General features: G+C 65.0%; 56 protein-coding genes and 1 tRNA gene (1 of these 57 cut by a window edge). 28 read left to right on the top strand and 29 right to left on the bottom strand.

Translation table 11 applies throughout. The features are described 5' to 3' along the window. On the top strand, positions 1–281 hold a 281-nt coding region (locus J6525_RS25975; protein WP_225646797.1), incomplete at its 5' end, for a transposase. A 13-nt stretch (positions 282–294) separates the two neighbouring features. Here J6525_RS25975 and J6525_RS25970 read toward each other — a convergent pair. From J6525_RS25970 to J6525_RS25960, 3 genes are all read right to left on the bottom strand, one after another. Next, positions 295–1,254, bottom strand: coding sequence for a phosphotransferase family protein (locus J6525_RS25970; RefSeq protein WP_225646796.1), 960 nt, complete (start codon positions 1,252–1,254; stop codon positions 295–297). A 110-nt stretch (positions 1,255–1,364) separates the two neighbouring features. Further along, positions 1,365–3,263, bottom strand: a complete 1,899-nt coding sequence (locus tag J6525_RS25965) for a potassium transporter Kup (protein WP_176936932.1) — start codon at positions 3,261–3,263, stop codon at positions 1,365–1,367. A 166-nt stretch (positions 3,264–3,429) separates the two neighbouring features. Further along, complete coding sequence (locus J6525_RS25960) at positions 3,430–3,687, bottom strand: hypothetical protein (protein WP_092083379.1); 258 nt, start codon at positions 3,685–3,687, stop codon at positions 3,430–3,432. Between the two features lie 267 nt (positions 3,688–3,954). Here J6525_RS25960 and coaD point away from each other — a divergent pair, with 267 nt between their 5' ends. From coaD to queA, 5 genes are all read left to right on the top strand, one after another. Beyond that, on the top strand, positions 3,955–4,452 hold the full coding sequence (gene coaD, locus J6525_RS25955; RefSeq protein WP_057018504.1) for a pantetheine-phosphate adenylyltransferase: 498 nt from the start codon (positions 3,955–3,957) through the stop codon (positions 4,450–4,452). 45 nt (positions 4,453–4,497) lie between these two features. Continuing rightward, positions 4,498–5,061 carry a peptidylprolyl isomerase gene (locus tag J6525_RS25950; RefSeq protein WP_028340744.1) on the top strand — a complete coding sequence of 188 codons (564 nt, stop codon included), beginning with the start codon at positions 4,498–4,500 and terminating at the stop codon, positions 5,059–5,061. 5 nt (positions 5,062–5,066) lie between these two features. Then, positions 5,067–5,504 (top strand): UCP034077 family protein, encoded by a 438-nt coding sequence (locus tag J6525_RS25945; RefSeq protein ID WP_092083378.1) that lies wholly within the window; start codon positions 5,067–5,069, stop codon positions 5,502–5,504. Beyond that, entirely contained in the window at positions 5,480–5,944 is a 465-nt protein-coding gene (locus tag J6525_RS25940) for a peptidylprolyl isomerase (protein WP_028340742.1), read from the top strand. The genes J6525_RS25945 and J6525_RS25940 overlap by 25 nt, the downstream gene beginning before the upstream one ends. Positions 5,945–6,058: 114 nt before the next feature. After that, entirely contained in the window at positions 6,059–7,135 is a 1,077-nt protein-coding gene (gene queA / locus J6525_RS25935; RefSeq protein WP_225646795.1) for a tRNA preQ1(34) S-adenosylmethionine ribosyltransferase-isomerase QueA, read from the top strand. 194 nt (positions 7,136–7,329) lie between these two features. Here queA and J6525_RS25930 read toward each other — a convergent pair whose 3' ends face one another. From J6525_RS25930 to J6525_RS25915, 4 genes are all read right to left on the bottom strand, one after another. Then, positions 7,330–8,367: an aspartate-semialdehyde dehydrogenase gene (locus tag J6525_RS25930; protein WP_225646794.1), complete on the bottom strand. Its 1,038-nt coding sequence runs from the start codon at positions 8,365–8,367 to the stop codon at positions 7,330–7,332. 244 nt (positions 8,368–8,611) lie between these two features. Then, entirely contained in the window at positions 8,612–9,229 is a 618-nt protein-coding gene (locus J6525_RS25925; protein WP_225646793.1) for a PepSY domain-containing protein, read from the bottom strand. 262 nt (positions 9,230–9,491) lie between these two features. Then, on the bottom strand, positions 9,492–10,253 hold the full coding sequence (locus J6525_RS25920; RefSeq protein ID WP_225646792.1) for a TetR/AcrR family transcriptional regulator: 762 nt from the start codon (positions 10,251–10,253) through the stop codon (positions 9,492–9,494). 96 nt (positions 10,254–10,349) lie between these two features. After that, positions 10,350–11,483, bottom strand: a complete 1,134-nt coding sequence (locus tag J6525_RS25915) for a patatin-like phospholipase family protein (RefSeq protein ID WP_225646791.1) — start codon at positions 11,481–11,483, stop codon at positions 10,350–10,352. Between the two features lie 249 nt (positions 11,484–11,732). Between J6525_RS25915 and tgt the strand changes: the two genes are divergently transcribed. Continuing rightward, positions 11,733–12,866: a tRNA guanosine(34) transglycosylase Tgt gene (tgt, locus tag J6525_RS25910; protein ID WP_225646790.1), complete on the top strand. Its 1,134-nt coding sequence runs from the start codon at positions 11,733–11,735 to the stop codon at positions 12,864–12,866. Positions 12,867–12,875: 9 nt separating this feature from the next. Here the strand turns inward: tgt and J6525_RS25905 are convergent, their stop codons facing one another. Further along, positions 12,876–13,091, bottom strand: coding sequence for a hypothetical protein (locus J6525_RS25905; protein WP_028332087.1), 216 nt, complete (start codon positions 13,089–13,091; stop codon positions 12,876–12,878). Positions 13,092–13,315: 224 nt separating this feature from the next. Between J6525_RS25905 and cysK the strand changes: the two genes are divergently transcribed. Next, on the top strand, positions 13,316–14,290 hold the full coding sequence (gene cysK, locus J6525_RS25900) for a cysteine synthase A (protein ID WP_092083371.1): 975 nt from the start codon (positions 13,316–13,318) through the stop codon (positions 14,288–14,290). Between the two features lie 18 nt (positions 14,291–14,308). Beyond that, positions 14,309–14,548 carry a BrnA antitoxin family protein gene (locus J6525_RS25895; protein WP_092083370.1) on the top strand — a complete coding sequence of 80 codons (240 nt, stop codon included), beginning with the start codon at positions 14,309–14,311 and terminating at the stop codon, positions 14,546–14,548. Positions 14,549–14,634: 86 nt separating this feature from the next. On the opposite strand, the gene J6525_RS25890 is transcribed toward J6525_RS25895, so the two are convergent. Further along, complete coding sequence (locus tag J6525_RS25890) at positions 14,635–15,510, bottom strand: DMT family transporter (protein ID WP_225646789.1); 876 nt, start codon at positions 15,508–15,510, stop codon at positions 14,635–14,637. A gap of 231 nt (positions 15,511–15,741) precedes the next feature. On the opposite strand from J6525_RS25890, the gene J6525_RS25885 reads away from it, so the two are divergent. Further along, complete coding sequence (locus tag J6525_RS25885) at positions 15,742–16,140, top strand: RidA family protein (RefSeq protein WP_092083474.1); 399 nt, start codon at positions 15,742–15,744, stop codon at positions 16,138–16,140. Positions 16,141–16,233: 93 nt separating this feature from the next. Here J6525_RS25885 and J6525_RS25880 read toward each other — a convergent pair whose 3' ends face one another. From J6525_RS25880 to J6525_RS25850, 7 genes are all read right to left on the bottom strand, one after another. Further along, on the bottom strand, positions 16,234–16,788 hold the full coding sequence (locus J6525_RS25880) for a hypothetical protein (protein WP_376708564.1): 555 nt from the start codon (positions 16,786–16,788) through the stop codon (positions 16,234–16,236). Then, a complete protein-coding gene (locus tag J6525_RS25875) occupies positions 16,733–17,092 on the bottom strand; it encodes a hypothetical protein (protein WP_225646787.1) in 360 nt (119 codons plus the stop codon). The genes J6525_RS25880 and J6525_RS25875 overlap by 56 nt, the downstream gene beginning before the upstream one ends. 192 nt (positions 17,093–17,284) lie before the next feature. Beyond that, a complete protein-coding gene (locus J6525_RS25870) occupies positions 17,285–17,884 on the bottom strand; it encodes a formyltransferase family protein (protein WP_018271570.1) in 600 nt (199 codons plus the stop codon). Positions 17,885–18,005: 121 nt separating this feature from the next. Continuing rightward, positions 18,006–19,295, bottom strand: coding sequence for a hemolysin family protein (locus J6525_RS25865; RefSeq protein WP_225646786.1), 1,290 nt, complete (start codon positions 19,293–19,295; stop codon positions 18,006–18,008). Between the two features lie 167 nt (positions 19,296–19,462). Next, positions 19,463–19,720, bottom strand: coding sequence for a hypothetical protein (locus tag J6525_RS25860; protein WP_057018491.1), 258 nt, complete (start codon positions 19,718–19,720; stop codon positions 19,463–19,465). Positions 19,721–19,848: 128 nt separating this feature from the next. Further along, on the bottom strand, positions 19,849–20,064 hold the full coding sequence (locus tag J6525_RS25855; protein ID WP_225646785.1) for a hypothetical protein: 216 nt from the start codon (positions 20,062–20,064) through the stop codon (positions 19,849–19,851). A gap of 214 nt (positions 20,065–20,278) precedes the next feature. Beyond that, positions 20,279–20,425 (bottom strand): hypothetical protein, encoded by a 147-nt coding sequence (locus J6525_RS25850; RefSeq protein WP_176936926.1) that lies wholly within the window; start codon positions 20,423–20,425, stop codon positions 20,279–20,281. Between the two features lie 249 nt (positions 20,426–20,674). On the opposite strand from J6525_RS25850, the gene J6525_RS25845 reads away from it, so the two are divergent. After that, positions 20,675–20,866 carry a hypothetical protein gene (locus J6525_RS25845; RefSeq protein WP_225646784.1) on the top strand — a complete coding sequence of 64 codons (192 nt, stop codon included), beginning with the start codon at positions 20,675–20,677 and terminating at the stop codon, positions 20,864–20,866. A 137-nt stretch (positions 20,867–21,003) separates the two neighbouring features. Further along, a complete protein-coding gene (locus J6525_RS25840) occupies positions 21,004–21,855 on the top strand; it encodes a 3-hydroxybutyryl-CoA dehydrogenase (RefSeq protein ID WP_076828940.1) in 852 nt (283 codons plus the stop codon). Between the two features lie 156 nt (positions 21,856–22,011). Here the strand turns inward: J6525_RS25840 and J6525_RS25835 are convergent, their stop codons facing one another. Then, positions 22,012–22,803, bottom strand: a complete 792-nt coding sequence (locus J6525_RS25835; RefSeq protein ID WP_225646783.1) for a hypothetical protein — start codon at positions 22,801–22,803, stop codon at positions 22,012–22,014. A 339-nt stretch (positions 22,804–23,142) separates the two neighbouring features. Between J6525_RS25835 and J6525_RS25830 the strand changes: the two genes are divergently transcribed. The 3 genes from J6525_RS25830 to J6525_RS25820 all read left to right on the top strand — a co-directional run bounded on the left by J6525_RS25830 (position 23,143) and on the right by J6525_RS25820 (position 24,152). Then, complete coding sequence (locus J6525_RS25830) at positions 23,143–23,403, top strand: DUF3551 domain-containing protein (protein ID WP_028340725.1); 261 nt, start codon at positions 23,143–23,145, stop codon at positions 23,401–23,403. A gap of 88 nt (positions 23,404–23,491) precedes the next feature. Next, complete coding sequence (locus J6525_RS25825) at positions 23,492–23,656, top strand: hypothetical protein (RefSeq protein WP_225646782.1); 165 nt, start codon at positions 23,492–23,494, stop codon at positions 23,654–23,656. Between the two features lie 37 nt (positions 23,657–23,693). Beyond that, positions 23,694–24,152: a hypothetical protein gene (locus tag J6525_RS25820; RefSeq protein WP_225646781.1), complete on the top strand. Its 459-nt coding sequence runs from the start codon at positions 23,694–23,696 to the stop codon at positions 24,150–24,152. A 39-nt stretch (positions 24,153–24,191) separates the two neighbouring features. Here J6525_RS25820 and J6525_RS25815 read toward each other — a convergent pair whose 3' ends face one another. Continuing rightward, positions 24,192–24,410 carry a hypothetical protein gene (locus J6525_RS25815; protein ID WP_057018485.1) on the bottom strand — a complete coding sequence of 73 codons (219 nt, stop codon included), beginning with the start codon at positions 24,408–24,410 and terminating at the stop codon, positions 24,192–24,194. A gap of 267 nt (positions 24,411–24,677) precedes the next feature. Here J6525_RS25815 and J6525_RS25810 point away from each other — a divergent pair, with 267 nt between their 5' ends. The 3 genes from J6525_RS25810 to J6525_RS25800 all read left to right on the top strand — a co-directional run bounded on the left by J6525_RS25810 (position 24,678) and on the right by J6525_RS25800 (position 26,424). Beyond that, complete coding sequence (locus tag J6525_RS25810) at positions 24,678–24,872, top strand: hypothetical protein (RefSeq protein ID WP_016846119.1); 195 nt, start codon at positions 24,678–24,680, stop codon at positions 24,870–24,872. Between the two features lie 206 nt (positions 24,873–25,078). Continuing rightward, a complete protein-coding gene (locus J6525_RS25805; RefSeq protein ID WP_225646780.1) occupies positions 25,079–25,984 on the top strand; it encodes a ribonuclease Z in 906 nt (301 codons plus the stop codon). A 203-nt stretch (positions 25,985–26,187) separates the two neighbouring features. Next, positions 26,188–26,424 carry a hypothetical protein gene (locus tag J6525_RS25800; RefSeq protein WP_050384381.1) on the top strand — a complete coding sequence of 79 codons (237 nt, stop codon included), beginning with the start codon at positions 26,188–26,190 and terminating at the stop codon, positions 26,422–26,424. Between the two features lie 363 nt (positions 26,425–26,787). Here the strand turns inward: J6525_RS25800 and J6525_RS47000 are convergent, their stop codons facing one another. The 4 genes from J6525_RS47000 to J6525_RS25785 form a co-directional block, all read right to left on the bottom strand. Further along, on the bottom strand, positions 26,788–26,919 hold the full coding sequence (locus J6525_RS47000) for a hypothetical protein (protein WP_256438746.1): 132 nt from the start codon (positions 26,917–26,919) through the stop codon (positions 26,788–26,790). Between the two features lie 580 nt (positions 26,920–27,499). Beyond that, a tRNA-Lys gene (locus J6525_RS25795) sits at positions 27,500–27,575 on the bottom strand. 189 nt (positions 27,576–27,764) lie between these two features. Further along, entirely contained in the window at positions 27,765–30,614 is a 2,850-nt protein-coding gene (locus J6525_RS25790; protein ID WP_225646779.1) for a glycosyltransferase, read from the bottom strand. Between the two features lie 194 nt (positions 30,615–30,808). Continuing rightward, a complete protein-coding gene (locus J6525_RS25785) occupies positions 30,809–31,420 on the bottom strand; it encodes a hypothetical protein (RefSeq protein WP_057018479.1) in 612 nt (203 codons plus the stop codon). 245 nt (positions 31,421–31,665) lie between these two features. Here J6525_RS25785 and J6525_RS25780 point away from each other — a divergent pair, with 245 nt between their 5' ends. Next, positions 31,666–33,294, top strand: coding sequence for a glycoside hydrolase family 17 protein (locus J6525_RS25780; RefSeq protein ID WP_225646778.1), 1,629 nt, complete (start codon positions 31,666–31,668; stop codon positions 33,292–33,294). Here the strand turns inward: J6525_RS25780 and J6525_RS25775 are convergent. Both J6525_RS25775 and J6525_RS25770 read right to left on the bottom strand, forming a co-directional pair. Further along, positions 33,254–33,634 (bottom strand): hypothetical protein, encoded by a 381-nt coding sequence (locus J6525_RS25775; RefSeq protein ID WP_016844836.1) that lies wholly within the window; start codon positions 33,632–33,634, stop codon positions 33,254–33,256. The genes J6525_RS25780 and J6525_RS25775 overlap by 41 nt on opposite strands. A gap of 93 nt (positions 33,635–33,727) precedes the next feature. Continuing rightward, positions 33,728–35,101 (bottom strand): hypothetical protein, encoded by a 1,374-nt coding sequence (locus tag J6525_RS25770; RefSeq protein ID WP_092083360.1) that lies wholly within the window; start codon positions 35,099–35,101, stop codon positions 33,728–33,730. A gap of 183 nt (positions 35,102–35,284) precedes the next feature. On the opposite strand from J6525_RS25770, the gene glmU reads away from it, so the two are divergent. After that, positions 35,285–36,643 carry a bifunctional UDP-N-acetylglucosamine diphosphorylase/glucosamine-1-phosphate N-acetyltransferase GlmU gene (gene glmU, locus J6525_RS25765; RefSeq protein WP_092083359.1) on the top strand — a complete coding sequence of 453 codons (1,359 nt, stop codon included), beginning with the start codon at positions 35,285–35,287 and terminating at the stop codon, positions 36,641–36,643. A 257-nt stretch (positions 36,644–36,900) separates the two neighbouring features. On the opposite strand, the gene J6525_RS25760 is transcribed toward glmU, so the two are convergent. From J6525_RS25760 to J6525_RS25750, 3 genes are all read right to left on the bottom strand, one after another. Further along, positions 36,901–38,484 carry a solute symporter family protein gene (locus J6525_RS25760; protein WP_225646777.1) on the bottom strand — a complete coding sequence of 528 codons (1,584 nt, stop codon included), beginning with the start codon at positions 38,482–38,484 and terminating at the stop codon, positions 36,901–36,903. A gap of 12 nt (positions 38,485–38,496) precedes the next feature. Continuing rightward, the gene (locus J6525_RS25755) at positions 38,497–38,811 is read right to left on the bottom strand and encodes a DUF485 domain-containing protein (protein ID WP_092090558.1); all 315 of its coding nucleotides are present in this window, start codon (positions 38,809–38,811) and stop codon (positions 38,497–38,499) included. A 78-nt stretch (positions 38,812–38,889) separates the two neighbouring features. Then, a complete protein-coding gene (locus J6525_RS25750) occupies positions 38,890–39,840 on the bottom strand; it encodes a LysR family transcriptional regulator (RefSeq protein ID WP_225646776.1) in 951 nt (316 codons plus the stop codon). Between the two features lie 175 nt (positions 39,841–40,015). Here J6525_RS25750 and J6525_RS25745 point away from each other — a divergent pair, with 175 nt between their 5' ends. The 6 genes from J6525_RS25745 to J6525_RS25720 all read left to right on the top strand — a co-directional run bounded on the left by J6525_RS25745 (position 40,016) and on the right by J6525_RS25720 (position 45,998). Beyond that, a complete protein-coding gene (locus J6525_RS25745; protein ID WP_225646775.1) occupies positions 40,016–41,080 on the top strand; it encodes a carbon-nitrogen hydrolase family protein in 1,065 nt (354 codons plus the stop codon). A gap of 187 nt (positions 41,081–41,267) precedes the next feature. Next, the gene (locus tag J6525_RS25740) at positions 41,268–42,062 is read left to right on the top strand and encodes an adenylate/guanylate cyclase domain-containing protein (RefSeq protein ID WP_225646774.1); all 795 of its coding nucleotides are present in this window, start codon (positions 41,268–41,270) and stop codon (positions 42,060–42,062) included. Between the two features lie 136 nt (positions 42,063–42,198). Beyond that, entirely contained in the window at positions 42,199–42,474 is a 276-nt protein-coding gene (locus J6525_RS25735; RefSeq protein ID WP_225646773.1) for a hypothetical protein, read from the top strand. Then, positions 42,471–43,118, top strand: coding sequence for a hypothetical protein (locus tag J6525_RS25730; RefSeq protein WP_225646772.1), 648 nt, complete (start codon positions 42,471–42,473; stop codon positions 43,116–43,118). The genes J6525_RS25735 and J6525_RS25730 overlap by 4 nt, the downstream gene beginning before the upstream one ends. 175 nt (positions 43,119–43,293) lie before the next feature. After that, on the top strand, positions 43,294–45,120 hold the full coding sequence (gene glmS, locus J6525_RS25725; protein WP_225161710.1) for a glutamine--fructose-6-phosphate transaminase (isomerizing): 1,827 nt from the start codon (positions 43,294–43,296) through the stop codon (positions 45,118–45,120). A gap of 95 nt (positions 45,121–45,215) precedes the next feature. Then, positions 45,216–45,998, top strand: coding sequence for a DUF502 domain-containing protein (locus J6525_RS25720; RefSeq protein WP_225646771.1), 783 nt, complete (start codon positions 45,216–45,218; stop codon positions 45,996–45,998). Between the two features lie 123 nt (positions 45,999–46,121). Here the strand turns inward: J6525_RS25720 and J6525_RS25715 are convergent, their stop codons facing one another. Together J6525_RS25715 and recG are read right to left on the bottom strand one after the other, a co-directional pair. After that, positions 46,122–46,409: a GIY-YIG nuclease family protein gene (locus J6525_RS25715; protein ID WP_092084800.1), complete on the bottom strand. Its 288-nt coding sequence runs from the start codon at positions 46,407–46,409 to the stop codon at positions 46,122–46,124. A 146-nt stretch (positions 46,410–46,555) separates the two neighbouring features. Further along, positions 46,556–48,664 (bottom strand): ATP-dependent DNA helicase RecG, encoded by a 2,109-nt coding sequence (gene recG / locus J6525_RS25710; RefSeq protein WP_225646770.1) that lies wholly within the window; start codon positions 48,662–48,664, stop codon positions 46,556–46,558. Between the two features lie 245 nt (positions 48,665–48,909). Here recG and J6525_RS25705 point away from each other — a divergent pair, with 245 nt between their 5' ends. Together J6525_RS25705 and mfd are read left to right on the top strand one after the other, a co-directional pair. Continuing rightward, positions 48,910–49,200 (top strand): FAD assembly factor SdhE, encoded by a 291-nt coding sequence (locus tag J6525_RS25705; RefSeq protein ID WP_028332052.1) that lies wholly within the window; start codon positions 48,910–48,912, stop codon positions 49,198–49,200. Continuing rightward, positions 49,197–50,557 carry the start of a transcription-repair coupling factor gene (mfd, locus tag J6525_RS25700; protein ID WP_225646769.1) on the top strand. Its footprint extends 2,158 nt past the window's final position, so 1,361 of the gene's 3,519 nt are visible here — the first part of the coding sequence; its start codon is at positions 49,197–49,199; its stop codon lies off the right edge, out of view. Before J6525_RS25705 ends, mfd begins: the two co-directional genes overlap by 4 nt.

The following is a 50,557-nucleotide window of genomic DNA, read 5'->3' as shown; positions in this document are numbered from 1 at the left end:
ACGGCCAGAGCGGCGATGCCGTGCTCGCCGACAAGGCCTATGACAGCAACGCCCTGCGCGCGATCATCGCGGAAATCGGCGCAACGGCGGTGATCCCGTCAAACCGCACCCGCAGGATCATCATTCCGCACGACGCCGACGCATACAAACAGCGCAACCGCATCGAGCGCTGCTTTTGCCAGCTCAAACACTTCCGACGCTTGGCAACCCGTTATGACAGGCGATCTGACAACTTTACCGGCTTCATCCATCTCGCTGCCGCAATGATCTGGATGCAATGAATGTCGATCGGTCCTAGACGGCGCTTTCCAGTTCGCGCGTGAGCCCGGGAAGGGCGTCCATCCGGCCGATCTGCGCGAACCAGCACCAGAGCTCCAGCGTCGAGGCCAGCCGGTAGAGCGCGATCGTGGCCTCCCAGTCCGGCCGCTCGCTCGTGCCGTGGCCCGCGAGCAATCCGTCGCGCTTCGGCGAGTCCCTCGGCGTGAAGTAATAGAGCGCCTTGGCGATGTCCATCAGCGGATCGCCGGCGGTGGCATTCTCGAAATCGACGATGCCGGTGAGACGCGGCTGCCCCTCCGGTGTCACCAGCACGTTGCCGGCGTGGAAGTCATAGTGACAGAGGCGGGGCGTGTCGGCTGCGTCGAGCAGGACGCTGCGCGCCAGGATGCTGGACCGCAGCCGCGCGGCCAGCGCTTCGTCCCCGCCACGCGTGCAAAACTCGGTCAGCTTCCGCTCGAACTGCGCGGACATGTAGGCGCGGTTGGTCGGGTGCGACGTCCAGACGCCCTGCGGACCGATATAGCCGAAGCTGTCGAGCGTGATGCCATTGATATGGCGGAGCGCCGTGCCCATGGCGGCGTAGATCGAAAGCAGCTCCTGATCCGTCAGCGCCGCCTCGCGGTTGCCGAGCACGACGCCGTCGAGCTTGCTCATCAGCACAAAATTGAAGTCGATCAGCGCGCGGCTGTCGTCGGCTATGAGGATGCGGGGAATGGCAATGCCGGCGTCGCGCAGAAGACCGAGGACATAAACCTCCTTCGCCATCTTCCATTGCAGCTGGGCGGGGTAGACCTTGAGGATGCAGCTTGGCGCGTCCGCCCGCGTGATCTCGAGGATCGTGCTGATCTCGCCGCCGCGTAGCTCGGTCACGTTGCGCACCGTTGCGCGCGGATCGACGCGGCTGATGATCGCCTGCGCCTGGTCGACTGAAATCGCCAGGCGCGGCTTCAACTGAAGTGGCGGATCATCTGACATTTTACAAATGCGGTAGCCTGGATGCAGCGAACCAAATCCGGTGGCTTGCGGTGCGGTTTCGATTGTCCCCGATTGCGCTTCGCTTCATCCAGGCTACGCAGGCGACGAGATTAAATCTCGATCTCCGTCCCGAACTCCACGACCTGTCCGGTCGGCACGCCGAAGAACGCCGCCGACCGCTCGGCGTTGCGCTGGAGGAAGGCGAACAGCGATTCCCGCCACACCCACATGCCCGGAATGTCTTCCCGCGGAATGATGGTCTCGCGGCCGATGTAGTAGGTCACATCGGTCAGACGGAGACCGGGCAGTTTGCCTTGGCGGCAGGCGAGCTTCAGCCCTTCGTAAACGGTCGGATATTGCATGAAGCCGTAACGCAGGATGACGCGGATGATGCCGGGGGTGACGTCGTGAACCACAACGCGATCCTCGTCCGAGATGCGCGGGGATTCCTCGATCTGGACGGTGACCAGCAGCACCCGCTGGTGCAGCACGTGGTTGTGCTTGACGAACTGGGTCAAGGCGAGCGGCACGCCGTTAGGGGCGGAGGCGAGGAATATGGCGGTGCCCGGCAGCCGGCTGTGGCACTTGTTGACCGCGGTCTCGATCAGATCTTCTTCCGGCTGACGCAGCTTGCTGCGCGCCGTCTCGACCAGTTTCACGCCGCCGCGCCAAGTCAGCATCAGGAAGGCCACCGCAGCGGCGAGCAGCAGCGGGAACCAGCCGCCTTCGAACAGCTTGGTCGAGTTCGCCGCAAAGAAGATCGCGTCGATGATGAAGAAGAAGCCGTTCACCGCGATCACGATGATCGGCGAATAGCCCCACTGGATCGCGACCAGCGCTGCAAGCAGCGTGGTGATCGCCATCAACAGCGACACTGCGATGCCGTAGGCGCCGGCGAGCGCGTCCGAGGTGCCGAAGGCGAGCACCGCGCCGAGTGTCCCCGCCGCAAGCATCCAGTTCACCAGCGGCACGTAGATCTGCCCGATCGCATCGCTCGTGGTGTGCTCGATGTGCATGCGCGGCAGGAAGCCGAGCTGGATCGATTGCTGGGTCAGCGAGAACACACCCGAGATGATGGCCTGCGAGGCAATCACGGTGGCGATCGTCGCGAGCAGGACGAGCGGGTAATGCGACCAGTCCGGCGACAACTGGAAGAACGGATTTTCGATCGCGGTCGGGTCGGTGATCAACAGCGCGGCCTGGCCGAAATAGTTCAGCACCAAAGCGGGCAGGCAGACGGCGAACCAGGCGAGCCGGATCGGAAAACGGCCGAAATGCCCCATGTCGGCATACATCGCCTCACCGCCGGTCACCGCGAGGAAGGCGGCGCCAAGGATGGCGAAGCTGACGTGGAAATCCTGATGGATCAGGAAATCGAATGCATAGAGCGGGCTCAGCGCAACCAGCACGCCGGGCGCCTTGACGATGCCGTGAATGCCGAGGGCTGCCAGCACGGCGAACCAGAACAGCATCACCGGACCGAAGATCCTCCCGATGAAGCCGGTGCCCCGCTTCTGCATCATGAACAGGCCGATCAGGATCACGACGGTGATCGGCACCACCGCAGGAGTCAGCGAGGGCGCGTCGACCTTGAGGCCCTCGATCGCCGACAGCACCGAAATGGCCGGCGTGATGGCGCCGTCGCCGTAGAGCAGGGCGGCGCCGATCAGGCCGACCACCAGAAGATGGCCGCGCCAGGTGCCGGGCGCCGCGTTGCGCGCCGAGAGCAGCGCCAAGAGCGCGACGATGCCGCCTTCGCCGCGGTTGTCGGCGCGCAGGATCAGCATCGCGTATTTGATCGAGATGATGAGGATCAGCGCCCACAGGATCAGCGAGACCACGCCGAGCACCGCGCTCTCGGTGAGCGGACCGCCATGGGTGGCGGCCTTGGCGGCTTCCTTCAGGGCGTAGAGGGGGCTGGTGCCGATGTCGCCATAGACGACGCCCAGGGCACCGAGCGTGACGGCAACCGGGATCGGACTGGTCGGGGGGTGGCCAGAAGAAACGATGGCGGGCGTACTCGTCACGGCGATCCCCCGATGGCTGCGCCCGCCGGGTCATCCGGCCGGGCGCCTTAGACGATAGTCTGCGACGGGACGTCGCAAATTACCATTGGGTTTTGTGTGACGGCTTGACCTTACGTCAGGCTGACGACTGACTTCGCTTGAATACGCGCTACGGGGTGCGGTCGGCGGTGACCAGGCGGGCTTCACGAACCGACGTCTTGTTGCCGGCGCTGCGCAGGCACGCGGCCTCGAAATTCGGCCAGGCCTGCTGCGAGCAGTCCTTGCCGACGGGATGGACGTCGAGACGGTCGCTCTTGGCCAGCGGCTGCGGCGTGGAGGCTTCGACCTGCGGCGCAAAGCCCGGCAGCACGGTGAGCGCGGCGGCAATGAACGCGGCAACAGCGATGGCGGAAAGTGCCTTGATCATGACGGTCCCCAGTTGATCGGGCCGCCCGGGCCCGTCGTTTCGTTGTCCAACGTCTACCGGCCGCAAGTTTCCTGGTGTCTTCGCCACCGCGGGAAATGGTTTCGTCGCGGGCCGGTTTTGTTTCGTCCGCCAACGGCCGACGAAACATTCACCCCCGTAGACGCTGGCATCCCAGGACTCGTTCACTGGACGACTGGAAATTTGTTTCGAGCAAGCAATGGAACCCGGGCGGCTTGCCGGGGAGAGCCGGGCGGGTTAGGAGGGACCATGTCCCGTATCGCGATCTATCCCGGCTCCTTCGATCCCGTCACCAACGGCCATCTGGACGTGGTGAAACAGGCCGTCTTCCTCTGCGACCGCCTGATCGTCGCTATTGGCGTCCATCCCGGCAAGAAGCCGCTGTTTTCCACCGAGGAACGGCTGGCCATGGTCCATGAGGTGTTCGGCCCCATCGCCCAGCAGGCAGGCTGCGCCTTCGAGAGCGCGACCTATGATAATCTCACGGTCGCGGCGGCCCGCGCGGCCAAGGCCACGCTGATGATTCGCGGCCTGCGCGACGGCACCGATCTCGATTACGAGATGCAGCTTGCCGGCATGAACGAGGCCATGGCGCCCGAGGTGCATACCGTGTTCGTTCCGGCGTCGGTTGCGGTCCGCCCGATCACCGCCACACTGGTGCGCCAAATCGCCCAGATGGGCGGCGACTTCTCTTCATTCGTGCCGTCATCAGTCGCAGCTAGCCTGAAGGCCAAGTTCGCCGGCTGATCCCGGCGGCCTGCCACACCCCAACGTTAAAGCTCCGGAGTTGCCATGATCCGCATTCTTGCATTCGTTGCTGCGCTGCTCTGCGTCGTGCCCGCGGTCGCGCAGCCGCTGCCGGCCAATCTCGACAAGGCCGATGCGATCGTGATCGACACCACCAAGGGCCGCATCGTCATCAAGCTGCGCACCGATATCGCGCCCAAGCATGCCGAGCGCATCAAGCAGCTGGCGCGCGAGGGCTTCTACAACAACGTGCCGTTCCATCGCGTAATGGACGGCTTCATGGCGCAGACCGGCGACGGCCAGAACTTCAACGGCACCGGCGGCTCGAAATATCCGAACCTGAAGCAGGAATTCTCCCAGGTCCCGTTCAAGCGCGGCATCGTCGGCATGGCCCGTCGCGGCGACAGCGTCGACAGCGCCAATTCGCAGTTCTTCATCATGTTCGCCGACGGATCGAGCCTAAACGGCCAGTACACCGTGATCGGCGAGGTGGTGCAGGGCATGGACGTGGTCGACAAGCTGAAGAAGGCGTCTGCGGGCTCTCCTGGCGGAGCCGTCACCGATCCCGACAAGATGGTGAAGGTGCAGGTCGCATCCGACATCAAGTGATCCGCATGGCGGCGCGCTGCAAACCACTCGCCTGGTTCGCCGCGCCGCTGGTTTGCCTGACGCTGGCCGCACCCGTGCAGGCCGAGCCGGAGCAACTCAATACGATCAAGGACGTTGTTCTTGCCATCCACCGCTGCTGGCGGCCGCCGCCGGCAGACAAGGCCGGCCCGATCGACATCACCGTCATTGTCAGCTTCAACCGCGAGGGCGCGATCCTCGGGCATCCCAGGATCAGCTATGAATCGCAGGAGGCGACCGACAACGACCGGATTGCATACCGGATCGCGGTGATGGAGACGTTGCAACGCTGCACGCCGTTGCCATTTACCGAGAGCCTGGGCGGCGCAGTCGCCGGCCGCCCATTCGCGATCCCGTTCAGGAATAAGAAGTATCCACCCCGAAGCCAGGAGAAGCGAGCATGGCTGCTACCGAAAATACTCTGATCCTCGAAACCACGCAGGGCCCGGTCACGATCGAGATGCGCCCGGATCTCGCGCCCGGCCACGTCGCGCGGATCAAGGAGCTGGTGCGCGAGGGCTTCTACGACGGCATCGTGTTCCACCGCGTGATCGACGGCTTCATGGCGCAGACCGGCTGCCCGCAGGGCACCGGCATGGGCGGCTCCGGCAAGAAGCTGAAGGCCGAATTCAACAAGGAGCCGCATGTCCGCGGCACCGCCTCGATGGCCCGCGCCGCCAATCCGGATTCCGGCGACAGCCAGTTCTTCATCTGCTTCGACGACGCCTCGTTCCTCAACGGCCAGTACACCGTCTGGGGCAAGGTCACCGAGGGCATGGAGAACGTCGACAAGATCAAGCGCGGCGAGCCGGTGAAGGATCCGGACAAGATCGTCAAGGCGCGCATGGCCGTCGACGCGGCGTAAGTCAAACACTCCGTCATTCCGGGGCGATGCGCAGCATCGAACCCGGAATCTCGAGATTCCGGGTTCACGCTTCGCGTGCCCCGGAATGACGGCGCTGAAGTATTAGTCACCGCCATGCGCACCGATCTCTTCGACTTCGAACTGCCCCCCGAAAGCATCGCGCTTCGCCCCGCGAGCCCGCGCGATGCCGCGCGGATGCTGGTGGTGCATCCGGACGGCGTGCTGCGCGACGCCGCGATCGCCGACCTGCCGCAGTGGCTGGAGCCGGGTGATCAGGTCGTCGTCAACGACACCAAGGTGATCGCGGCGCAACTCAAGGGTCGCCGCATCGGACGCGACACCGAGCCGAAGATCGAGGCGACCTTGATCAAGCGGCTCGACGGCTCGCGCTGGCAGGCGCTGGTGAAGCCGGCGAAGAAGCTCAGCCCGGGCGACACCATCCGCTTCGGCAATGAGGGCAGGGTCTGCCTGCTCGGCAATCTCGATGCAGAGGTCGAGGCCAAGGGGCTGGAGGGCGAGGTGACGCTGTCATTCTCGTTCCATGGTCCGGTGCTCGACCAGGCGATCGCCGATGTCGGCGCCACGCCGCTGCCACCCTACATCGCTTCCAAGCGCACGCCTGACGAGAAGGACGTCAGCGACTACCAGACCATGTTCGCCGCCAATGAGGGCGCGGTCGCAGCGCCCACGGCGGGGCTGCATTTCACGCCGGCCCTGGAGGCCGCGCTGAAGAGCCGCGGTGTCGAGCTGCACCGCCTGACGCTGCATGTCGGGGCAGGGACCTTCCTGCCGGTGAAGACCGAGGAGACCTCGGAGCACAAGATGCATGCCGAGTGGGGCTGCATCACCGCCGAGACCGCTTCCGCCTTGAATGCCGCGCGCGCAAAAGGCGGCCGGATCGTCGCGATCGGCACCACGTCGCTGCGCCTGTTGGAAAGCGCCGCCAATGCCGACGGCACCATCGAGCCGTTTGCGGCGGAAACCTCGATCTTCATCACGCCGGGCTACCGCTTCCGCGCGGTCGATATTTTGCTGACCAACTTCCATCTGCCGCGCTCGACGCTGTTCATGCTGGTCTCGGCCTTCTCCGGCCTCGAGACGATGCAGGGCGCCTACGCGCATGCGATCAGGGACGGCTACCGGTTCTATTCGTATGGCGATGCGTGTTTGCTGTTTCGCGCGCGAGGCTAGCTCCGCAAGCACGGCTGCTTCACCGTCACCCCCGCGCAACGGCTTTGCCGTTGTCGCTGGAGGCGGCCGCTTCTTCAGCGGCCCTCGAAGGGCGACGGCCCGACTGGGGCCGATGCATCCTTCGAGACGCCCGCCGCGCGGGCTCCTCCAGCGACAATGGCTGCGCCATTGCGCGGGGATGACGGTTCTTGCATTCACGCCATCGCGCGTTCGGGCAGCAGCTCGGCGATCTGCACCGCGTTGAGGGCGGCGCCCTTGAGCAGCTGATCGGCCGCGACGAACATCGAGATCGAGTGACCGCTGGGGTCGCTGAGATCCTTGCGGATGCGGCCGACCAGCACGTCGTCCTGGCCGGAGGCGTCGATCGGCATCGGGAAGTAGTTCTTGGCGCGATCGTCGACGACCTTGACGCCCGGCGCCTGCGCCATCATCGCGCGCACCTGGTCCTCGGTGATCGGCTTCTCGCATTCGAAGGTGATCGACTCGCAATGTGCGCGCAGCACCGGCACCCGCACGCAGGTAACGCCGACCGCGATCTTCTCGTCCTCGAAGATCTTGTGGGTCTCCTTGATGACCTTGGTCTCCTCGTCGTTGTAGCCGGTCTCCGGATCGACAGCGGTGTTGTGGTTGAACAGGTTGAAGGCGTAGGGGTGCGGCATCACCTTCGGGGTGTAGACCTGCCCGTTGAGATTGGCGCGGGTGGACTCGACGAGCTCCTCCATCGCGGCTGCGCCGGCGCCGCTCGCGGCCTGGTAGGTCGAGATGATCACGCGCTTGATGCGGTTCTTCTGGTGGATCGGCCACAGCGGCACCAGCGCGGTGATGGCGGCGCAGTTCGGGTTGGCGATGATGCCCTTGTGGTCGCGGATGCGGTTGGCGTTGATCTCGGGGATCACCAGCGGCACGTTCGGATCCATCCGGAACGCCGAGGAATTGTCGACCACGACGGCGCCGGACTTCACCGCAAGCGGCGCGAACTTCCTGGAGATGCCGCTGCCGGCCGAGAACAGCGCGATGTCGACGCCCTCGAAGGCGCGCTCGGTCAGTTCCTCGATCACGATCGGCTTGCCGCGGAAGCTGATGGTCTTGCCGGCCGAGCGGGCGCTCGCCAGCGCCTTCAGCTTGCCGACACGGAAGCCGCGCTTGTCCATGGTGGCGATGAATTCGGCGCCGACGGCACCGGTGACGCCGACAATCGCGACGACGGGATCGTTACTCACTTTGTCCTCCATTCGAGTTGTATTTCAGGCAACAAAAAAGCCCCGGACCTTCATCAGGCGGGGCTTCGGGCAGAGATGATGCGGTTCGACCGACTACGCGCGCACGCCTCCCGAGGCCCCGGAGGGCTTGGTGGTTTTGCTGGTGCGTTTGGTCGCGGTGATCATGGAGCGGACTTATGCGGGACAGATCGGCGTCCGTCAACGGCTTTTGGGCGAAAACTTGGCAAGGTAGAGCTCGGCAAGCCCCGCGCCGGCCTCAGCGCCTGCGCGCGCCGGGCGGTTCGAGGATCACCTCTTTCAGATCGCTGCCGGCGAGCACGACGATGACGAAATTGAGCTTGCCGCGTTCGCGCATCAAGCCGCCGCTGATCGCCTTGCCGGAGGTCGTGTGCTCGGCCACCCGCACGGCGTCGGCGAGGCGATGCCGGAGCGCCTTGAGCACGACGAGGTTGTCACGGTCTTCGGCGCCGAGCGACTTCAGCGGCGCGGCGGCTTCGCCGCCCACCACTTCGCCGGTCGCCGCGTCGATGGCGTGCCGCCAGATGCGGTCCTGCTGCATGGTCTTGACCCGGTAGACCGCAGGCTCCGACGCGCCGTCGAAGCTGATGTCGGCGGTGATCGAACCGGAATGCAGCGCCTCCGCAATCGCCATCGCCTTGCGCAGCGAGATCTGGGCCGCCTGGAAGCTGTCGAGCTCGCGGCGAACCGTGTGCGCGTCGAGCGCGGTGTCGTTGTCCTGTGGGGTAAGCGCTGCGGCCGTTGAGCGCGTGATCGCGTGCGCCGGCGTCGCGAAGGGCAGGGCAATGAGCGCGGTTACCAGCAGCCGCGTGCCGAATGCCCAATGCCGCAGTGCGTGTAATCGTCCCGTCGTCATGGTCGCATCCGTCGCGTCGAACCGCCGCCCGGGCCGAGAAAGTGCGGCCGACCTTTGTTAGTCAGAGGTCGGCCGCCGAACGTTCAGACGGAGCGATGGCGGCAGCTCCGTCGTGACGATCGAAGTTACAAGGCGACACGAAACCGTTGGGGGGCTGAACTTGGGTTTCGCGTCTCATTGCAACTAAACAATACGGTTTCGTTCTGTTTCCTTCAAGGCTCATCACGACAACGTGTGAGGCGATGCAACGATCCTAAAACTGTCAGCGGGCCGGGCGGCGGCGCGCTTTCGTCGTTTCCTTGATCGCTTCTTTGGCCGCATCGCGAAGCCGGTCCTGCGGCCCGACGGCGCCGGCGAGAAACAGCCGGATCGAGACTTCCATCCGGGTCTCGGCGCTCTTCATGTCGATCGGAATTCCGAATGTCGCCATCCGGTGGGTGTGGCCGACCACCATGTTGAGAAATGTCTCGGCGGCGATCGTGGTGTCCTCGAGGTCGAGAACGCCTTTATCGACCAGGTGGTCGAAGAAATCCGCCGTGGTGGACACCGCTTTCGACCAGCCCTCGTCGACGGCCAGCTTGGCCACCTCGGGGAAATTGATTGCCTGCGCGGTCAGGATCCGGCTGAAGGCGATGGAGTCGGCGCTGCAATTCAGCACCAATAGCTGGCGTCCGAGCTCGGTCAGCCGTTCCTCGACCGAACCGTCGCAGTTGCCGCCGGCCTGCGCTTCGGCCGCCGCGGCGGCGAGCGGGGCAAGCCAGCGGGCGATCTCGCGGCGGAGCACCGCGGCGAACAGGCCGCGCTTGTCGCCATACTGACCGTAGACGGTGGGCTTGCTGACGCGGGCGGCCTCGGCCACCGCGTCGATCGACGTCGCATCGAAGCCGCGCTCGAGGAACAGGCGGGTAGCAACCTCGATCAGCCGCTGGTCGCGCTCGATCGCGGCGTCCCGCGTCGGCCGGCCGCCGCGTGACTTGATCACGCCGCGCTTGGCCGCCTTGGCCTTGGTTGCCGTCAATCCCATTTGCCCATTCATCTCATTGTGCGTCGGACGGGTCTGTCCGGTCTATAACCCGCGCCGTGCGGATTCGTCCATTCGGCGGTACCGGGAGCGGGCCGCTTACGGCGGCGTCACGGTCCAGGCCTGCCCGGTGGCGGCCTTGTCGTATCCGTACTGGTACAGCGCGCGCATATAGGCGGTGTCGAAGCCCTGCGTTTCCGGTGCCGGATAGTCGCGCTCGATGTAGGACAGATGGAAACCCAGCCGGTTGCGCCGGGCGAAGTCATAGGTCGAGAGGATGACCGAGCGCGTCTGCGCCTGCGTGATCGCGGAAATGCTGCGGGAAGCGACGTCGATCGTCGAGTTCGACACCAGCTCGAAGTTGCCCTCGAGCTTCTTGTTGACGAGGATGTAGATGTTCATGCGGCTGTTGGCGGGCCAGCCGCGCTCGCGGAACAGCAGCGCATCCGGCAATGTCAGCACCGGCGCGGTCACGCCGCCGTCGACATGCATCTCCTGGAAGCGGCGGCCCTGGCCTTCGGCGTCGATCATGATCGGCGGAAACACCAGCGGGATGCTGGCGGAGGCGGCCATCACGTCGCGAAACAGCTGCAGCGCCTCGGGCGTTCCGACGGCGGCGATTCGCCCCATGTCCCAGATCACTGTGCGCTGGGTGTCGAGATCGGTGGTGACGATCAGGAGCTTTCGGCCCTTGGCGTTTTCGCGCGCCACCTCGCTCAGGATCTCCGGGCCGACGTAGCGCGCCACCAGTTCGCGCAGCCGCTTGTTGCCGAACAGGCCGGAGCCGAACAGCACCCGCATCAGGCTCGCATCCTGCAGCAGGCTTTCCGCGATGCCCGAGGTGTAGACCTCCTTCAGCGTGTCGTCGTAGCGCGGGCCAAGGAAGGCAAAGGGCGCAATCAGTCCGCCGGTGCTGACGCCGGAGACGACCGAAAAGGCCGGGCGGTTGCCGGCCGCGGTCCAGCCGTTGAGGACGCCCACGCCATAGGCGCCGTCGGCACCGCCGCCGGAGAGGGCGAGGTAGCTCGTGATCGGGGCGACGCTGCGCTTCTCGAGCTTGAATTTTGACGCCGGCTCGTCGGCATAGCGGCGCAGCCCATCGAGGTCGAGCACGCGGGAATTGGCGGCGTCGGCGGCCGTGTAGGGCATCCGCGGCAACGAGCTGCAGGCCGAAAGCGCCAAGGCGAGGCCGCACAGCAGGATCGCTTGCCGGATCGCGCGGGCAGCCGTCATCCGAAGACCGGCGCCGGCGCGCCGGACGCTAGGGGGTAAGACCATCTCTGCCAGTCACGTCCGCGGATCGACGTCGCTGCGGGAAGCCGGTTGCCATATTGTCGTCATAAAACGACACTGTTTCGTTTTGTTTAACGGGACTGATGATGCAAGGCAAGCGTCCGGCCGGTTGTCGGTGTTCACGAAGTCGCGCGAGGGCCGTTATCCGATGGGTTGATCGGGCACCGGCGACACGCAATAAGCAGCCGCATGAATCTTCCCAATCATTTCGAGCTGCTGGCAACCGACGGCGCCGCCCGCACCGGGCGCCTGACGACGCCGCACGGCCTCGTGCGGACGCCCGCCTTTATGCCGGTCGGCACCGCGGGCGCGATGAAGGGCATGCATTGGCGCGAGGTGCGCGATGCCGGCGCCGATATCGTGCTCGGCAACACCTATCACCTGATGCTGCGCCCGGGCGCCGAGCGCATTGCGGGGCTTGGCGGCCTGCAGCGCTTCACCGGCTGGGGCGGCCCGATGTTGACGGATTCCGGCGGCTTCCAGGTGATGTCGCTGTCGGAGCTGCGCAAGGTGACCGAGAAGGCCGTGACCTTCCGCTCGCATATCGACGGCACCAAGGTCGAGCTGTCGCCGGAGCGCTCGATCGAGGTGCAGCGGCTGCTCGGCTCCGACATCGCGATGCAGATGGACGAATGCGTGCGGTTGCCGGCGGAGCGCGCCGACATCGAGCGCGCGATGCAGTTGTCGCTGCGCTGGGCCGAACGCTCCAAGCGCGCGTTCGAGGCGGCGCCGGACGGCTACATGCTGTTCGGCATCGTACAGGGCGGCGACGTCCCGGATCTGCGGCACGCCAGCGCGCGCGGGCTGATCGACATCGGCTTTCACGGTTATGCGATCGGGGGCCTCGCGGTCGGCGAGCCGCAGGCGGTGATGCTGGCGATGATCGAGGAGACCGTGCCGGCGCTCCCGGTCGATCGGCCGCGTTATCTGATGGGCGTCGGCACGCCGGAGGACATACTCGAGGCGGTGGCGCGCGGCGTCGACATGTTCGACTGTGTGATGCCGACACGGAACGGACGCCACGGCATGGCGTTCACCCGCTTCGGGCAGATCAATTTGCGCAACGCCCGGCACGTCGACGATCCGCGCCCGCTCGATGAAGAGAGCCCGTGGCCGGCGGCGAGCGGCTATTCGCGGGCCTATCTGCATCACCTGGTGCGATCGGGCGAAACACTTGGGGCAATGCTGCTGTCCGAGATCAACGTCGCCTATTACCAGCAGCTGATGCAGGGCATCCGCGATGCGGTGGCGAGCGGCACGTTCGAGGACTTCAGAACGAAAACGCGCGCCGGTTGGGCGCGCGGTGACATCGCTCCAAGATGAGCTGTGTGATCAGTTGCACACGATCGGTTTGACCGCATGCTTGGTAACGAACCCGTAACCGCAGTTGTCGCAGGTCCAGAGATAGCTGATCAAATTGTCGAACAGGTACGCGGAGGCTTCCGCCGCCACCATGGAGTCCGCACACACCGGACAGGTCGGCAAATCGCAGCCGCGCGGATCGGGCCTGGACGCTGTGGTCGACAGAACTTCAGCGAGAGCTGGCATGTGACCTCCTTTGCGTTCTGAGCTGCACCTGACGAAAGTATATAAACCCATTTGTTTGACCTTGTCGCAACACAAATGCGTAGGTTTTACGTTATTTGCGCAGGTTCTATTTTGCGATGCAACGAATTCGCGTTGCGGCGGTTTCTCACTTGCGTGCCATGGTGCGCTGCTTCTAATGAGACAAGACCGCATATTCCCAGCACATCCGCTACAGGAGCCGTTTGATGGACGCGCCGTCGACAACGAGTGCAGTGCAACCCGGACGCGGCCGCGTCTTTGACTCCATCGTCGATGCGATCGGCTCTACGCCGATCGTTCGGCTGCGCAGATTGCCGCAGGCGGCTGGCGTCAACGCGACGATCCTCGCCAAGCTGGAATACTTCAATCCGGCAGCCAGCGTGAAAGACCGCATCGGCGCGGCGATGATCGTGGCGATGGAGAAGGCCGGCATCATCAACGCCGACACCGTGCTGATCGAGCCGACCTCGGGCAACACCGGGATTGCGCTTGCCTATGTCGCGGCCTCGCGCGGCTATCGGCTCAAGCTCGTCATGCCGGAATCGATGTCGATCGAGCGGCGGCGGATGCTGGCCTTTCTCGGCGCGGAGATTGTGCTGACCCCGGCCGCGCAGGGCATGAAGGGCTCGATCGCGACCGCGGAGGAATTGGTGCGCACGACGCCCAACGCTGTCATGCCGCAGCAGTTCAAGAACCTCGCCAATCCCGAGATCCATCGCCGCACCACCGCCGAGGAGATCTGGAACGACACCGGCGGCAACATCGATTACTTCGTCGCCGGTGTTGGCACCGGCGGCACCATCACGGGCGTTGGCCAGGTGCTTAAGCCGCGCAGGCCATCATTGCGTGTCGTCGCGGTGGAGCCGGAAGAGAGCCCGGTGCTGTCGGGCGGCCAGCATACGCCGCACAAGATCCAGGGCATCGGCGCGGGCTTCATCCCTGACATCCTCGACCGCTCCGTGATCGACGAGATCGTCAAGGTCAACAGCGCGACCGCGATCGAGACCGCGCGCGAGCTGGCGCGCAACGAAGGCATCCCCGGCGGTATCTCGTCGGGTGCCGCGATCGCTGCCGCCTTGCAGATCGGCAAGCGGCCGGAAGCGGCCGGCAAAACCATTCTGGCGATTGTGCCGTCATTCTCGGAGCGCTATCTCTCTACGGTACTGTTTGAAGGAATCTGAGACACAGGAATCCAGCATATGGCTGACCAGCCGAGGCGACCGCGAACCCTGAGCGATGCCCGCAGCGAAGCCGAGGCGGCGTTCAAGCGCGCCACCACCAAGGTCGCGGACGCGGTGCCAAAGACCGTCGCTGTCCCCGGCGTCCGCGAGCAGGTCACGCTGCGGATCGATCAGGACGTGCTGGAGTATTTCCAGGAGGGCGGCCCCGGCTGGCAGGACCGCATCAACGCGGCGCTGCGCAAGGCCGCCGGAAAGTAACACACTTTCGAAACCGGGAGGCCCGGGACGATCCCCGGGCTTTGGCTGGCGGGCGCGGCCGCGCTGGCTGCGGCGCGACGCGAGCGTCACCTCGCGCGCGCCGGCTTCCTTGCGGTCGGTTTCAGGTTCATGAGGTTGCCGGCCAGGATCATGGCCGCGCCGAGCACCGTGTAAACATCGAGCCTTTCGGCATAGATCAGCCAACCGGCGATCGCCGTCAGCGGCACGCGGACGAAATCCATCGGGATCACGACAGTGGCGTCGGCGTGGAGCAGGGCGCGTGCCATGCAATAGTGCGAGAACGTGCCGCAGAACGCGATCACGGCGAGCCAGCCCCAGGTCGAGAGCGGCGGCCAGGTCCAGACATAGAGCGCGGGCCCGATGCTCGCGAGCGATTGCACCACCAGCATCCAGAACATGATCGTCAGCGTCTGCTCGGTCCGCGTCAGCGACTTGACCACGGCGACCGAGATGCCGAAGCCGACCGCCGCGGCGAGCGCGATCAGCTGGCCCGGATTGATCGCGCCGGCCGCCGGCCGCACGATCACGAACACGCCGACCAGGCCAAGCACCATCGCGACGATCTTCCACCGCGTCATCCGCTCGCCGAGAAAGCTCGCCGCAAGGATCGCGGTCCAGATCGGCATCGTGAACTCGATCGCGACCACCTGGCCGATCGGGATCAATGTCAGCGCAAAGAACCAGCCGAGCTGCGCGCAGAAATGGATCTGGTTGCGCACGATATGGACGTGCACCCGTGCCGTCTTCACGATCGCAAACCCGCCATTCATGTGGATCAGCGGATAGAGCATCGCAAAGCCGAGCACTCCGCGCACGGCCATCAGCTGGAAGACGTTGACCTCGCGCGTCGCCTCGCGGCCGGCCACCGCCACGATCAGCATCAGCGCGAGCCAGCCGGACATCCACAATGCTGCGCGGGTCTTTGAGGGCGTGCGATCCATGACGGGGAACGGCGGAGGAGGGGTGCCCGGTATCGGCGAGCTGCCATGAATTTGCAACGCGCAATTCCGCCTGCGCGGTGATGCGTCACCCACGCTATCTCTGCTAAGCAGCATCGACGATGCTGTCATCCCGGGGCGCACGTGAAACGGGCGAACCCGGGATCTCGAGATTCCGGGTCTGGCTCTGCGAGCCATCCCGGAATGACGAACGCCAAAAAGGAGGATCTGCTCATGCGCGTCTTGCAACCGGCCGAATGGTCGAAACCCCGCGGCTTCTCGCACGGTGTCGCGTTCGACGCGCCCGGCAAGTGGATCGTGCTGGCGGGGCAGACCGGCGGCGACGAGAAGGGCGACTACGCGCCCGAGATGGCCGCCCAGGTCGGCACCGCGTTGAAGCGCATCATCAAGCTGTTGAACGAAGCCGGTGCCGGCCCCGAGCACATCGTCCGCCTGACCTGGTACCTGACCAGCCGCAGCGAATATGAGGCCGCGGGCGCCGGTATTGGCGCGGCGTGGAAGGAGACGCTCGGGCGCAATTTCCCGCCGTCGACGCTGCTCTATATCGGCGGGCTGGTCGATCAGCGCGCCAAGGTAGAGATCGAGGTCACGGCATTCGTGCCTGCGGCATAGCACCGCTGGCGCGTGCGCGAGGAATTGCCGCTCAGCCAAACAAAAAGCCCTCGGGGATGACCCGAGGGCTTTCCACGTTGGAGCGCGGATCGATTACTTCGACAGCGTGATGCTGGCGCCGCGGAACTGGCTGTCAGCCCTGATCGTGACCGCCTGCTTGTTGCCGCTGGTGCGCATTGAGATATCGGCATTGAAGCCGGGAGCGCTGGCAACGACCTGGAAGTTGCCGCCGCCGCCGCGACCCTGCAACGAGCCGCTGACATTGCGGCTGGACTCGCTCCAATTGCCGCTGACCACGCTGCCTTCGGCCTGCACATCGGCCGCCAGGTTGAACTTGTAGGCGTCGCTGGCGCAGGTGAGGCTCATGGTCATCCGGGGCCCGCCGACGTGATACGTCGCCCGGCAGCGGATGCGCTCGCTGGAGCCGTCGTCCAGCGTGACCGAGCCGGCGCCCGACCAGGTGCCCGCCATGCCGGTGAACGGGCCGGACTGGGCATGGCCCGTGGTGCTTGCGAGTGCGGTCACGAAAAACGCGGCGGCTGCAAATGCTGGCCGCCGCGCGATGGCAAAGAAACTTGATAGGCTGGTGATCTTACTGACGGGATGCTTCCCATCGGCCGCTGCAGGGTACGCCAGCTGATGCCCCATTCCACTTCCCCGATCCGGAGTTGCCACTGAGTTGTCCGTTCGCATATGCACCATTGATCGAGACTCGCACAAGTCCCCCGCTGCCGACGGTGCCGGAGATCGCCGCGCCCTGTGCCGAGATCTTTCCTTCAACGACGGTCACGGTCGAGCTCTGCGAAGGTTCGCAGCTGCCGGTCTTGGTGACGACGGTGACGTTCCAAAGCCCGTCATAAGGCTGCTGAGCGGACACGGGAGCAGCGGTGAGGGCGGCAGCCGAAGCGACCGAAGTGACCAAAATCAGGTCGCGAATGCGGATCGAACGCATGAATCAAATCCCTGTAATTTCGTGTGATGACGCGGCTTATCCTGTCACAATGTGTTCAAAATTTGCTGCGTCGCGGGAGCCCCAAATGTTCCTGTGAACCCAAACACATCATGGTGAATTCGGTTCCGGATCAGGAACGGAAAATCCGAGCATGGCTTTTTCGAACGAGGTATTCATATACTCTAGCTCGGGTTAGTGCTTGCCGGGGCTCAGATTCGGCGCCTTGGTCGCGAACTGCTCATCCTGGACCTTGGCCGGCAGCGAGCCGTTGACCTTGCCATAGTCGATGACCTGGGCGAGCAGACGCAGACCGAGCGGCGCCAGCGCGCGCTCCCACAGCTCGCGGGCGGTTTCGCCTTTCTTGACGAACACCCAGTCCTGCGCGGCGATCGCGCCGGCGTCCATGCGGTCGGCAAGGTGATAGATGCTGCCGCCGGCGATCGGATCGCCTTCCTTGATGGTCCACTCCACCGCGGCGATGCCGCGGTGGCGCGGCAGCAGCGACGGGTGGTATCCGATGCCGCCGAGCCTGGACGCGGCAAGCGCCTCCCTGCTGACCCGGGCATGGCTGTGGGCGGTCACGATCAGGTCGGTGTCCGGCGCGATCTCGGCGGCCGTCACCAGCTTGGGATCAGCCTGGACAACGACTTCGATGCCGGCCGCCCTGGCCGCTGCCGCCAGCCGGTCCTCGCCGTCATGGACGACCACCCTGACCAGCGTGACGTGGTGTTCGCGCAGCATGTTCAGGGTCGTCACGCCGAAATGGCGGGAACCGACAAGGGTAATGCGCATGGGGATCTATTCCGTGGGGTTTACTCGGGGATTGCTCGGGCCGCCGCTATGCCGATAGCACACCGCGGCGGCCTGTTTCGCTGTCTTGCCGCTTATCAACAGGACGGCCGGGTGGCAAATGTCAGGCCGCCGGCTGCTTGCTGGCCAAAACCTTGTCGATGCGCCGGCCGTCGAGGTCGACGATCTCGAATTCCCAGCCCTGCGCGGCGGTTTTCGCGCCGACATCGGGGATCGCGCCGAATTCATGCAGCAGGAAGCCGGCCGCGGTCTGGTAGGGCCGCGGCGATGGCAGCGTGATGCCGAGCAGCTCGCTGAATTCCAGCGCCGGCATCCAGCCGGAGATCAGATAGGAGCCGTCGGCGCGCCGGACATAGGCAGGTTCGGCCGGGCCTTCCTCGGTGTGGAAGGCGCCGACGATGGCCTCGAGGATGTCGGCGCTGGTGACGACGCCCTGGAAGGTGCCGTACTCGTCGTGGACGAGGCCGATATGCACTCTGGAGTCGCGCAGGATCGCGACCACGTCGCGGGCGTCGACGGTCTCCGGAATGATCGGCGCATCGCGCGTGAGCGCGCGGATGTCGGGCGTCTGGCCCGCGAGGTAGACATCGAGCACGTCCTTGGCCTGCACGATACCGAGCGCATGATCGCGGTTGCCGTCGAACACCACGCAGCGCGAGTGACTGCTCTTTTGCAGCGTCGCCAGGATCTCGGCCGCGGGGGCGGCGAGGTCGATCAGGCTGACCTCGTGGCGCGGCGTCATCACGGCGCCGACCGGCAGATCGCCGAGCCGCATCACGCCGGCGATCATCTCCTTTTCGCCGGGCTCGAGCACACCGGCGTTCTCGGCCTCCACCACCAGCGTCTTGATCTCGTCCTCGCTGACGCGGTCCTGTGCATCCTCGCGATGGCCGAGCACCCACAGCAGCAGCTTGCCGGAACGGTCGAGCAGCCACACCAGCGGCAGCGACAGCCGCGCCATCATGGTCATGGCCGGAGCGACCTTGACCGCGATCGACTCGGGATCGCGCAAGGCGATCTGCTTCGGCACCAGCTCGCCGACGATCAGCGAGGCATAGGTGATCACGCCGACGACGAGGCCGACGCCGACCGCGTCGGCGATGCTTGCGGACACGCCGAGCTCAAGCAGCCATTGCGTCAGACGCTGACCAAGCGTTGCGCCGGAGAAGGCGCCCGACAGCACGCCGATCAGCGTGATGCCGATCTGCACCGTGGAGAGGAACTTGCCGGGATCGGAGGCCAGTGCAAGTGCGCGGCGCGAACCGCTGACGCCTCGTTCGACCAGCGCCGCAAGGCGCGCGGGGCGCGAGGAAACGATCGCGAGCTCCGACATCGACAACAGACCGTTGACGACGATCAAGACCGCCACGATCGCAAGTTCCAGATATAACACGGGAGTCCCTAAACATTGGCGGCGTGGGCCGCTACATGACGCCCAATATAGGCATACCGGAGCGGTTTTGCTGTGCCTTGTCGGGCGTTCTTGCACAAGCAGAGGGTGCGTATGGCCAGCATGCAAGCACGAGATCGCGGCATTTTGGCGCGCGCTGGCATCATGCCCTAGGCGAGGATCCGTAGCGCCGGTTTGGCGAACCTCCGGCCCGATGAGGCGGGCTGCATCAGCATTCGTTTGGAGGCGGCTTGCAGTTGCACGCGCAAATCGGCGTTGCATTGCTTCATCTGGTTGCGCAATTCGCGGCGGGAGAAGGCGGTGAGCGAGGGGTCCGCGAGTTGCTGCCAGGCCTTGCGCAGCCATTCCTGCAGTTCGCGAATGTTCTGATCCAGAACCTTCTGATCAAACACGTCGGGCTGGGTCATGCCGCCAAATCCCACGAAGCGATCAGTTGCAAAGTAACGCTGATTCGCGTCGCTTCACCTAGCGCAATGTTGCGCAGGCGCGTTTGCGGCAGGGGAGATCGAAGGCTGCAGGCGTGTTCGTGTCCGCGTCAGCGAGCGTCGCTGGGCCCGGTGCGCAGCAAATCCAGCGCGACCGGCAGCGCGAGGAACAGCGCTGCGAGCATCGAGAGATGACGCGTCTGCGCGGCGGTCAGGCCGAGATCGTATTGGGCGAGATAGGCCAGCATGATCGCGATGTAGGCGGCGACGCAGATTGCGACGGCGACGCTTCCGAAATCGATCTTGCTGTCGGTCTTGTCGTCCACGGCGGCACCACGTCGTTGCGGGAGCGGTGTAGCGTGGCTCGGCTTCACCAACTATGAGCTGGATCACGAGCGGAGGGGCCACTCCGGCCAAATGGCTTCGTGCGTCACGACGGGCCAACTGGCGGAAGGCAAACGTCGCGATCAGCATTCCGCAGCAACGTGGCCGCGGCGACTGCAGCTCGGCCTTGGCGACCACCTGCCGCCGGCAAGCGGCCTAGCGGGGGCTGCGTTTCGGCTGGCCTTCGCGCGGAAGCTCGACCGGGATGTGGGGCGCGGTGCTCACCACGCGGGGGCTTCCGTCGGAATGGGTCTGGCCGTTGAGCAATGTCTCGAGCACCAAAAAGAATTTTTCAGCAAGCATGGGCGTAGCCCTCGTCGTCTAATGTCCTTGTGTCGCGGCGCGCCGCGGAAAATTCGATCAACAAAATGCGAGTCGCACCGGCATGACGATGCTGCGGCGCAAGGTCTCCCGCACGCAATCCGGGAGATTACGGCGCCCATGCCGTCAACCGAGGCTTGCGCGAAATAGTTGCCAGCTTCCTAACGATTGCCGGTGCAGCACGTGATGGCGCTCACCGTTCCTTCAAGGATGCACGTTAATGATAGGGGTATGGATCGTGACCAGGACATCGACGAGAGATTTGGATCGGCGCTGCGCCGCAGCTACGGGCGGCTGGCCTGGTGGATCGTCCGACTTAACCGCGTGCTCGAACCGTCGCGCGCGGCCGAACCACCGCGCACCCAGTTGCCACCGCGGTCGGCCGTTCCGCCACGGCGGCCTGTCCCGCCGCGCCCGGAATAGACCTCACCGGAATACCGGCTTCCGCTGTATCGGCCGTGCGGCCGGACTGCTATTCATGCGCCATCCGCGGACCCCTCCGGTCCGCCGTTTTTGACGATGCGGCCGCGCGGCCGCGCAAGCGACGAGGGACGAACGCGATGATTGAGACGGTTGGCATTATCGGCGCCGGGACCATGGGCAACGGCATCGCGCAGGTCTGCGCGGCAGCAGGCCTCGGCGTGACCATGGTTGATATCTCCGACGCGGCGGTGCAGCGCGGCCTGAAGACGGTTGGGAGCAGTCTCGATCGGCTGGTCGCCAAGGAGAAGATGACCGCGGCCGATCGCGACGCGACGCTCGGGCGCATCAATGCGACCACGGACAAGGCCAAGCTCGCCGCCTGCGATCTCGTGATCGAAGCCGCGACTGAGAACGAGGAGCTGAAGGTCAAGATCCTGAAGGATCTCTGTGCGGGGCTGAAGCCGAGCGCGCTGGTCGCAACCAACACCTCGTCGATCTCGATCACCCGCCTTGCGGCCTCGACCGATCGTCCCGACCGCTTCATCGGGATGCATTTCTTCAATCCGGTGCCGGTGATGGCGCTGCTCGAATTGATCCGGGGCCTGCAGACCTCGGACGACACCGTCGCCAAGGCCGAAGCGTTCGCCAAGCGAGTCGGCAAGGTGGCGATCACGGCGAAGAACAGCCCCGGCTTTGCGGTGAACCGCATCCTGTGCCCGATGATCAACGAGGCGATCTTCGCGCTGCAGGAAGGCATTGCCACCGCCGAGGAGATCGATGCCGGCATGAAGCTCGGCTGCAACCATCCGATCGGCCCGCTCGCGCTCGCCGATCTGATCGGGCTCGACACGATGCTGTCGGTGATGGAGGTGTTCTATACTGGCTTCAACGACCCCAAGTACCGGCCGGCGCCGCTGCTGAAGGAGATGGTCGACGCCGGTCATCTCGGCCGCAAGACCGGGCAGGGGTTCTACAGCTACAGCAAGTGAGGCCGGCGCACGCCTGACCCCGTAATCATCCGGGATGGATCGCGCGGACAAGGTCGCGTAACGACAAGACCTGATCCGCCACGAGGCGGGGGACATCAGAAACGAGGCCCGGTCTCCTAGGCACACCGGGCCTCGTTTTTTTGTGGGATACCGGGCTCAGTTGGCCGATGCGACCGGCGTGACGCCGGTTTCCTCGGGATCGGCGCCGAACAGGCCGACGAGGAACTTGTAGTAGTCCGGCATCTTCTCCTTCAGCGTGGCGCGCGTATAGGGTTCGTGCTCGGAATCCTTGCCGGCCAGGAAGATGCTCGCCGTCACCGCGAAGAACTCCTGCTGGTTCTTCAGCGCATAGGCCTCCTTGGCGAACAGCTCCTTCGACTTCGCCTGGCTGAGGAAGCCCTTGATGCCCTTGTTCTCAAAGCCGTTCGGCATCAGCCGGGCGTGATAGGCATGAAGGAATTCGTGCAGCAGCACCGGCTCCTTCGCGTAACGCATCATGTTCGGACGCATCCTGATGATGCCGATGCCGGAATCGAGCGCAAGCGCGAGCGGATCCGAATTGGTCCATTGCTGCTTGTCGTGATCCCAGATGGTGACGTCGCGCGTCGTGCCGCGGTCCCATTCCGGCGGCGTTAAGCCATAGCAGGCCGCTGCCGCGCCTTCGTCGAGACACGCCATCTCGCTCGCAACGATCGGCACGCGATGGAAGAACTGCAACACCTTCGGGCTGAAGCCTGCGGTTTCCACGACGTCGAGCTGGCGGCGGACCATGTCGGCGATGCTGGTAACGTCCTTGCGGTCGGCGTTCTCGGAGAGATCAAAGACGTAGCCGCGATATTTCTCGACGCTGCTTGGTGCCGCCTCGGACGCCCCCGACGTTCGTGGTCCGGCAACGGCCGCTCCGGCCGCAAGTGACAGGATCATTGAAGCAATGAGCGCGCTGCGCATGATTATCCCCCGTGCGACGAGCCTCTCCGGGTGTCGTCGTCCATTGAGCCGCGCGGGAGACTAGGGCAGCCGCCTTGCAGCGCGCTTAAATCGGACATTTCAACCGCGGATCTCCGATTAGGCGCCGGTTAACTACGTGCGTTGGGGGGCCTAGGGGGCGGCGGGCCGGCGGGTTTGGAGGCCGCGCGAGCCGATGAGCGGTCGGCCGGTCCTCACCGTGCCGCGACCGGGCTTTGTACCATCGTCACAGCTTCTTGAGGCGGTGGCCGGAAACCTCGCAGATCCTGCCGGCGTACCTAGATCAGCGGCTGGGAGCCGATGGAGCAAGGAAACACGATCATGCGCAGGACGAATTGGGCAATTCTGGCGTTCGCGGCGCTCGGAACGAGCTGGATTGTCGGTTCCGCGTCGCCTGCGGCGGCCGATCCCTACGAGTATCCCTGGTGCATTCAGGGCCGGCAGGAGGGATATCCCGGCTATTGCGGCTACCAGACCTATCAGCAGTGCCAGGCATCCGCGTCGGGCCGCGACGCCTATTGCGGCATCAATCCGCGCGTTGCCTTCAGCCAGCAGCGGATGGCGCCGCGGGCGTTCCGCTGAGCGGCGCGAGGGGATCGGGCCAAGCGACCGTCGGGCACGATGGTTGCATAGCTGATGGTCGGATCATCATTTCTGCCTTGGAGCGAATATGGGCGAGATCATCAGGTTCATCTCGAAGTCCGAACGCGAGCGTGCGCGTCTGATCCGCGAGGCGCGTGCGAATTATGAGCGCATCTTTCCATCGGCCGACCCGGCTGATGCGCAGGGCGCCGCAGACGAGGGCCGCGGCGGCGAGGCGTCGTCGAAGCCGTAGCGCGCCGGTATTGCGCGCAAGGGGAGGCGGAGCGGCGATGTGGCAGCGTTTGTGGCAGTCTTGGACGATCGACAAGCCGGCCGCGCTTGGCGATTGGCTGTGGCAGATCCTGGTCGTTGAGCTCGCCGCCTTGCTCGATCGGCTGACGTTGCGGAAGCTGATCGCGCTGATCCCGGTTGCGATCGTGATCGGCGCCTATTGGCACCGGATTCCGCTTCCTCCCGAGCTGATGCTGGTCGGCGATGTGTTGGCCTATATCGACATCTTCTCGATGATCTTCCTGATCGGCTTCTTTACCCGGGTTGCGACGGTTGTGGCGGTCGTCAGACAGGCCATCGGTCTCGTCCGCGGCGTGATGCAGCATGTGCCGATGGCGCTGCACAGGTTTGGCGTTCGTCACCGTCGCGCCAAGGACAGCACGCGCCGCAGGCGGCTCACGCATGCGAAGACAGATGACGATGGCGCCGCCGGCATGGCAGGCCTGGCTTGGGCCTAGTCCGACGCGATGTGGCGGCGACGAACGCGATCGCGGCGCCTATCGCGGCTGCCCGGCCTGCTGATCGCCGTCATCCGCCTTCGGCCGGGCCGGGCCGTGCGCGGACGCGCTGTCCTGGCTCCGCCGGTGCGAACTGGAGAGGTCGGTCGCGCCGTGCTGGGATCGATGAAACGCGATACCCATCTGGAAACTCCAGACGCCGAACAGCAGCGCGCCTGCCACACAGGCCGCCACGAAAGCCCAATCGCGTTTCCTCATCGGTCCAACAAAGCCAATTCGATACCGCACCAACCGCGTGTGTTCCGAGGCGCGCCAAGCGAGCCCGCCGCATTGTGTGACGATTGCACGCGCTTGTCGATCCGCGCGGCTCACCCTCGCATCGGTCACGGAGCGGTGATCATCAAATCATGCGTCCAGAAACACTCCGACCAGATTGCGCGTCCCCCGCAACAAACTTGCCAAACTTTCACTAGGGCGCTGGCGCACTGAGTTCGAAAATGCAGGACCCGATCGGACGATTCGCGAATGACCGAACTTGAGGAGCTCAGATATTTCGAGCATCAGTGCCTGGAGATGGCGGAGCAATCCACGCTGCCGGATGCCCGCCGCGCGCTCCAGATCCTGGCGCGCAACTACGCCGCTGCGGCTGAAATCGTCGAACGGCGCGCGCAATCCGCCAACACCGCGCTCGCGCAGCTGTTTCGATGCTTGAGGCTGTGACCGGTTGAGGGCGTGACGAGGGCGCCGGTCACGACGACCGATCCCGATGGCGCGGATGCGGTCTGCGCCTAAAGCCGCCGGCTTCAGGAGCTTTCGGTCCACCGTCGTCGGCATCGAGATGCTTGAACACATCGGGCGACGCTGCCATCAGATTGCGCGATCTCGGCGGCGTGGCGCCGTCGGCAGTCGGAAGGCGAGGTGCTGCGATGTTCTCGCTGACTTTTCTGGGAACGTCGGTAAGCGTGCCGTCTCCCGAGCGCAATCACCCGGGCATTCTCGTCGAGGCAGCCGGCAGTCGTATTCTGGTCGATTGCGGCGAGGGAACGCAGCGCCAGCTGCTGCGGAGCGGCGCCGGCTTTCGACGGCTTGATCACCTGCTGCTGACCCACGGGCATTTCGATCATGTGCTCGGCATCCCCGGGCTGTTTTCGACCCTCCGGTTGCGGCAAAGTTCGGATGCGATGACGATTCATGCCGGGCCAGGCACGCTCGATGTCGTCGTCCGGATGCTGGCAGGCCTGTGGGGCGAGGGCAGAGCGCCGATCCCGCTTGATCTGGTGCCGTTGAGCGAGGGGCGAGTCCTCGACGCCGGCGAATTCACCGTCGATTGCTTTCCCGTCCGCCACCGGGATACGGACAGCTTCGCCTTCACCTTTCAGAGCGCGGTGCGCCGGCATCTCCTCCCGGACCGGCTTCTGGCGCTGCGCGTGCCTGATGGGCCGGTTCGCCGGGAGCTGGCGGAGGGGCGGCAGGTGAAGCTGGACGACGGTCGCACCATCGATCCGGAGCAGGTGCTTGGTCCGGCCCAGGGGCGAAAGAAGCTCGTCATTGTCGGTGATGCCGAAACCACCGACGGGCTGGCCGAACACGTCAGGGACGCCGACGTGCTGGTGATCGAAGCGACGTTTCTCGAGCGTGACGCGGCGATCGCGCGCGACTACGGGCATTTGACGGCCAGCGAAGCCGCCGCGCTCGCAGCGCGGAGCGAGGTCAAGCAGCTCGTGCTCACGCACATCTCCGGCCGCTACCCGGATGAGGACATTCTGGCGGAGGCGACGAGGATTTTCCCGAACAGCCGGATAGCCGTCGACTTCGATCGCATCGCGATCTGAGTGCGACAGCCTCCACGATCCCGGTGGAGTAACGCTGTCGAGGGCGCCTGTGAAAGCGTGTGCCGCTACCGTGCCAGCAACGTTTCATTAACGCGACTCACGCAACGTCGTTCCAGGCCGTCTGGATGGGCCGCTAGCAGAAGGCCGCCACGAGTGACTACGTGGCGGCCTTTTGCGTCTCACAGTGCCAAGGGAGACGACCGATGGACTACGGCGCCTTCACCGACGCCAGCCTGAAGATGATGTACGAAGCCGTCCGCGGTGCGCTCAGAGCCGACGACGAATTCGAGGCAGCCGGCGAAGAGCCAAAATTCCGCGTCCGCGCGACGCCCGAGTGGAAACGGCATGCCGGCAGCCTCGAGGCCGAGATGCTGAAGCGAGGGCTGCAGCTCGATATCATCGACTGGACAGGCGGTCAGGGCGAACTGCCGTTATCTTGACGGCCGAACTCCAGCAGCGTTCCGAATGTTCGCTCCGAATTGTGCGCCGAACGGCGCGCTTGCGCCGTCATGCGTCGCGCTCCGCCTCGGCGCGGGGGTAACCTTTGTGAGGCGGGGCGGCTTTCGATCTGCCTTGAGCTGTTCCCCGATCGTTCCCTCCCAACGGCGACGCTGGCCCGCTCAGAACGTCCCGTGGCCAAAGCTGAATTCCGCAGGGGCCTAATTTGCTCCACCGATGCGCCGCCATTTTGCCGCGCCTCGTTCGCTTTGCCCAACTCTGTTCATATACCTTACGAGGTAACACAGATGTCATCTGTTCGCGGTTTGTGTCGCCACCGATCGGGGTACTCGATCTAACTTTGTCTAGGGCTCGGGCTTCAGGGCGTCCGTCAAGGCCTGCTTGATGTGTTCGGCCTGTTCCTTCGTCAACTTCTCGGCGAAGTGACCGTCTTTCTTCAACTGCGCTGGACCCTTGAGCTCTCGATCATAGACCATCCAGTCGGTGCTTCCTCTCCGAACGACAAACCTTGACTGTAGGGGCGCTGCGTATCTCAACGATACCTCCCAATGAATCCAGCTGCTCGTCTCCAAAAGACACATCCGGTGACAGCTTGTTCCTGAACCGGGACACTGAAATTTCCTGCGCCACCTAAAGAGCAAGGCTCATGCCGGAATACACGCGCCGCCGACCGGTCCGGAGAACCGCAGGCAGGCTCGACGCCCGCGACGCCGAACGTGATGACTGCGACAGGGAGAGCAACGAGCCGTTGGCGTCCGGATGCGTCTGGTCCGAGCATTGGGATTGCAGTTCTGACCGTCCCGAAAAATTACGCCGCCGGGCCCGAAATGGTTTGTCCCGGCGACGCCCTGTTCTTCCAGCCTCTGGGCCCTGAAATCCCTAGCGCCGAAAACCTACTAAAGATCGCAGCAAACAACTGTGGCTTGGTTCACACAAAAACTAAGAAGAGCCGGCGCCAGGGCCCGGGCCGGCTTCCAAACACCACGAGAGCGATGTCACTGCCGCACGGAAATTTCGCGAATGTTTGGGAGGCTGACTGCTTGCTCAGAATTTGTTTGGTGAGCGCGGAGGGACTCGAACCCTCGACCCCATGATTAAAAGTCACGTGCTCTACCGCCTGAGCTACGCGCTCACTCACCTGAACATTAGATCCGGACGCCAGCGGTGAACCGCTCCGGATCGTGCTCCAGCCCGCGCTGTGTAGGGGGCAGGGCCCATCGGGTCAATAGCCGAGGGGCGGTCAATTGTGCACCGGCGCGCCGGATTTGCCGTTCCGGCGCCTGTGGTTAGGGCCGTTTCTTGAAGTCGGCCAAATCCGGCGCTAGTTGTCGCGGCGGATTTCCGAGCCGACCGGCTGCGACGGGGCGGCGACCGAGGGCAGGCTGACCGGGCGCAACCCGATCAGTTCCGCGGTGCGGATCGCGCTGTTGCGCCAGAATGCGAACTCGTTGATCCGCGAATTTTCCAGGATCGCGATGGAGACCGCCGCCAGGAATGGCAGGCTCTGCAACACCAGGACGCCGGCGAAGATGTAGATCTCGCGCACCTGCTTGTAGCCGTTGGTGACGACAAGCACGACGGCGCCGATCAGCAGCAACACGCCGATCACGGCTTCCCAGAACGCCTGGAACTCGATCGACATCCGCGACAGGCCGCCTTTGGAGGTGCGGGCGAACGCAAGATGCTCGGTGATCAGGCCCTGCGCCACCGCGCGCGACACCGTCCACTGCACGCTCATCGCCGCTATCATGGCTCCTAACATCTGGCCGGCCTTGATGTTCACGCGCAGCCGGTAGAGCGCGACGAAATGCACCAGCGAGACGATGAAGGAGGCGATGATCGGCAGCGTCAGAATCTTGTCGGGGATCGCGATGTCGGCGAAGGCGACGATCGGCACCCAGATCAGGTTGAGGATCGCAACCACGACGCCGAGGCTTTCGGCGCCGAGCCAGTTGAGCCAGCCCAGCGAGAACTCGCGGCGCTGATCGGGCGTCAGCCGGCTGGCGCCGGGCAGGAAGCGCCGCCAATGCTTCTTGACGATCTGGAAGCCGCCATAGGCCCAGCGATGGCGCTGCTTCTTGAAGGCCTCGTAGGTGTCGGGCAGCAGGCCTTCGCCGTAACGCACATTGGTGTAATGCGTGAGCCAGCCCTGCTGCTGGATCGAGAGGCCGAGATCGGTGTCCTCGCAGATCGTGTCAGAGGACCAGCCGCCGGCCTTGTCCATCGCGGCGCGGCGGATCAGGCACATCGTGCCGTGCACGATGATGGCGTTGAACTCGTTGCGCTGGACCATGCCGATGTCGAAGAACCCGGCATATTCGCCGTTCATGATGTAGTGCATCAGCGAGCGATCGCCGTCGCGATGCTCCTGCGGCGCCTGCACGAGGCCGACGCGCGGATCGGCGAACGCCGGCACGAGATCCTTCAGCCAGTCCGGATGCACGACGTAGTCGGCGTCGATGATGCCGATGATCTCGGCATCCGCCGCGGTGCGGTCCATCGCGATGCGCAGCGCGCCGGCCTTGAAGCCCTGCACCTTCTCGGCATTGATGAACTTGAAGCGCTCGCCGAGCAGCCGGCAGTGATCCTGGATCGGCCGCCAGAAGTCGGGATCTGGCGTGTTGTTGATGATGCAGACGCACTCGAAGTTCGGATAGTCGAGCCGCGACACCGCATCGAGCGTCTGCTTCAGCATCTCGACCGGCTCGAAATAGGCCGGGATGTGGATCGAGACCTTCGGAAACTTCACGTTCTCGCCGATCGTGGCGGGCGCGAGCGGCGCGCTCTTGCCGATCAGCCGGCGCGGGCCGCGGCCGAACGCCACCGCCGCGATCTCCTCGATCCGCGCCATCGCGATCAGGACCAGCGGAACCAGCAGCACCAGGCCGAGGCTGAGCGCGAAGGCCGAGCCCCAGACGAAGTAGTGCGTCGTCCAGTAGGAGAACACCGTCGCGACCCACGCGCCGACGCCATTGGCGGCCGCCGACAGCAGCAGCGCCTGCATCACGGTCGGCTGGTCCAGCCGCAGGATCGGCAGCGACATGAACAGGCCGACCAGGACGGCGACCAGCGCGATCTTCCAGTAGTTCGGATCGGTGACCGGTCCGGTCCAGGCGAACTTTGGCTCGCGGTCGGCATTGAGGATGCCCCAGTAGGGGCCGACGCCGCCTTCGAAGAACTTCCAGGGCTGATCGATCGCCTCGACGATGTTGTAGTCCATGCCGATGGCTTCGGCGCGGGTGACGAAGTTGCGCAGCACGGTGGCCTGCTGGAACGGGCCGGGCACGGCGCTGCGCAGATTGTAGCCCTGGCTCGGCCAGCCGAATTCGGCGATCAGGATGCGTTTGCCGGGGAAGGAGTCGCGCAACAGGTTGTAGCGGTCGACCGCCTGGTCCACCGCCTGCTTGTCGGTGAAGTTTTCCCAGTAGGGCAGCACGTGCGCGGCGACGAAGTCGGACGAGTTGGCGAGCTGCGGATGGTCGCGCCAGATGTTCCAGATTTCACCGGTGGTGACGGGAACGTTGACCGACTTCTTGACCCGCTGGATCATCTTGATCAGCCGGTGCACGTTGTTTTCGGCGACTGCCCACTTGATCGCTTCAGCGCGCTTGCTCAAGCCGCTGCTGCCGTTTTCATCCGGCTGCATTTCCGCGTCGTGAAGACGCTGCGCTTCCTCGCGAAGAATCCTCTCGGACTCCTCGGGCGGCACGCCGATCTCCGGAACCGAGCCAAGGTTTTCCAGCGGCACCTGCTCGCCGCGGAACACGGTTTCGTTGCCGACCACGATGCCGATGACGTTGCTGTTGCGCTTGGCCAGGTTGATCGCGGCTTCGATCTCGCGGTTGTTGCGGTTGGCGTCCTTGTCGATCCACGCGCCAACCGTGACCTTCATGCCGAACTCGGCGGCGACGGGCGGCACCAGCTCGTTGCCTTCCGTCGACGAATAGAGGCGGACCGCCTTGGTGAGCGTGGACAGTTTTCGCAGGTCGGTGCGCACCTTCTCGGTGTCGGCGGCAACGTCTGCGACGGTGTGGCCTGACTCGAACGGAGCGTAGGACAGGCTCGGCAGCGTGCCACGGAAATCGGGCGCCGACTGCTTCTCCTGGAAGAGACCCCACAGGGCGGCGTGGGCGGCGGTGACAAGCAACAGGACGGCGACGACGGCGCGCATCGCGGTTAAACCATACGGGGCCTGAGATTGAGGACTAAGCGAACCCGTCCCCTGGGTTCGACCAACACGACAGCGGAGGGAAAGATATCTCCGCCATCCGATTTAACAACTGGTGTGCCGCGATGGCGTTTTAAGGGCGCAAGCCGTTCCAGCCGCGAAAAAAATCGCGGCCGGACCCCGGTCGCGGGATATGGCTATTTCGACGCCGGCGCAGGTGACGCCGACGGGGTCGGTGCAGGCGAGGGCGAGGCTGCGGGTGCCGGTGCGGCGGTGCCGGCCGTCGCCGGCGCCGGGGTGGGAGCAGCGGCGGCGGCCGCGGCCTGGGGCTGCGCGCCCGGATTGATCCAGCAGGCGTGGATGCGACCGTCGAGGCTGCCGCGCACCTTGTCGTCGATCTGGGCGCCGAACCGGGTCAGGCAGCGGAACGCCGCCTGGACGTGGCCGCCGGGGCAGCCGAACCGGTCGTAGAGGTCGAGATGGCGGAACGCGGTGTCGAGGTCGTCGTTCCACATCAGGCGGACGACGCGGCGGCCGAGCCAGACGCATTCCGGGTTGCCGGCCGGGCCGTTGATGGCCTGCTGGGCCTCGACGAATTCCTCGACCTTGCGCTGGTTGGCTTCCCGTGCGGCATTTGCGTTGGCATCGGGCTGTCCAGGCTGCTGTTTGGCCTGATCCGGCGGATTCGGCGTGCCGCTCTGGGCGAACGCGCCGCCAGCCCCAATGAGGAGCGCAAGGCCCGTGACAAGGCCCGTTACGGCAAGATGGCGCAAAGTAGTGTTCTTCAACTCAAGCAGCCGTCGACGCATGTATTCCCCGATAATGTTCCTGCCCCCGCGGGATCATCCTAACGGCTCGCGTGATGCCGTCCAAATAGGTCTCCAGTGCGGCGGAGACTCTGGCGAAATCTGATGACTGGAATTTGGTATTTTGTCCAGCAAACTCACAACTTTATCGACCCAGCGCAAAACTGTCGCAGGACAACCATGGTATTGACCTAATCCCGCTCTTGGCAGATGGGCTGTGACCGGCTAATTCGACGGTCCCCCGGAGGATGGAACCGATTTCGCTTCGTACGCCGCTGGCGCTTCTCCTGATCTCGCTCGCCGTGATTGCATCCGTGTGGTGGTGGCTCGCCACGCCGATTACGCTCGTGCGCGCGCCGATCGATCCCGCTGCAAAGCTGCAATGCGTGTCCTATACGCCGTTCCGCGGCGCGCAGACGCCGCTGGATCCCACCACGCAGATTCCAGTCGAGCAGATCGAGCAGGATCTGACCGATCTCGCCAAGGTCACCGACTGCGTGCGCACCTATTCGATCGAGAACGGCCTCGACCATGTCCCCGGCGTTGCGGCCAAGGTCGGGCTGAAGGTGATGCAGGGCATCTGGCTCAGCAGCAACCGCTTCAAGAATTTGCAGCAGATCGCGATCGCGGTCCGGCTCGCCAAGGAGTATCCCGGCGTCGTCACCTCGCTGATCGTCGGCAACGAGGTGCTGCTGCGCGGCGAGATGACCGCCACCGATCTTGCCGGCAACATCCGCGCAGTGAAGGCGGCGGCGGGCAATCTTCCCGTCACCTATGCCGACGTCTGGGAATACTGGGTGAAGAACCGCGAGATTTACGACGCGGTCGATTTCGTCACCATTCACATCCTGCCGTATTGGGAGGACATCCCGGTCAAGGCGAAGTACGCCGCGGCGCATGTCGACGATATCCGCAAGCGGATGGCGGTGACATTCCCGGGCAAGGAGATCCTGATCGGCGAGACCGGCTGGCCGAGCCAGGGGCGGATGCGGGAGGGCGCATTGCCGTCGCGCACCAACCAGGCGCGGGTGGTGTCCGAGATCCTCGACCTCGCCAAGCGCGAGGGCTTTCGGGTCAACCTAATCGAGGCCTACGACCAGCCCTGGAAGCGCAAGCTCGAGGGCACCGTCGGCGGCAATTGGGGCCTGTTCGATTCGGTCAAGCGGCAGGTGAAATATCCGCCCGGCGTTGCTATCACGAACTATCCGGACTGGAAGCTGCAGATGACGGGCGGCATGGCGCTGTCCGTCGCCACATTCCTCGCGGCCTGGCTGACGCTGCGCCGCCGGCCCTGGACGCCGCGGCCGTCGGCCTGGATCGCGGTCGCCATTTCGGCGACGACGGCGGGGGCGCTGCTCGGGATTGCCGGCGACAAGATGTATTACGAGAGCTACGGCGTCGGCGGCTGGCTGCATTGGGGCGTGCTGCTCGCGGCGGGCATTGCCGCGCCACTGCTGACGGCGCATGCGCTGATCGCCGGCCGCTCGCTGCCGACCTTCCTGGAACTGGTCGGGCCGCGCGACTATCGCGGCAAGGGCATGTTCGGCGCGGTGCTGGCGATTGTGCTGATCATCACCACGGTGATTGCTGCCGAAACCGCGCTCGGCTTCACCTTCGATCCGCGCTACCGCGATTTCCCGTATGCCTCGCTGACCATGGCGGTGGTGCCATTCGCGCTGCTGACCATGCTCAATCGCCCGAAGGAAGGCATCCGGCCGCTCGCGGAATCCGTATTCGCCGGCCTGCTGGTGATCGCTGCCGGCTACACGATCTACAACGAGGGCACGATCAACTGGCAGTCGGACTGGACCTGCGTGATGTACCTTTTGCTTGCCGCTACGCTGTGGCGGGCGCGGGCCGCGCAAAACCCAGGATGAACAGCCCGATCGCAAGCCCCGACAGCACGACATTGTAGAGCACGATCCCGAGCCCCGCGGCGATCAAGCCGACGGTGAGCAGCACGATCGACGGCCGCGTCAGGTTGAGCACCGCGATTACCAGCGCGGTGATCCCGAACACCGAGTTCTTGAACAGTACGGTCGACAGCGCGCGAGCCTTGCAGAGCATGGTCTGCGCGCCGGCGTCGCAGGCCAGCGCAACGGGAGAGAACTCGATTGCCAGATAGCGCACGTAGAGCGCGTAGCCGACGGTGACGAAGCCCACGACCATCAGGAACTGGACCTGATAGGGGGAGAGGCGGAACGGAGGTTTTGTCATCGCGGCACTATGGTCGGGATCGGGTTGCGGGACAAGTTCGTCGGAGCATCGAAATCGGTTGAAAATCCGGCCACAATCCCTTGGCTCACATGATTATTGGCTGTTCCGCCGGAATATCGAGGAGATCGTGGTCGGCTCCGGCTTCTTGTCCTCGGCGACCGGCTGCTGCTGTTGCTGCGGCGGCGCGACGGCGCGCTTCGGCACGGCCCGGCGATGCGACGGCGCCGGCTTGGCTCCGGCGGCCGGCTCGTTGAGGGCCAGTCGCTGGCCGTCATAGATCGCCGTCTCGCAGGTCCGCTGCACCAGGCTGAGGCCCGCGCAGATCCTGGCTGCCGTGCCGGCGTCGTTCAGCGGTCCGGCCACCAGGCGCAACTGCATGCCGAGCCCGTTGCTGTTCTCCTTGATCACGATGATCGGCCGCAGCGCCGCCAGCGGCGCGTTGGCCTTCGACTTCAACAGGCCGCGCCACAGCGCGCGCAGTCCATTGACCGAATTGGCCGTGCCGAGATCGACGCCGAACTCGGTGCGGTGGATCTGTGCCTGCGGCGCATCGTCCTCGGCGTCCGGATCCGCTGTGATCACCAGCGGAGGGATCGGTGCGGCGGTGACATCGTTGGCGGTCGGCGGCCTGACCGTTTCGGTTGCCTTGTTCGCCGCAGGATCGAGTGATGCCAGGACCGGCTTGTCGGCAAGCGGCTTGTCCGCGACCGGTGCCGGCGCAGCGGGTGCATCCTCGGCGCCGGCCGCGGCGGCGCTCATCGGACTTGCGATCGATGCGGCCGTGGCGGAATTCGGCGGCGAATTGTCGGAGGTTGGCGGCTTCTCCGCGGCGGCCTGCGGCTTGGCGGCCGCGGACGCCGGTTTCTTGTCGGCCGTTGCCGGCTTTTCGGCCGCCGCAACCGGCTTCTCGATCGGCCCAGTCGCCTTGCTGTCGCCGGCTGCGGTCAGCTTGTCGATCGCCGCCGGCTTGTCCAATGCGACCGGCGGCGTCGTTGCGACGGCGGCAACGGTTGGCGCGGAGGCGGCCGCAGACGAACTGGCGGTTGCGGGCGAGGTGCCGGGCGCCGCTGCCAAGGGCGATGGTGCCGGCGGCTGCCTGGCGATCGCGCCGGTCACGGAGTCGAGACCCTGCTCCAGCGTGGTGACGCGCGAATACAGCCGGTCGCGATCGCCGTTGAGCGTATCGATCGCAGACGCCAGCCGGCGCGTCTCGTTGTGGCTCTCCTTCGCCAGCGTCTGCAGCTGCTGGGCCTGTCGCGCGAGGTCCGCTGCGGCGACCTGGTCGCGCCGCAGCGTCAACGCCGACTGGTTGGCCATCACCGCGACGGTGACGGCGCCGACCGCGGCAACGCCCCACGAGCCGAGCCGCCACAGCATGCGGCGATCCAGAGCATCCTCCTCGGCCAAAAAGCCGGTGGTGCTCTCGGTGTCGAATTCCGCCGCCAGATTGTCGCGATCTTTGGCCAAAGCCCGCTTGGCCCTCCTCAAGGCCCGCCGAATCACGAGGCAAAGATTAACAGGAAATGGACCGGGAACTTGAATCCGGAGCGCCACGGAGGCGAATCGGTTTCTTCTGCCGGGGAAAACAATTAAAGACGGCCTCGAAGACAGCTTTGCGCAGCGAACTGCGCGCGACATTGAGGATTGCGGATGACTGCGCGAACGAGCCTGACAGTGGTGCTTGCGGCCGGTGAGGGCACGCGGATGCGCTCGTCGCTGCCGAAGGTGCTGCACCCCGTGGCCGGGCAGCCGCTGCTGGCGCACGTGCTCAATGCCGCGGCCTCCGGCGAGGGATCGCAGCTGGCGGTCGTGGTCGGCCCGGACCATGAGGCGGTCGCCGCCGAGGCACGCCGGGTGCGGCCCGACGCGCAGACCTTCGTGCAGCGCGAGCGGCTCGGCACCGCGCATGCGGTGCTGGCGGCGCGCGAGGCGATCGCCCGCAGTGCCGACGACCTCTTGATCGCATTCGGCGACACGCCGCTGATCTCGGCCGAGACCTTCGCCCGCATGCGCGCACCGCTGCGCGACGGCGCGGCGCTTGCGGTGCTCGGCTTCCATGCCGCCGACCCGACCGGCTACGGCCGCCTGGTGGTCGAGAACGGCAAGCTGGTCGCGATCCGCGAGCAGGCCGATGCCAGTGCCGAAGAGCGCAAGGTCACGCTGTGCAATGCCGGCGTGATGGCGTTCGACGGCAAGAAGGCGCTCGCGATCATCGAGAAGATCGGCAATGCCAATGCCAAGGGCGAATATTATCTGACCGATGCCGTCGGCATTGTCAGGGAACTCGGACTGGAGGCCGTCGTGATCGAGACCAGCGAAGACGAAGTGCGCGGTATCAACACCAAGGCGCAGCTCGCCGAGGCCGAGGCCGTGATGCAGGCGCGGCTGCGCAACCAGGCGCTCGAGGCCGGCGTGACCCTGATCGCGCCGGAAACGGTCTATCTCGCCGCCGACACCAAATTCGGCAAGGACGTCACGATCGAGCCGTTCGTGGTGATCGGACCCGGCGTTTCGATCGACGACGGCGCCGTGATCCACTCCTTCTCGCACATCACCCAAGCCACGATCGGCAAGAAGGTGGAGCTCGGACCCTACGCGCGGCTGCGGCCCGGCACCTCGCTCGGCGATGGCGTGAAGATCGGCAATTTCGTCGAGACCAAGGGGTCGAGGCTGGAGGCCGGCGTCAAGGTCAACCATCTCTCCTATGTCGGCGACGCCCATGTCGGTGCCAATTCCAACCTCGGTGCCGGCACCATCACCTGCAACTATGACGGCTTCCTCAAGCACAAGACGCTGATCGGCGAGGGCGCCTTCATCGGCACCAATACCTCGCTGGTCGCGCCGGTCACGATCGGCAAGGGCGCCTATATCGGCTCGGGCTCCGTGATCACCAAGGACGTTCCCGACGATGCGATGGCGCTCGAGCGCAGCGAGCAGTCCATCCGCGAAGGCGGCGCCGCGCGCTACCGTACGGCGAAGCTGAAGGAGAAGGCGGCGAAGGGGAAGTGATCTTCTCGCGACATCTTTGCGAGCCTGTCTCGACCATAAGGTGTCGTCCCGGCGAAAGCCGGGACCCATACTCCGCGGCGGAAGTTGGGGACAGGACTCGTCGTTCCAGCATCGTGAAGCAATAACCGTCGGTGGTTATGGGTCCCGGCTTTCGCCGGGACGACACTGAGGGTGTTGCGCGATCTGTGAGTCACACATGCGCATCGGGTGACGGGGTTCGCAACGGGCTGATCGCAACGTCGATCGGTTGACCCGGTTCATGCCGCATTCTTCGTCTGGCGCGGCTCGTCGGTCTTCGGCTCTACCGGTCCGAGCAGGATGCGCCGCTGCATCTCGTCGAAGGCGAGGTTTGCGTTCTTCTCCCGTGTGACCAGCGACAGCAGGATCGCGACCGCAAAGGATAGCGGCATGCTGATGATCGCGGGATTGCGCAGCGACACGAACCACCATTGATGCTCGACCGCGGCGAGCGGCTTGCCGAGAATGTCGACCTGGATGGTCGGGGACAGATAGATCAGCACCAGCGAGCTCAGTGTGCCGACGAGGATGCTCGCCACGGCAGCAGGCGTCGTGAAGCGGCGCCAGGTGATGGCGAGCACGAGCGACGGGAAGTTGGCGGCGCAGGCGATCGAGAACGCAAGTCCCGCCATGAAGGCGACATTCTGGCCTTCGAACGCGATGCCCAGACCGATGGCGAGGATGGAAATCAGAACCGTCGCGACCCGCGCGACCTTGAGCTGCTCGGCCTCCGAAGCGGTGCCGCTCCTGATCACGTTGGTCCAGACGTCGTGGCAGAGCGTGGCGACGCCCGACAGCGTCAACCCCGCGACGACCGCGAGCATGGTCGCGAAGGCGACCGCACAGATGAAGCCGAAGAACGCATTGCCGCCGACGGTGAGTGCGAGCAGGGGCGCTGCCATGTTGCCGCCGCCGCCGGCCTTGGCCACCGCCTCGGCGCCGACCAGCACCATGGCGCCGAAGCCGATGATGAAGACCATGAGATGAAAGACGCCGATCAGGCCGGTGGCATAGAGGATCGACAGCCGTGCGGCTTTGGAATCCTTCACCGTATAGGCCCGCATCAGCACATGCGGCATCGCGGCGGTTCCGAACATCAGTCCGAGCCCGAGCGAGATGGCATCCCATTGACCCGAGACCACCTTCGATCCCGGCTGCAGCACCTTGGTGCCGTATTTCTCGGACGCCGCGGCGAACAGCTTCAGCGGGTTCATGTCGAAATGGGTCAACACGAGGAGGGCGAGCAGGATGCCGCCGCCCATCAGCAGCACAGCCTTGACCACCTGCACCCAGGTCGTCGCCAACATGCCGCCGAACAGCACATAGATCAGCATCACGCTGCCGACGACGATGACCGACCAGGTGTAAGGCAGGCCGAACAGCAGCTTGATCAGCGATCCGGTCGCGACCATCTGGGCGATCAGGTAGAACAGGATCACGGCAAGTGTACCGATGGCGCCGGCGAGGCGCACCGGGCGCTGGCGCAGGCGATAGGCCACGACGTCGGCGAAGGTGAAACGGCCGACATTGCGCAATGGCTCGACGATCAGGAACAGAATGATCGGCCAGCCGACCAGCCACCCGATCGAATAGATCATGCCGTCGAAGCCGTTCGAGGTGACGATGCCGGCAATTCCGAGCAGGGCCGCGGCGCTCAGGAAGTCTCCCGCGAGTGCCCAGCCGTTCTGCCACGGCGTGACCTGGCCGCCGGCGGCAAAGAAGTGCTCGGTGGTGCGCGTGCGCCGCGCGGCCCAATAGGTGATTGCCAGCGTCAACGCCATGAAGGCGAAGAAGAACCCGATCGAAAGCGTGCTGCTGCCCATTTGCCTGTCCCCTTAGCGAAGCTCGCGAACGCCTGCGTCGAACACCCGGTTCGCCCACAGCACGTAGACCAGGCAGAGCACGAAGGAAGAGATGATGACGAGCGGGCCGAGCACAATGCAAAGCGACAGGCCGGGCATCAGGATGGTGCCGAGCAGCGGCTTGTCGAACGCGAAAAGCCCCATGAATCCGAAATAGATCACGATCATCGCGACGCTCAGAACGAGCGCGACCGTCAGCCGCTTCTTGGCCAGTTGCTCGGCCTGTTTCTTGGCCAATGCGACGCCGCTCGGCGCCGGATCGGCATTGCCGGGAATAACCACGTTCATATCGGCCCCCTCAAAAACTCAGCGCGCTCTGCTTGGCGCCAATCTGACGAGCTTCAGCCGGGGTCCGACGGAAGGGAATTATGGATTTTTGCAATCTGCTGTGCGCGGCTGCGGCACGACATCGGCCAGCGTGACCTGCATGTCTGGATCCTGCTTCAGGGTATTTTTCAGGAAGGCGCGGACGGCGCGGATGCGCGGGGCGAATTGCAGATCGCTGTGGACGTTGAGCCAGACCTCGCGAACGGTGCCGGCGAGAGCCGGCAGCACCGGTATCAGGTCGGGCCGGTCCCTTGTGGCAAAGCTCGGAAGCATCACGATGCCGAGGCCGCCCGCCGCGGCGTTCATCTGCGCGATCATGCTGTTGGAGTGGAAGGCGATTTTCGGCTCTTCGATGACGTCGGCGAGCCAGCGCACCGAATCGACCTGGATCAGGTCCTCGATATAGGACACGAACCAATGATCCTGCAGGTCGCGCAGGCTTGCGGGCATCCCATGGTGGTCGAGATAGTCCTGGCTCGCGAATAGCCCGAGCCGAAACTTGCCGATGCGCTCCGAGATCAGGCCCGGACCGGGTGGCCGGAAGAAGGACACGAACAGATCGGCCTCGCGTTTATGGACGTAGACCGTCTGGGCGGACGTGACGAGTTCGACGGTGAGCTGCGGGGTGGTACGATGCAGTTTGGCGAAACGCTGCGCCAGATAGAGCGAGGCGATCCCCTCCATGGTGGCGAGCCGCACGGTCCCGACGAGCTCCTGGGTGTCGCTGGCGCTGGCTTCCTCGCGGATCGCGATCACCGCGCTCTCGACCCGCTCGGCATGACGCAGCAACCGCTCGCCGACTTCGTTGAGCTTGAGCCCGGTGCGGTGGCGTTCGAACACCGCAACCCCGAGCGAAGCTTCCATTTGGGCGATGCGCCGGCTGACGGTGGAATGGTCGAGCCGCAGCCGCTTTGCCGTTTGGCTCAAATTCCCGGCGCGGGCGGCGCAGAGAAATACCCGCAGATCGTCCCAGTTGATCGTGTCGAACATCACCGGCCTCCAGGTTGCGGCCGTTGAAATTGCGGCCCTTGTCAGCAAAGCAATTCCCGTTCCAGCGCGTGGCGGTTCCGATCCTTCGCAACCGACCTTGCGACAATTCCCATGCACGCCGGCAAGGCAGGGATGATACCGCTTCGCTCCCCTAGTCCTAGCCGGGATTTTCGACATGCTTCCTCGTTTCAAGGCTGCTGCCGTCCACGCCGCGCCCGTCTTCCTCGACAGCTGGGCGACCACCGAAAAGGCGATCGCCATCGTTCGCGAGGCGGCCAGGGCCGGCGCCGAGCTGATCGCGTTTCCCGAAACCTATATTCCCGCCTTTCCGGTCTGGGCCGCGCTGTGGCCTCCAATCGACAACCACGATCTGTTCGTGCGTATGGCGGAGCAATCCGTGCTGGCGGACGGACCGGAAGTGGCGCGGCTTTGCGCCGAGGCGCGCGCCCTCGGCGTCACGGTCTCGATCGGCATCAGCGAGCGCTCGGCCGTCAGCGTCGGGGGGCTGTGGAACTCGAACCTGCTGATCGGCGAGACCGGAGAAATTCTCATCCATCACCGCAAGCTGGTTCCGACCTTCTATGAGAAGCTGGTGTGGTCGTCCGGGGATGGTGCGGGCCTTAAAGTCGCGGAGACACGGCAGGGCCGGATCGGCGGGTTGATTTGCGGCGAGAATACCAATCCATTGGCCCGCTTCGCGCTGATGGCGCAGGGCGAGCAGGTGCACATTTCGAGCTGGCCGCCGATGTGGCCCACCCGGCGCCCGGCAGGCGGCGGCAATTTCGACAACGTGGCCGCCAACCGCATCCGGGCCAGCGCCCATTGCTTCGAAGCCAAGGTATTCGGGATCGTCACCGCCGGCTACATGGACCAGGCGTTGCGCGCCTTCCTCATTGAACGCGATCGAACGATCGCCGACGTGATCGACCAGACACCACGTGCGGCGAGCTTCTTCGTCGATCCGACCGGCAGCGTCTTCGGCGATGGATTGCAGGACGAGGAGGGGATCGCCTACGCGGAGATCGATCTCAATCGCTGCGTCGAGCCGAAACAGTTTCACGACGTGGTCGGTTACTACAACCGCTTCGACATCTTCGGCGTGACGGTCGACCGCAGCCGGTTGACCCCGGCTCGATTCCGCGATCCAGAGCAGCCGATAGCGGACGTGCAAGACGCGGCAATTCTGTCGGTCGATGCCGACGCTGCATCGAATGGGCAGGGCCGCGACCTCCGGAGCTGACGAAGCGCTGGTGCTGCCTCACACGATCCTTCGTCCGCGTGCGGGACCCGACGCGGACATCGCGGACCGGCATTCTCGATAGTCCGCAAACCTGCACCGCAAACCTGCACCGTTGCCAACGCGGGAATGTATGGCTACGCTTTACCCTGGTAGGCTGCCAAACGTTCCTTCGATCGGCCGGACGCTCATGCCAAAATTCCTTCGCATCGGAGTCCATCAGTCGAACGTTTCCGGATACACGTCGAAGGCATGGTGCATTCGACGGGCCGGCTCGACGGTTTTCCTGAAATGGGGCGCCGTGCAGGTTGATGGCGCGGGCGACAGGCGAAAGGTCCACTGGACGTTTCCACCGCAGGAAAAAACCATTCGCTGCCGCACGGTGCAGCGCGCCCAGGACTACACCAAGGCCGCCATCGCGCGGCGACGTAGCCATCGCTATGAACCGCTGGCTGGGAATATCGCGAACCGGCGCCGAACCGTCGATCGGGACTCACAGCTCAAGCAGGCGCTCGCCACGATCCTCTATGTCGATATCGTCCGATCCACCGAAAAGGCCGCGCGGCTCGGCGACACGCGCTGGGCGACGGTGATGAACCACTACTATGTCGCTGTGCGCAGGGAGCTGAAGGCCTTGCGGGGGAAGGAAGTCGTGACGACGGGGGACGGGTTGCTGGCGACGTTCCGCGCGCCGGCAGCCGGGATCCGTTGCGCGACCGCGATCCGCGAGTCCGTGCGCACGCTGGGGCTGGAGATCAGGGTCGGACTGCACGCCGGAGAATACAAGGTGAGTGGGGCGGAGGTGATCGGGCTTGCGTTTCACATCGGCGCGCGCGTCGCGGCGAAAGCGCGGGCCGGCGAAGTTCTGGTCTCGAGCGCCGTCAAGGACCTGATGTCAAAGTCCGAAATCCGCTTCAAGGACCGCGGCGCGCACCAGCTCAAGGGCGTGCCGGAGCGATGGCGGCTCTACCAGGTTGAGCATTAGGGTGTCCTGGCAGCGCCGGTTACCGCCAGCGTCGGCTGGCCTCGCCGAAAGGCGTTAATGACATATTGATGCGGTTAACGGCGTTTGCCGTCTGCGGTTTCATCGCTCTTTAGGAGGCGACGAGGCAAAACACGTCATGCGCAGATATGCCGCGACCGTTCTGATCGGAGTCTTTTGCAGCCTGGTGACGTACTTCAGCGCCGCACGACTCTACCAATGGTCCGAGACCGGACAGCTGGCGGTGCTGTCCCGGAAGACACACGACCAACCTGAGCTCGTTTCCTGGGGCGACGATCGGCCCAGCTTCGTGCTGCTGTTCGCGCTCTATCTGTTTTTCCTCAAGAACGGACTGCACGGCATGCTGGTTACATGCCGCGAGGTCTGGCTGCGTGGCCGGGGATGGGAACCGTGAGCGCGCGGCTGATCGCTGGATTGATCAAGGTGCTGCTCGGAGGTCTTCTCACGGCCGGTCCGCCGCTCGTGTCGGTCGCGCGCGGCGGCGAAACTTCGAGCATCAATGCACGACGCGAGGCGCTTCGCGAATGGAGCAGCCTTGCCAATGGACGCACGGACTTTGAAATTTCCGATCCGGCCTTGGTGCCAAGGATGCTCGCGCTTGCGGCCGAGCAATCCGGCTGCAAATACAGTGATGACATCGAAAAGTTGCCGGTTCGCTTCATGAAAGTGGCCGGGCACCGTCTCGCGCTGATGTTCTGTCGGCTTTCCGTGACCGGATCGCATCGCGCGTTCGATCTTTCCGACGTCGGCAGACCAAAGCCAATGGAATTTCCGTACGTCGCGCTGAACGGCTTCGGTACGACGGACACTCCGGGTTTCATCACATGGAGGGAGGAGGCCGGCTTGTTTCAGGCCGAAACCGGATCGGACCTGTGTCCCAGCCCACACCTGCGGCATGTCTATCGGCTGGACGTGACCAATCGGGAAAGCTTTGTCGTGGTTCGCGTCGAGGTCAGCGCGCCTGCGTGCGGCGCGGGTCAGGAATGGACCACGATCTGGGAGGCGAAACCGTGGCCCGCGCCGGCGGATCCGCGCTGACGCGCTCTTGCCAAAATGGTTAGCCCCGATTAACCAGCCTTTCGCATCAACCTTGCCGTTTAAGACTGTCGCAATCGGCAATAATTATTGAGTATCTTGCGACCGGCGATTCCCGTTAAGGGACCGTGTCGCCGCTTTGGCAAATTTTCGGCGATTTTTGGGGACATTGAACCGCATGTGCGGCATCGTCGGCATTCTTGGACGCGCTCCGGTCGCGGAGCAATTGGTGGATTCGCTCAAGCGGCTCGAATATCGCGGCTATGATTCCGCGGGTGTCGCCACGCTGGAGAATGGCGGCCTGGCGCGGCGCCGTGCCGAGGGCAAGCTGAAGAATCTCGAGGCCCGGCTCGAGGCCAAGCCGCTCGGAGGCCACACCGGCATCGGCCACACCCGCTGGGCCACCCACGGCCGGCCGACCGAGAACAACGCACATCCGCACGCCACCGAGCGCGTCGCCGTGGTGCATAACGGCATCATCGAGAACTTCCGCGAGCTGCGCGAGGAGCTCGAGGCCAAGGGTGCGGCGTTCTCGACCGAGACCGACACCGAGGTCGTGGTGCATCTGGTCGACAATCTGCTCAAGGGCGGCGTCAAGCCGATCGAGGCGGTGAGGGCGGTGCTGTCACAGCTGCGCGGCGCGTTCGCGCTCGGCTTCATCTTCGCCGGCGAGGATGACCTGATGATCGGCGCCCGCAACGGCCCGCCGCTCGCGGTCGGCCATGGCGAAGGCGAGATGTATCTCGGGTCCGACGCGATCGCGCTCGGGCCGTTCACCGATACGATCAGCTATCTCGAGGACGGCGATTGGGTGGTGCTGAACCGCAAGGGCGCCACGATCTTCGACAAGGACAACGCCATCGTCCACCGCGAGGCGATCAAGCACACGACGGCAACGGCGCTGGTCGACAAGGCGAACTACCGCCACTTCATGGCGAAGGAGATCCACGAGCAGCCGGAAGTGGTCGGGCACACGCTGGCGCGCTATGTCGACATGGCGACCGAGCGCGTCACCATGCCGGTGAAGCTGCCGTTCGACTTCAAGGATATCCAGCGCATCTCGATCACGGCCTGCGGCACCGCGAGCTATGCCGGCTTCGTCGCGAAATACTGGCTGGAGCGGCTGGCCCGGCTGCCGGTCGAGCTCGATGTCGCCTCCGAATTCCGCTACCGCGAGGCACCGCTGCGCAAGGGCGATCTTGCGATCTTCATCTCGCAATCGGGCGAGACCGCCGACACGCTGGCGGCGCTGCGCTACGCCAAGGCGCAGGGCGCGCACACGCTCTCGGTCGTCAACGTGCCGACCTCGACGATCGCGCGCGAGAGCGAGACCGTGCTGCAGACGCTCGCCGGTCCCGAGATCGGGGTCGCTTCGACCAAGGCGTTCACCTGCCAGCTGATGGTACTGGCCTCGCTCGCGGTCGCCGCCGGCAAGGCGCGCGGCGAGCTGTCCGATGCCGATGAGGCCAAGCTGGTGCATGGCCTGGTCGAGATCCCGCGCCTGATGTCGGAAGCGCTGACCACCGAAGTGCAGATCGAGAAGCTGGCGCGCGAGATATCGAAGTCGCGCGACGTGCTCTATCTCGGCCGCGGCACCAGCTATCCGCTGGCGCTGGAAGGCGCGCTGAAGCTGAAGGAAATCTCCTACATCCACGCCGAGGGCTACGCCGCCGGCGAGCTCAAGCACGGGCCGATCGCGCTGATCGATGAGCACATGCCGGTCGTGGTGATCGCGCCCTACGACAAGGTGTTCGAGAAGACCGTCTCCAACATGCAGGAGGTCGCCGCCCGCGGCGGCAAGATCATCCTGATGACCGACGCCAAGGGCGCGGCGGAAGCGACCATCCAGTCGCTGGTGACGATCGTGATGCCGGACATGGGGGCGACCTTCGCGCCGATGGTCTACGCCGTTCCGGTGCAGCTGCTCGCCTATCATACCGCTGTCGTGATGGGCACCGATGTCGACCAGCCGCGGAATCTGGCCAAATCGGTCACGGTCGAATAGTCGCAAGCCGCAGCTTCACGCGGCCCTTCAAAAATGCGACAGAATGGCTTAGCTGGGTGGTGGACTACGGCCGCTTCGACGACCCTGGAACCGCAATGACCTCCAACCAAGTGCCTCCCGCCTCGACCGGTGAATTGCCCCCGGATGCCCCGCGCGGGCTGATGGCGCGGTTTCGCAACTATTTCCTGACCGGCCTGGTGGTGGCCGGACCGGTTGCGATCACCCTGTATCTGACCTGGTGGTTCGTGAACTGGGTCGACAATCTGGTCCGGCCGTTCGTGCCCACGGCCTACCGGCCGGAAACCTATCTGCCGTTCGGGCTGCCGGGTTCCGGCCTGATCGTCGCGGTCATCGCGCTGACGCTGCTCGGCTTCCTCACCGCCAATCTGATCGGGCGAACCCTGGTCGATCTCGGCGAACGGCTGCTTGGCCGCATCCCTGCGGTGCGCGCGATCTATCGTGGCCTGAAGCAGGTGTTCGAAACGCTGTTCTCCGGCAACGGCTCGAGCTTTCGCCGCGTCGGCCTCGTCGAGTTTCCCTCGCCCGGCATGTGGTCGATCGTGCTGATCTCGCAGGCGCCGAGCGCCGAACTTGCCGCCAGCCTGCCTGGAGCGGAAGAGCACATCTCGGTGTTCCTGCCGTGCGCGCCGAACCCGACCACCGGCTTCTTCTTCTACGTGCCGAAGAGCAAGATCATCGAGATCGAGATGAGCACCGAGGATGCCGCGACGCTGATCATGTCGGCCGGCGTGGTGCAGCCCGGCGCCGCCGATCAGAAGCGCGCCGCCGCGCTCGCCGGCATGGCCAATGCCGCCCGCATTGCGAGCCAGGCTTCGCTGCAGCCGGCAACTCAGCCCGCGCCGGCCAAGGTGGAGTAGCTCCCGTCTATCCCCGTCATTGCGAGGAGCGAAGCGACGAAGCAATCCATGATTCCACATATGCGGACCGATGGATTGCTTCGCTACGCTCGCAATGACGGCGGGAAGGGGCGATGAGCACACCTAGATCAGCGTCTCGTAGAGGTCGTTCCAATCTGGATTCAGCGCTTCGATCAGCGCAATCTTCTTCGCGCGGCTGCCGGCCTTGATCTGCTTCTCTCGAGTGATCGCATTGTACATGGTTTCGTGCAATTCGTACCAGACCAGAATCTTGCAGCCATATTTGGCCGAGAAGCCCTTCACCAATCCCTCGCGATGCTCAAACGCACGCTTGGGCGGATTTGCGGTAACGCCCGTGTAAATGGTGCCGTGACGCTTGTTGGCGAAGATGTAGACGCATGGTTGTTTCATGATGTCCCCCAGCCGCAAATATACACCGTCATTGCGAGGAGCGGAGCGACGAAGCAATCCACGCTTCCGCATATGCGGAACGATGGATTGCTTCGCTACGCTCGCAATGACGATGGGTAGAGCGCTCGCAATGACGGGGCTGGCCGCTACCCCGCGCCGATCAGCGGCACGGCCTCGTCGCGTTCGTAGAGGTAGAGCAGGACGCGCAGCGCTTCGCCGCGTTCGCCCTTCAGCTTCGGATTGTCCTTCATGATCCGCAGCGCCTCGTCGCGGGCCTGGGTGATGAGCTGGCCGTGCACTTCGGAGCGCGCGATGCGGTAGCCGGGCAGGCCGCTCTGGCGGATGCCGAGCACATCGCCTTCGCCGCGCAGCTTCAGATCCTCCTCGGCGATCCGGAATCCATCCGTCGTCTCGCGGATCACCTTCAGCCGCGCCTTCGACATCTCGCCGAGCGGCTCCTTGTAGAGCAGAAGGCAGGTCGAGGCCTCCGAGCCGCGGCCAATGCGCCCGCGCAGCTGATGCAGCTGCGCAAGCCCGAAACGTTCGGCGTTCTCGATCACCATGATGGTCGCCGCGGGCACGTCGACGCCGACCTCGACCACCGTGGTCGCGACCAGGAGGCCGATCTCGTGCGCGGCGAATTGCGTCATCACGCGGTCCTTCTCGGTGCCCTTCATCTGGCCGTGCACGAGACCGACGCGATCGCCGAACCGCTTCTGCAGGCTCTCGAAACGTTCGGTCGCGTTGGTGAGGTGCTCGGTGCCCTCGGCCTCGGATTCATCGACCAGCGGGCAGATCCAGTAGACCAGCTTGCCGGCGCCGAGCGCGCGGCCGACGCCGTCCATCACGTCCTCGATCCGGCTCATCGGCACGGCGCGGGTGTCGATCGGCTGGCGGCCGGCGGGCTTTTCGCGCAGCTCCGAGACGTCCATGTCGCCGAAATATGTTAGCACCAGCGTGCGCGGGATCGGGGTGGCGCTCAGCACCAGCACGTCGACGGCCTCGCCTTTGGAAGTTAGCGCGAGGCGCTCGCGCACGCCGAAGCGATGCTGCTCGTCGACCACGGCAAGTGCCAGCGCCTTATAGATCACGTCGTCCTGGATCAGCGCGTGGGTGCCGACCAACAGATCGATTTCGCCGGCCTCGAGCTGTGCCAGCAGCTCGCGGCGCTCCTTGCCTTTCTCGCGGCCGGTCAGGATCGCAACGCGTAGGCCGGCGCTCTCGGCGAGCGGCGCGATGGTCTTGATGTGCTGGCGCGCCAGGATTTCGGTCGGCGCCATCAGCGCGGCCTGCTTGCCGGCTTCCGCAACCGCGGCGGCAGCCAGCAGCGCTACCACGGTCTTGCCGGAACCGACGTCGCCCTGCACGAGGCGCAGCATCCGCACCGGCTGCTGCACGTCCGCGATGATCGCCGCGACCGCCTCTTGCTGCGACCTGGTCAGCGCATAGGGCAGGGCATCGATGATCTTCCGGCGCAGATGACCATCGCCGGCGTTGCGCACACCGGCGGGGCGGCGCAGCGTGGCGCGGATCAGGGCGAGCGCGAGCTGGCCGGCCAGCAGCTCGTCGAATGCGAGACGTGACCAGAACGGACCGTCGGGCAGGATGTCGGTCAGCTCGACCGGCACATGCACGCGGTTCAGCGCCTCCCTGATCGGCGGGAAGTTGCATCGGCGCAGCACCTCGGGGCTGATCCATTCCGGCAGATCCGGCAGCCTGGTCAGCGCCTGCGCGATCGCGCGGCGGAGCGACCCGATCGCAAGCCCCTCGGTCAGCGGATAGACCGGATCGATGCCGGACAGTTTCGCAAAGCCCGCTTCATCGACGACGCGATCGGGATGCACGATCTGCGGGATGCCGTCATACATCGCCAGCGTGCCGGAGACGTAGCGCTTCTCGCCGACCGGCAGCAGCTTCTCGACATAGCCGGGCTGGGCGCGGAAGAAGGTCAGCACGATGTCGCCGGTGTCGTCGCTGGCGTAGACAAGGTAGGGCGCGCGCGAATTGCGCGGCGGCGGCGGGCGATGGCGGTCGACTGTGACCTCGAGCGTCACCATGGTTCCGACCGCGGCGTCGCGGATCTTCGGCCGGGCGCGGCGGTCGATCACGCTCGCCGGCAGATGCAGCAGAAGATCGACCAGCCGCGGCGTCTCGCTGCGGTCGAGCAGATAGCGCAGCAGCTTGTCCTGCTTCGGGCCGACCCCTTGCAGGGTCGTGACCTGGGCAAACAGCGGATTGATCAGGGCTGGGCGCATCGACGAATCCAAGACCGTTTCACACCGTCATGCCCGGCCTTGTGCCGGGCATCCACGTCTTTTTTTGGAGCTGATGTCGGCCGGGTCCCGTCTACAAGGCTTCGACGGGCGCAGAAGCCCGGCGACGGCATGCGCCCACGGAAACCCCAAAACGCGGCGAATGAGGGCTGACATCGGCCATCGCCATGGCTATATCAAACGCGCCCGGCACGTCCGGGCTTTTGGCGTTGGATGGATTTTGGGACATGACGGGTTCGACACGATCGAGCAGCGGGCTCGATGACCGCCGCAAGCGGCTTTTGTTTCGCTGCTGGCACCGCGGCACCCGGGAGATGGACCTGATCCTCGGCCGCTTCGCCGACGCGACCATTGGCGAACTGTCCGACCACGAGCTCGGCGAGCTCGAGCATTTGATCGAGGTGCCGGATCCGGACCTCTATGCGGCGCTGACCGGCGACAAGGTGCTGCCGGCCGAATATGCCACCGCGCTGTTTGCCCGCATCAAGGCGTTCCGGGTCGCGGATCCCAGCGCATGAAACAGCCGATGAAATCACCGGCCGCGATGCTCGCGCCCGGCCGGGTGCTGACCATCGCCAACGTCGCGGAGGGCGCCGAAGGGCTCGTCATCTCGGATCTGGCGCGCGCCATCGCGGCGCAGCCGAAGCGTCCGGCGGTGAGCCTTGCCGTGGTGTGCCGCGACGGCGCGCGGATGCAGCAGCTCGCCCGCGCGTTGGAGTTCTTCGCGCCCGATATCGCCGTGATGCAGGTTCCGGCCTGGGACTGCCAGCCCTATGACCGCGTCTCGCCGCATGCCGGCATTTTGGCGCAACGCCTGACCGCTTTGGCCAAGTTGTCGCGGCTGGTCGGCAGCGACAAGCCGCTGATCGTGCTCACCACGGTAAATGCGGCCGTGCAGCGGGTGCCGGCGCGCGATCAGGTCGCAGCGCAAGCGCTGTCGGTTGCGCCAGGCAATGTGGTGCCGATGGATTCGGTCGTGGCCTGGCTCGAGCACAATGGCTACACCCGTTCGTCCACGGTGCGCGAGCCCGGCGAATATGCCGTGCGCGGCGGCATCCTCGATCTGTTTCCGGCCGGCCTCGACCAGCCGGTGCGCTTCGACTTCTTCGGCGACAGCCTGGAATCGATCCGCACCTTCGATGCCGAGACCCAGCGCACGCTGCTCGACATGCGCGGGCTCGATCTCGTGCCGGTGTCGGAATTCCAGCTCACCACCGAAACCATCCGGCGTTTCCGCATGGGCTATGTCGCCGCGTTCGGCGCGCCGGGGCGCGACGATCAGCTCTATGAAGCCGTCTCCGAGGGACGGCGTCACCCCGGCATGGAGCATTGGCTGCCGCTGTTCCAGGAGCGGATGGACACGCTGTTCGATTATCTCGACGGCGCGACGGTTGCGATCGAGCCGCAGGGCGAGGACGCGGCGCGCGAACGCTTCTCGCAGATCGTTGACTACTATGACGCGCGGCGCGAGGCGCTTGAGCATCCCGGCAGCGGCGCGGTCTACAAGCCCCTGCCGCCGGACCAGCTCTATCTGACCGAGGCCGAATGGACCAAGCTGCTCGGCGATGCGCCGCTGGCGCGGCTGACGCCGTTCGCGGTGCCCGAAGGCACGCCCGACGTGTTCGACGCTGGCGCGCGGCAGGGCCGCAACTTCGCCCCCGAACGCGCCGACAGCAATGTCAACGTGTTCGAGGCCGTGGTCGGCCATGTCGGCGCGCTGCAGTCACAGCGCAAGAAGGTGGTGATCGCGTTGTGGAGCGAGGGCTCGCGCGACCGCATGGGCGCGATGCTGCGCGACCACAAGCTCTTGAACACGACCAGCGTCAACACCTGGCGGATCGTGCAGGCGACGCCGCGCAACGAGACCATGCTGGC

Source organism: Bradyrhizobium australafricanum, from assembly GCF_020329495.1.
Classification (GTDB): Bacteria; Pseudomonadota; Alphaproteobacteria; order Rhizobiales; family Xanthobacteraceae; genus Bradyrhizobium; species Bradyrhizobium australafricanum.
Note: the sequence above shows the minus strand (reverse complement) of the source record. Positions and strands in the feature narration are given on the sequence as shown.

Bases quoted from the DNA above. Each gene is read 5' to 3' on its own strand.
- coaD (WP_057018504.1), top strand. From the start codon at position 3,955: ATGTCCCGTATCGCGATCTATCCCGGCTCCTTCGATCCCGTCACCAAC.
- queA (WP_225646795.1), top strand. From the start codon at position 6,059: ATGCGCACCGATCTCTTCGACTTCGAACTGCCCCCCGAAAGCATCGCG.
- J6525_RS25905 (WP_028332087.1), bottom strand. From the start codon at position 13,091: ATGCCAGCTCTCGCTGAAGTTCTGTCGACCACAGCGTCCAGGCCCGAT.
- cysK (WP_092083371.1), top strand. From the start codon at position 13,316: ATGGACGCGCCGTCGACAACGAGTGCAGTGCAACCCGGACGCGGCCGC.
- J6525_RS25890 (WP_225646789.1), bottom strand. From the start codon at position 15,510: ATGGATCGCACGCCCTCAAAGACCCGCGCAGCATTGTGGATGTCCGGC.
- recG (WP_225646770.1), bottom strand. From the start codon at position 48,664: ATGCGCCCAGCCCTGATCAATCCGCTGTTTGCCCAGGTCACGACCCTG.
- J6525_RS25920 (WP_225646792.1), bottom strand. From the start codon at position 10,253: ATGGGATTGACGGCAACCAAGGCCAAGGCGGCCAAGCGCGGCGTGATC.
- J6525_RS25840 (WP_076828940.1), top strand. From the start codon at position 21,004: ATGATTGAGACGGTTGGCATTATCGGCGCCGGGACCATGGGCAACGGC.
- J6525_RS25735 (WP_225646773.1), top strand. From the start codon at position 42,199: ATGCGCAGATATGCCGCGACCGTTCTGATCGGAGTCTTTTGCAGCCTG.
- J6525_RS25790 (WP_225646779.1), bottom strand. From the start codon at position 30,614: ATGCGCGCCGTCGTCGCCGTCCTGTTGCTTGTCACCGCCGCCCACGCC.
- J6525_RS25845 (WP_225646784.1), top strand. From the start codon at position 20,675: ATGGATCGTGACCAGGACATCGACGAGAGATTTGGATCGGCGCTGCGC.
- J6525_RS25960 (WP_092083379.1), bottom strand. From the start codon at position 3,687: ATGATCAAGGCACTTTCCGCCATCGCTGTTGCCGCGTTCATTGCCGCC.
- J6525_RS25875 (WP_225646787.1), bottom strand. From the start codon at position 17,092: ATGCGTTCGATCCGCATTCGCGACCTGATTTTGGTCACTTCGGTCGCT.
- J6525_RS25705 (WP_028332052.1), top strand. From the start codon at position 48,910: ATGACGGGTTCGACACGATCGAGCAGCGGGCTCGATGACCGCCGCAAG.
- J6525_RS25810 (WP_016846119.1), top strand. From the start codon at position 24,678: ATGACCGAACTTGAGGAGCTCAGATATTTCGAGCATCAGTGCCTGGAG.
- J6525_RS25950 (WP_028340744.1), top strand. From the start codon at position 4,498: ATGATCCGCATTCTTGCATTCGTTGCTGCGCTGCTCTGCGTCGTGCCC.
- J6525_RS25825 (WP_225646782.1), top strand. From the start codon at position 23,492: ATGGGCGAGATCATCAGGTTCATCTCGAAGTCCGAACGCGAGCGTGCG.
- J6525_RS25885 (WP_092083474.1), top strand. From the start codon at position 15,742: ATGCGCGTCTTGCAACCGGCCGAATGGTCGAAACCCCGCGGCTTCTCG.
- J6525_RS25805 (WP_225646780.1), top strand. From the start codon at position 25,079: ATGTTCTCGCTGACTTTTCTGGGAACGTCGGTAAGCGTGCCGTCTCCC.
- J6525_RS25780 (WP_225646778.1), top strand. From the start codon at position 31,666: ATGGAACCGATTTCGCTTCGTACGCCGCTGGCGCTTCTCCTGATCTCG.
- J6525_RS25860 (WP_057018491.1), bottom strand. From the start codon at position 19,720: ATGACCCAGCCCGACGTGTTTGATCAGAAGGTTCTGGATCAGAACATT.
- J6525_RS25850 (WP_176936926.1), bottom strand. From the start codon at position 20,425: ATGCTTGCTGAAAAATTCTTTTTGGTGCTCGAGACATTGCTCAACGGC.
- J6525_RS25830 (WP_028340725.1), top strand. From the start codon at position 23,143: ATGCGCAGGACGAATTGGGCAATTCTGGCGTTCGCGGCGCTCGGAACG.
- J6525_RS25745 (WP_225646775.1), top strand. From the start codon at position 40,016: ATGCTTCCTCGTTTCAAGGCTGCTGCCGTCCACGCCGCGCCCGTCTTC.
- J6525_RS25940 (WP_028340742.1), top strand. From the start codon at position 5,480: ATGGCTGCTACCGAAAATACTCTGATCCTCGAAACCACGCAGGGCCCG.
- tgt (WP_225646790.1), top strand. From the start codon at position 11,733: ATGAATCTTCCCAATCATTTCGAGCTGCTGGCAACCGACGGCGCCGCC.
- J6525_RS25720 (WP_225646771.1), top strand. From the start codon at position 45,216: ATGACCTCCAACCAAGTGCCTCCCGCCTCGACCGGTGAATTGCCCCCG.
- J6525_RS25815 (WP_057018485.1), bottom strand. From the start codon at position 24,410: ATGAGGAAACGCGATTGGGCTTTCGTGGCGGCCTGTGTGGCAGGCGCG.
- glmS (WP_225161710.1), top strand. From the start codon at position 43,294: ATGTGCGGCATCGTCGGCATTCTTGGACGCGCTCCGGTCGCGGAGCAA.
- J6525_RS25760 (WP_225646777.1), bottom strand. From the start codon at position 38,484: ATGGGCAGCAGCACGCTTTCGATCGGGTTCTTCTTCGCCTTCATGGCG.
- J6525_RS25835 (WP_225646783.1), bottom strand. From the start codon at position 22,803: ATGCGCAGCGCGCTCATTGCTTCAATGATCCTGTCACTTGCGGCCGGA.
- J6525_RS25945 (WP_092083378.1), top strand. From the start codon at position 5,067: ATGGCGGCGCGCTGCAAACCACTCGCCTGGTTCGCCGCGCCGCTGGTT.
- J6525_RS25750 (WP_225646776.1), bottom strand. From the start codon at position 39,840: ATGTTCGACACGATCAACTGGGACGATCTGCGGGTATTTCTCTGCGCC.
- J6525_RS25820 (WP_225646781.1), top strand. From the start codon at position 23,694: ATGTGGCAGCGTTTGTGGCAGTCTTGGACGATCGACAAGCCGGCCGCG.
- J6525_RS25800 (WP_050384381.1), top strand. From the start codon at position 26,188: ATGGACTACGGCGCCTTCACCGACGCCAGCCTGAAGATGATGTACGAA.
- J6525_RS25880 (WP_376708564.1), bottom strand. From the start codon at position 16,788: ATGGGGCATCAGCTGGCGTACCCTGCAGCGGCCGATGGGAAGCATCCC.
- J6525_RS25970 (WP_225646796.1), bottom strand. From the start codon at position 1,254: ATGTCAGATGATCCGCCACTTCAGTTGAAGCCGCGCCTGGCGATTTCA.
- J6525_RS25715 (WP_092084800.1), bottom strand. From the start codon at position 46,409: ATGAAACAACCATGCGTCTACATCTTCGCCAACAAGCGTCACGGCACC.
- J6525_RS25915 (WP_225646791.1), bottom strand. From the start codon at position 11,483: ATGACGGCTGCCCGCGCGATCCGGCAAGCGATCCTGCTGTGCGGCCTC.
- J6525_RS25925 (WP_225646793.1), bottom strand. From the start codon at position 9,229: ATGACGACGGGACGATTACACGCACTGCGGCATTGGGCATTCGGCACG.
- J6525_RS25895 (WP_092083370.1), top strand. From the start codon at position 14,309: ATGGCTGACCAGCCGAGGCGACCGCGAACCCTGAGCGATGCCCGCAGC.
- J6525_RS25930 (WP_225646794.1), bottom strand. From the start codon at position 8,367: ATGGAGGACAAAGTGAGTAACGATCCCGTCGTCGCGATTGTCGGCGTC.
- J6525_RS25870 (WP_018271570.1), bottom strand. From the start codon at position 17,884: ATGCGCATTACCCTTGTCGGTTCCCGCCATTTCGGCGTGACGACCCTG.
- J6525_RS25785 (WP_057018479.1), bottom strand. From the start codon at position 31,420: ATGCGTCGACGGCTGCTTGAGTTGAAGAACACTACTTTGCGCCATCTT.
- J6525_RS25775 (WP_016844836.1), bottom strand. From the start codon at position 33,634: ATGACAAAACCTCCGTTCCGCCTCTCCCCCTATCAGGTCCAGTTCCTG.
- J6525_RS25740 (WP_225646774.1), top strand. From the start codon at position 41,268: ATGCCAAAATTCCTTCGCATCGGAGTCCATCAGTCGAACGTTTCCGGA.
- glmU (WP_092083359.1), top strand. From the start codon at position 35,285: ATGACTGCGCGAACGAGCCTGACAGTGGTGCTTGCGGCCGGTGAGGGC.
- J6525_RS25755 (WP_092090558.1), bottom strand. From the start codon at position 38,811: ATGAACGTGGTTATTCCCGGCAATGCCGATCCGGCGCCGAGCGGCGTC.
- J6525_RS47000 (WP_256438746.1), bottom strand. From the start codon at position 26,919: ATGGTCTATGATCGAGAGCTCAAGGGTCCAGCGCAGTTGAAGAAAGAC.